Annotated in this window: 52 protein-coding genes and 1 pseudogene; 33 read left to right on the top strand and 20 right to left on the bottom strand. The window is 60.6% G+C overall.

Features of this window, described 5'->3' with window-relative positions; all coding sequences use genetic code 11:
* Positions 1–232: 232 nt before the first annotated feature.
* From infC to D1646_RS09110, 10 genes are all read left to right on the top strand, one after another.
* Positions 233–790, top strand: a complete 558-nt coding sequence (infC, locus tag D1646_RS09155) for a translation initiation factor IF-3 (protein ID WP_160636183.1) — start codon at positions 233–235, stop codon at positions 788–790.
* 20 nt (positions 791–810) lie between these two features.
* Positions 811–1,023 (top strand): 50S ribosomal protein L35, encoded by a 213-nt coding sequence (gene rpmI, locus D1646_RS09150; RefSeq protein ID WP_160571560.1) that lies wholly within the window; start codon positions 811–813, stop codon positions 1,021–1,023.
* Between the two features lie 20 nt (positions 1,024–1,043).
* Positions 1,044–1,400 carry a 50S ribosomal protein L20 gene (gene rplT / locus D1646_RS09145; RefSeq protein WP_160636171.1) on the top strand — a complete coding sequence of 119 codons (357 nt, stop codon included), beginning with the start codon at positions 1,044–1,046 and terminating at the stop codon, positions 1,398–1,400.
* A 124-nt stretch (positions 1,401–1,524) separates the two neighbouring features.
* Complete coding sequence (locus tag D1646_RS09140) at positions 1,525–2,289, top strand: hypothetical protein (protein ID WP_160636170.1); 765 nt, start codon at positions 1,525–1,527, stop codon at positions 2,287–2,289.
* A 44-nt stretch (positions 2,290–2,333) separates the two neighbouring features.
* On the top strand, positions 2,334–3,149 hold the full coding sequence (locus D1646_RS09135; RefSeq protein ID WP_160636169.1) for an acyltransferase domain-containing protein: 816 nt from the start codon (positions 2,334–2,336) through the stop codon (positions 3,147–3,149).
* Positions 3,150–3,190: 41 nt separating this feature from the next.
* A complete protein-coding gene (locus tag D1646_RS09130; protein WP_160636168.1) occupies positions 3,191–3,697 on the top strand; it encodes a YqeG family HAD IIIA-type phosphatase in 507 nt (168 codons plus the stop codon).
* Positions 3,694–4,548: a TIM barrel protein gene (locus D1646_RS09125; RefSeq protein WP_160636167.1), complete on the top strand. Its 855-nt coding sequence runs from the start codon at positions 3,694–3,696 to the stop codon at positions 4,546–4,548. The genes D1646_RS09130 and D1646_RS09125 overlap by 4 nt, the downstream gene beginning before the upstream one ends.
* On the top strand, positions 4,545–5,609 hold the full coding sequence (locus D1646_RS09120) for an aminopeptidase P family protein (protein ID WP_160636166.1): 1,065 nt from the start codon (positions 4,545–4,547) through the stop codon (positions 5,607–5,609). Before D1646_RS09125 ends, D1646_RS09120 begins: the two co-directional genes overlap by 4 nt.
* 330 nt (positions 5,610–5,939) lie before the next feature.
* Positions 5,940–6,458, top strand: a complete 519-nt coding sequence (locus tag D1646_RS09115) for an SLOG family protein (protein ID WP_160636165.1) — start codon at positions 5,940–5,942, stop codon at positions 6,456–6,458.
* Positions 6,455–7,018, top strand: coding sequence for an epoxyqueuosine reductase QueH (locus D1646_RS09110; protein ID WP_201754612.1), 564 nt, complete (start codon positions 6,455–6,457; stop codon positions 7,016–7,018). Before D1646_RS09115 ends, D1646_RS09110 begins: the two co-directional genes overlap by 4 nt.
* A 407-nt stretch (positions 7,019–7,425) precedes the next feature.
* On the opposite strand, the gene D1646_RS09105 is transcribed toward D1646_RS09110, so the two are convergent.
* The 3 genes from D1646_RS09105 to D1646_RS09095 all read right to left on the bottom strand — a co-directional run bounded on the left by D1646_RS09105 (position 7,426) and on the right by D1646_RS09095 (position 10,077).
* Positions 7,426–7,581: a hypothetical protein gene (locus D1646_RS09105; RefSeq protein WP_160636164.1), complete on the bottom strand. Its 156-nt coding sequence runs from the start codon at positions 7,579–7,581 to the stop codon at positions 7,426–7,428.
* Between the two features lie 242 nt (positions 7,582–7,823).
* Complete coding sequence (locus D1646_RS09100) at positions 7,824–8,699, bottom strand: aldose 1-epimerase family protein (protein ID WP_160636163.1); 876 nt, start codon at positions 8,697–8,699, stop codon at positions 7,824–7,826.
* Positions 8,700–8,745: 46 nt separating this feature from the next.
* The gene (locus D1646_RS09095; protein WP_160636162.1) at positions 8,746–10,077 is read right to left on the bottom strand and encodes a sodium-dependent transporter; all 1,332 of its coding nucleotides are present in this window, start codon (positions 10,075–10,077) and stop codon (positions 8,746–8,748) included.
* Between the two features lie 277 nt (positions 10,078–10,354).
* On the opposite strand from D1646_RS09095, the gene galE reads away from it, so the two are divergent.
* From galE to ugpC, 10 genes are all read left to right on the top strand, one after another.
* A complete protein-coding gene (gene galE, locus D1646_RS09090) occupies positions 10,355–11,374 on the top strand; it encodes a UDP-glucose 4-epimerase GalE (protein ID WP_160636161.1) in 1,020 nt (339 codons plus the stop codon).
* A 97-nt stretch (positions 11,375–11,471) separates the two neighbouring features.
* Positions 11,472–12,395, top strand: a complete 924-nt coding sequence (locus D1646_RS09085) for a sugar phosphate nucleotidyltransferase (RefSeq protein WP_160636160.1) — start codon at positions 11,472–11,474, stop codon at positions 12,393–12,395.
* Positions 12,395–13,507, top strand: a complete 1,113-nt coding sequence (locus D1646_RS09080; RefSeq protein ID WP_160636159.1) for an aminoglycoside phosphotransferase family protein — start codon at positions 12,395–12,397, stop codon at positions 13,505–13,507. The genes D1646_RS09085 and D1646_RS09080 overlap by 1 nt, the downstream gene beginning before the upstream one ends.
* Positions 13,504–14,343, top strand: a complete 840-nt coding sequence (locus D1646_RS09075; RefSeq protein ID WP_160636158.1) for a PocR ligand-binding domain-containing protein — start codon at positions 13,504–13,506, stop codon at positions 14,341–14,343. The genes D1646_RS09080 and D1646_RS09075 overlap by 4 nt, the downstream gene beginning before the upstream one ends.
* Before the next feature lie 198 nt (positions 14,344–14,541).
* On the top strand, positions 14,542–15,861 hold the full coding sequence (locus tag D1646_RS09070) for an extracellular solute-binding protein (protein ID WP_160636157.1): 1,320 nt from the start codon (positions 14,542–14,544) through the stop codon (positions 15,859–15,861).
* Between the two features lie 148 nt (positions 15,862–16,009).
* Entirely contained in the window at positions 16,010–16,972 is a 963-nt protein-coding gene (locus D1646_RS09065) for a sugar ABC transporter permease (RefSeq protein ID WP_347565171.1), read from the top strand.
* Positions 16,969–17,811, top strand: coding sequence for a carbohydrate ABC transporter permease (locus D1646_RS09060; RefSeq protein WP_160636156.1), 843 nt, complete (start codon positions 16,969–16,971; stop codon positions 17,809–17,811). Before D1646_RS09065 ends, D1646_RS09060 begins: the two co-directional genes overlap by 4 nt.
* 67 nt (positions 17,812–17,878) lie before the next feature.
* Positions 17,879–18,625 (top strand): glucosamine-6-phosphate deaminase, encoded by a 747-nt coding sequence (gene nagB, locus D1646_RS09055; RefSeq protein ID WP_160636155.1) that lies wholly within the window; start codon positions 17,879–17,881, stop codon positions 18,623–18,625.
* Positions 18,622–19,755 (top strand): N-acetylglucosamine-6-phosphate deacetylase, encoded by a 1,134-nt coding sequence (nagA, locus tag D1646_RS09050; RefSeq protein ID WP_160636154.1) that lies wholly within the window; start codon positions 18,622–18,624, stop codon positions 19,753–19,755. Before nagB ends, nagA begins: the two co-directional genes overlap by 4 nt.
* Before the next feature lie 226 nt (positions 19,756–19,981).
* Positions 19,982–21,169, top strand: a complete 1,188-nt coding sequence (gene ugpC, locus D1646_RS09045; RefSeq protein ID WP_160636153.1) for a sn-glycerol-3-phosphate ABC transporter ATP-binding protein UgpC — start codon at positions 19,982–19,984, stop codon at positions 21,167–21,169.
* Between the two features lie 79 nt (positions 21,170–21,248).
* Here the strand turns inward: ugpC and D1646_RS09040 are convergent, their stop codons facing one another.
* From D1646_RS09040 to D1646_RS09020, 5 genes and pseudogenes are all read right to left on the bottom strand, one after another.
* Positions 21,249–23,252, bottom strand: a complete 2,004-nt coding sequence (locus tag D1646_RS09040) for an extracellular solute-binding protein (RefSeq protein ID WP_160636152.1) — start codon at positions 23,250–23,252, stop codon at positions 21,249–21,251.
* Complete coding sequence (locus tag D1646_RS09035) at positions 23,249–24,130, bottom strand: ABC transporter permease (protein ID WP_160636151.1); 882 nt, start codon at positions 24,128–24,130, stop codon at positions 23,249–23,251. Before D1646_RS09035 ends, D1646_RS09040 begins: the two co-directional genes overlap by 4 nt.
* Complete coding sequence (locus D1646_RS09030; RefSeq protein ID WP_160636150.1) at positions 24,120–25,283, bottom strand: ABC transporter ATP-binding protein; 1,164 nt, start codon at positions 25,281–25,283, stop codon at positions 24,120–24,122. Before D1646_RS09030 ends, D1646_RS09035 begins: the two co-directional genes overlap by 11 nt.
* Before the next feature lie 704 nt (positions 25,284–25,987).
* A pseudogene (gene udp / locus D1646_RS09025) lies at positions 25,988–26,761 on the bottom strand (uridine phosphorylase); the annotation flags it as partial.
* A 57-nt stretch (positions 26,762–26,818) separates the two neighbouring features.
* The gene (locus D1646_RS09020; protein ID WP_160636149.1) at positions 26,819–27,730 is read right to left on the bottom strand and encodes a LysR family transcriptional regulator; all 912 of its coding nucleotides are present in this window, start codon (positions 27,728–27,730) and stop codon (positions 26,819–26,821) included.
* A 218-nt stretch (positions 27,731–27,948) separates the two neighbouring features.
* Between D1646_RS09020 and citD the strand changes: the two genes are divergently transcribed.
* From citD to citG, 6 genes are all read left to right on the top strand, one after another.
* Entirely contained in the window at positions 27,949–28,251 is a 303-nt protein-coding gene (gene citD / locus D1646_RS09015) for a citrate lyase acyl carrier protein (protein WP_160636148.1), read from the top strand.
* Complete coding sequence (locus D1646_RS09010; protein WP_160636147.1) at positions 28,248–29,162, top strand: aldolase/citrate lyase family protein; 915 nt, start codon at positions 28,248–28,250, stop codon at positions 29,160–29,162. The genes citD and D1646_RS09010 overlap by 4 nt, the downstream gene beginning before the upstream one ends.
* Positions 29,159–30,718, top strand: coding sequence for a citrate lyase subunit alpha (citF, locus tag D1646_RS09005; RefSeq protein ID WP_160636146.1), 1,560 nt, complete (start codon positions 29,159–29,161; stop codon positions 30,716–30,718). Before D1646_RS09010 ends, citF begins: the two co-directional genes overlap by 4 nt.
* 29 nt (positions 30,719–30,747) lie before the next feature.
* Positions 30,748–32,151, top strand: coding sequence for an SLC13 family permease (locus D1646_RS09000; RefSeq protein WP_160636145.1), 1,404 nt, complete (start codon positions 30,748–30,750; stop codon positions 32,149–32,151).
* Between the two features lie 100 nt (positions 32,152–32,251).
* Positions 32,252–33,289, top strand: a complete 1,038-nt coding sequence (citC, locus tag D1646_RS08995; protein WP_160636144.1) for a [citrate (pro-3S)-lyase] ligase — start codon at positions 32,252–32,254, stop codon at positions 33,287–33,289.
* 11 nt (positions 33,290–33,300) lie between these two features.
* Positions 33,301–34,665 carry a triphosphoribosyl-dephospho-CoA synthase CitG gene (gene citG, locus D1646_RS08990; protein ID WP_160636143.1) on the top strand — a complete coding sequence of 455 codons (1,365 nt, stop codon included), beginning with the start codon at positions 33,301–33,303 and terminating at the stop codon, positions 34,663–34,665.
* A 284-nt stretch (positions 34,666–34,949) separates the two neighbouring features.
* On the opposite strand, the gene D1646_RS08985 is transcribed toward citG, so the two are convergent.
* Together D1646_RS08985 and D1646_RS08980 are read right to left on the bottom strand one after the other, a co-directional pair.
* On the bottom strand, positions 34,950–35,330 hold the full coding sequence (locus D1646_RS08985) for a DUF4363 family protein (protein ID WP_160636142.1): 381 nt from the start codon (positions 35,328–35,330) through the stop codon (positions 34,950–34,952).
* A gap of 38 nt (positions 35,331–35,368) precedes the next feature.
* Entirely contained in the window at positions 35,369–36,043 is a 675-nt protein-coding gene (locus D1646_RS08980; RefSeq protein WP_160636141.1) for a DUF421 domain-containing protein, read from the bottom strand.
* 210 nt (positions 36,044–36,253) lie between these two features.
* Between D1646_RS08980 and D1646_RS08975 the strand changes: the two genes are divergently transcribed.
* Both D1646_RS08975 and carB read left to right on the top strand, forming a co-directional pair.
* Positions 36,254–37,348, top strand: a complete 1,095-nt coding sequence (locus D1646_RS08975) for a carbamoyl phosphate synthase small subunit (protein ID WP_160636140.1) — start codon at positions 36,254–36,256, stop codon at positions 37,346–37,348.
* Positions 37,348–40,557 carry a carbamoyl-phosphate synthase large subunit gene (carB, locus tag D1646_RS08970; RefSeq protein ID WP_160636139.1) on the top strand — a complete coding sequence of 1,070 codons (3,210 nt, stop codon included), beginning with the start codon at positions 37,348–37,350 and terminating at the stop codon, positions 40,555–40,557. Before D1646_RS08975 ends, carB begins: the two co-directional genes overlap by 1 nt.
* Before the next feature lie 56 nt (positions 40,558–40,613).
* On the opposite strand, the gene D1646_RS08965 is transcribed toward carB, so the two are convergent.
* From D1646_RS08965 to glmS, 6 genes are all read right to left on the bottom strand, one after another.
* Complete coding sequence (locus tag D1646_RS08965) at positions 40,614–42,827, bottom strand: PAS domain-containing hybrid sensor histidine kinase/response regulator (RefSeq protein WP_160636138.1); 2,214 nt, start codon at positions 42,825–42,827, stop codon at positions 40,614–40,616.
* A 31-nt stretch (positions 42,828–42,858) separates the two neighbouring features.
* A complete protein-coding gene (locus D1646_RS08960; RefSeq protein ID WP_160636137.1) occupies positions 42,859–46,035 on the bottom strand; it encodes a response regulator in 3,177 nt (1,058 codons plus the stop codon).
* Between the two features lie 196 nt (positions 46,036–46,231).
* Positions 46,232–46,405, bottom strand: a complete 174-nt coding sequence (locus tag D1646_RS08955) for a DUF1540 domain-containing protein (RefSeq protein WP_160636136.1) — start codon at positions 46,403–46,405, stop codon at positions 46,232–46,234.
* A gap of 62 nt (positions 46,406–46,467) precedes the next feature.
* A complete protein-coding gene (locus D1646_RS08950; RefSeq protein WP_160636135.1) occupies positions 46,468–47,331 on the bottom strand; it encodes a hypothetical protein in 864 nt (287 codons plus the stop codon).
* A 76-nt stretch (positions 47,332–47,407) separates the two neighbouring features.
* A complete protein-coding gene (locus tag D1646_RS08945) occupies positions 47,408–48,244 on the bottom strand; it encodes a hypothetical protein (protein ID WP_160636134.1) in 837 nt (278 codons plus the stop codon).
* A 157-nt stretch (positions 48,245–48,401) separates the two neighbouring features.
* Complete coding sequence (gene glmS / locus D1646_RS08940) at positions 48,402–50,237, bottom strand: glutamine--fructose-6-phosphate transaminase (isomerizing) (RefSeq protein ID WP_160636133.1); 1,836 nt, start codon at positions 50,235–50,237, stop codon at positions 48,402–48,404.
* Between the two features lie 470 nt (positions 50,238–50,707).
* On the opposite strand from glmS, the gene D1646_RS08935 reads away from it, so the two are divergent.
* From D1646_RS08935 to D1646_RS08920, 4 genes are all read left to right on the top strand, one after another.
* Positions 50,708–51,754, top strand: a complete 1,047-nt coding sequence (locus D1646_RS08935) for an aldose epimerase family protein (RefSeq protein WP_160636132.1) — start codon at positions 50,708–50,710, stop codon at positions 51,752–51,754.
* A 63-nt stretch (positions 51,755–51,817) separates the two neighbouring features.
* A complete protein-coding gene (locus tag D1646_RS08930) occupies positions 51,818–52,156 on the top strand; it encodes a histidine triad nucleotide-binding protein (protein WP_160636131.1) in 339 nt (112 codons plus the stop codon).
* Between the two features lie 7 nt (positions 52,157–52,163).
* Entirely contained in the window at positions 52,164–53,096 is a 933-nt protein-coding gene (locus D1646_RS08925) for a LysR family transcriptional regulator (protein ID WP_160636130.1), read from the top strand.
* A 41-nt stretch (positions 53,097–53,137) separates the two neighbouring features.
* Positions 53,138–54,130, top strand: coding sequence for a biotin--[acetyl-CoA-carboxylase] ligase (locus tag D1646_RS08920; RefSeq protein ID WP_160636129.1), 993 nt, complete (start codon positions 53,138–53,140; stop codon positions 54,128–54,130).
* 70 nt (positions 54,131–54,200) lie between these two features.
* Here D1646_RS08920 and D1646_RS08915 read toward each other — a convergent pair whose 3' ends face one another.
* The 4 genes from D1646_RS08915 to D1646_RS08900 all read right to left on the bottom strand — a co-directional run bounded on the left by D1646_RS08915 (position 54,201) and on the right by D1646_RS08900 (position 57,512).
* On the bottom strand, positions 54,201–55,796 hold the full coding sequence (locus D1646_RS08915; RefSeq protein WP_160636128.1) for an ATP-binding cassette domain-containing protein: 1,596 nt from the start codon (positions 55,794–55,796) through the stop codon (positions 54,201–54,203).
* Between the two features lie 129 nt (positions 55,797–55,925).
* Positions 55,926–56,195 carry a hypothetical protein gene (locus D1646_RS08910; protein WP_160636127.1) on the bottom strand — a complete coding sequence of 90 codons (270 nt, stop codon included), beginning with the start codon at positions 56,193–56,195 and terminating at the stop codon, positions 55,926–55,928.
* Positions 56,173–56,397: a ribbon-helix-helix protein, CopG family gene (locus D1646_RS08905; RefSeq protein WP_160636126.1), complete on the bottom strand. Its 225-nt coding sequence runs from the start codon at positions 56,395–56,397 to the stop codon at positions 56,173–56,175. The genes D1646_RS08910 and D1646_RS08905 overlap by 23 nt, the downstream gene beginning before the upstream one ends.
* A gap of 293 nt (positions 56,398–56,690) precedes the next feature.
* Positions 56,691–57,512, bottom strand: a complete 822-nt coding sequence (locus D1646_RS08900) for an amidohydrolase family protein (RefSeq protein WP_160636125.1) — start codon at positions 57,510–57,512, stop codon at positions 56,691–56,693.
* On the opposite strand from D1646_RS08900, the gene D1646_RS22835 reads away from it, so the two are divergent.
* On the top strand, positions 57,492–57,671 hold a 180-nt coding region (locus D1646_RS22835), incomplete at its 3' end, for a hypothetical protein (RefSeq protein ID WP_207709436.1). The genes D1646_RS08900 and D1646_RS22835 overlap by 21 nt on opposite strands.

Below are 57,671 nucleotides of genomic sequence, written 5' to 3'. Positions count from 1 at the left end.
CCCTCCGTTATGTAAAGCGCCCGTCCCCTCTTTTATCGGAAAAATTCCTGGAAAAAGTGAAAAAATACCCTTGACACTGGGGCGGGTGGGTGATATAATGCGCCTTGCACAATAAAGCAGGTACGGTTCCCCGTCCTCACCCCAGGCCAGAGCCGAAGGGTCAACATGGAGACATACCGCCGGAGTTCCGGCGTTGTTTTGCTGTGATGTGGGGGCCATACTGGCAGCCCACATTTCATTTTGTCTGGAGGTGCTTCCCATCGCTAACACAGGTCATCAAACCAATGAAGATATCCGGGACAAAGAGGTGCGCCTGATTTCTGAATCCGGTGAGCAGCTGGGCATCATGTCCTCCCAGGAGGCGCTGCGCCTGGCCGAGGAGCGGAGTCTGGATCTGGTCAAAATCTCCCCCAATGCCGTCCCCCCCGTGTGTAAGCTCATGGACTACGGCAAGTACCGGTTCGAGCAGACCAAGCGCGAGAAGGAAGCCCGCAAAAACCAGCGGGTGGTGGAGATCAAGGAGATCCGGATGTCTCCCAGCATTGATGTCAACGACTTCAATGTAAAGCTGCGCAACGCCCAGAAGTTTCTGTCCGAGGGCAACCGGTGCAAGGTCACCGTCCGTTTTCGCGGGCGCGAGATGGCCCACACCAACATCGGCCAGGATCTGCTGCTCAAGTTTGCAGAGGAGTGCGGCGAGGTCGCCGTGATGGACAAATCCCCCAAGCTGGAGGGACGCCACATGTCCATCTTCCTGTCCCCCAAGCCCATGAAGGACGCGAAAAAGTAAGTAAAGGAGTTCAAACAGTTATGGCGAAGAAAATCAAGATTAAAACGCACAGCGGCGCCAAAAAGCGCTTCTCCCTCACTAAGACCGGCAAGGTCAAGCGTGCCATGACCAAGAAGCGTCACCTGCTTAACGGCCACGGCAAAACCACCAAGCTGAAGCGGGCTCTGCGCGGCACCACTTACGCCGACAAGACCAACGAGGCCGCCATTAAGCGCATGATCCTGTATAAGTAAGACGAGGGAGGGAACGAGTTATGGCAAGAGTGAAAGGCGCGATGATGACGCGCAAGAGAAGAAATAAGATCCTGAAGATGGCCAAGGGCTATTGGGGCTCCAAATCCAAGCACTTTAAGATGGCCAATCAGGCCGTGATGAAGTCCGGCGTGTACGCTTATACCGGCCGCAAGCTGAAGAAGCGCGACTTCCGCCAGCTGTGGATCACCCGTATCAGCGCCGGCTGCAAGATGAACGGCATGAACTACTCCACCTTTATGAACGGCCTGAAGAAGTCCGGCATCATCATCAACCGCAAGATGCTGGCCGAGATGGCAGTCAACGACAAGGCCGCCTTCACCCAGCTCACCGACACCGCCAAAAAGGCCCTGGCCTGATTTTAAATTGGAAGCGCACCCCAGCGGGGGGCGCTTTTTCATTGTCTGCCCTTAATTTCTTGATAATTTTTCCGATACTTTACATGGAACGTTCCGCAATCTATTCCATATTGGGGGTTTTTCCATGATCAATATGCCAATTCGCCCGCTGTCCGCCGCGGTCGTTCGCACCGCCCCTACAGGCCAGACTGTAACCGCCAGGGCAGAAGCGGCGGCGCCGAAGACCGACGTGATCGATATGTCTAAGCCTCCTACGCCGGAACAGGCAGAACGTATGCGCAATGCCGGTATTCTGGGCTATGGCAGCGTTTCCGCCTCGAAGCAGGTGGCCACCGAAACCCGTGGGGACGGCTTTACTATGACCCATTTTATCTCGAACTACCAACATACCTTCTTCGATGTAGTCAATGAGGCCACCTACCAGAACATCTCCACCAGCGCCGGCGTTTTCACCTCCGGCGGCTCCTTTGCCTATGCCAGTTTCGCTTCGCAGCTTGTCCAAAACTGGAAGGACGGCAGCAGTCTGAAGGCCGAGTTGCAGCAGGCCGCGTACAGCTTCCGTATGAGCGGAATACCTTCCTGGTATATCCCAGCCCACAAGAACGAGGACGGGACCTTTTCTCTGGCCCAGTTCGGCCCCTGTCCCACGGCCACCGTCAGCGGATACCGCTCCTCCCTCACCATCACCCAGTCCGGCGGCGGACAAACCCAGGTCTCCCGGTATGAGACGTTGATCCGCCACGCAGTAACCACATCTCCTGACCAGGAGCACCCCGAGGGAGCGGTGGATTATAAAAATGAGAATTTCGACCGGATCATCACCGATGAACTGCTGGACCGCATCGACAAATGTGCACAGACGCTCTATCGCTTTGACACACAGGCCTGAGAACACAAGCCCTCCGGTGGGAGTGCGCTTTTTGGGAGCTTTTTATGGATTTACAACAGCTGTATCAGCACATCGGCCTCAAGCCCGACGCCGTCCAGGCCCTGGACCGGGCTGGCCGGGTAATCGACCGCGCACAGACCGCCCCCCTCCTGGACCGGCTGATGGCCCCGCAAACCGCCCAAGCCGCCTACCGCCAGCTCCGCGCCCTGCTGGGGGAGGACTCTGACGGCTTCAAGCTGCTGTACTGCTATCTGGAATGCGCCCGCCGGGCCTATGAGGGCTATCAAAAACGGGGGATCCCGGACTCCATCTATTTCGATACCATGGGGTGCTTTTCCCGCTTTCTTTGGGAGTGCCAGCGGGAGACGGGGACCCTCGCCTTCGACCGGGCCTGGTGGACCTACCGCCAGACCAGCATGACCCTGTTCCGGGTCGGGGCGCTGGAGTATGAGTTTTCCACCCATCAGGGAAAGCCGGCCCTGGCCCTTCACATCCCCTCTGATGCAGACCTGTCTCGGGAGGGGGTAGACGCCTCTCTGGCCCAGGCGGAGGTCTTCTTTAAGAACTGTTTCCCGGATGTTTCCTATGAGAAATACATCTGTGACTCCTGGCTGCTGTCCCCCGCCCTGGGACCGCTCCTGGGGCCGGACTCCCATATTCTCTCCTTTCAAAGCCGCTTCCAGATTTTGCGGGAGAGACCGGAGGACCGGGAGTTTATCCGGTGGCTGTTCCAGAGCCCCCAGGATACCGCCGCAGACCGCCTGCCCGCCGCCACCTCCCTGCAAAGGAGGGTGAAGGCCCTGCTCCTGGAGGGGGGAGCGGTGGGCTGCGCTTACGGGATTATGGAGCGGGTCCCCTGAGCCCCTCAGACCAATCCACTTTATCACAAGGAGAACATGACATGTCCTTATCGCCGATCCCCCGGGGGGTGTACCCCTCGGTGACCGATATCTCCCCCAAACTGCTGGCGGAAAAGGGGATCCGCCTGGTGCTTGCCGACCTGGACAACACGCTGGTCCCTTACAAGGTGACCCAGCCCCCCAGGGAGGTGGTGGCCTGGAAGGAGGCGCTGGAGGCCCAGGGCATCCGACTGTTTTTGCTGTCCAACAGCCGCAAACCGGGCCGGGCTCAGCACTTCGCAGAGCAGCTGGGCATCCCCTACCAAGGCCACTCCCGGAAACCCAGCAAGGCCGGCTACCTGCGGGCCATGGAGCGTATGGGCGTGACCCCGGAGCAGACCGTTATGGTGGGGGACCAGATTTTTACCGATACCCTGGGGGCCAACAACGCTGGAGTCACCCCCCTGCTGGTTCAGCCCATCCGCCTGGCGGGTAACCCGGGGCGGTATATCCGCTACGCTGTGGAGACCCCCTTCCGGCTGCTGGGCAGAGGGAGGGCCTTCCTGTGAGCGCGGAATTCGGCCCTGCGGGCAACTGCGACAGCTTTTCCAAGGTCCACAAGTCCTCGTTGGCCGCCCCCAAGTGGATTGCGGACTTCGGTCTGGACTGCTATGAGTACCAGTGCGGCAAGGGGGTCCACGTGGGGGAGGACACCGCCCGCAAGGTGGGCGAGAATGCCCAGGCGGCGGGGATCGTCCTGTCTCTTCACGCCCCTTACTTTATCAACCTGGCCAACCCGGACCCGGATTCCTTCAAAAAGACCATCGGCTATATCACCGGGGCCTGCCAGGCGGCTGGCTGGATGGGGGCCCGGCGGGTCGTCATTCACTCCGGGGCTCTCATGAAGCGCAGCCGTCGGGAGGCGTTGGATATTGCGAAAAAATCCCTGCGGGAGGTGGTCGCCGTCTGCGACGGGCGGGGTTTCCCCCAGACCCTGTGCCCTGAGACCATGGGAAAGATCAATCAGCTGGGCGACCTGGACGAGGTGCTGGAGCTGTGTACCCTGGATGAGCGGCTGGTCCCCTGCATCGACTTCGGCCACCTCTACGCCCGCTCCCTGGGGGCGGACGACGGCCAAGAGGCGTTCTCACGGATGCTGGACCGGATGGAGGAGGTCTTAGGAGCCGAGCGGGCCTCCGGTTTCCACAGTCACTTCTCCCATATTGAGTTTACCCCGGGGGGCGGGGAGAAGTGCCACCGCACCTTCGAGGACGACGGGGGCTACGGGCCCCACTGGGCGCCCCTGGCCGCTGAAATCGCCCGCCGGGGCTGGTCCCCTACGTTCATCTGCGAGTCCGCCGGGACCCAGGCGGAGGACGCACTGACCATGAAGAAAATTTATCAGGAGTGTCTGCCATGAATCATATTGAAAAGATCGCCGCCCAACTGCCGGAGTACGGCCTGGACGCTATGATGATAACCAGCGAGTCGGGGGAGCGGTATGCCCTGGGCTTCCACGGGGAGGGCCTGCTGCTGGTGACTCGGGACGGGGCTCAGTACTCCACCGATGGCCGGTACATCGAGGCCGCCCGGGAGCAGATCACCGGCCCGGAGATCTGCCTTACGACCCCGGAGAAGGGCCATATGAGCTTTGCCAAGGAGTATATAGAGGAGAAAAAACTGCACAACGTGGGCTTTGAGAGCGGGGCCATGACGGTGGACGGCCACAAGAGGTATGCCCAGGAGCTGCCCTGCATCCTGGTTCCCGCCCAGAAACTGCTGGACGGCCTGCGCGCCGCCAAGGACGAGGGGGAGCTTGCCCTCATGCGCCGGGCTCAGGCCATTACTGACGAGGCGTTCAAGGCCATTCTTAATTTCATTCGTCCCGGTATGACGGAGCGGGAGATTGCGGCGCGGCTGGTCTATGAGCTGCTCAGCCGGGGCGGAGAAAAGGTGTCCTTTGACCCCATCGTGGCCGCCGGCTCCAACGGCTCACGGCCCCACGCCGTCCCCGGTGACCGGATGGTGGAGGAGGGGATGTTCGTCACCATGGATTTCGGCTGCAAGGTGGAGGGCTACTGCTCCGATATGACCCGCACCGTGGCCATCGGCCAGCCCAGCCAGGAGATGGAGGACGTGTATGCCGCCGTCCTGGCCGCCCAGAAGGCGGGCATCAACGCCGCCAGAGCGTGGGTCACCGGCCAGGAAATTGACGCCGCCGCCCGCCGCGTCCTTCAGGAGACCGGCTTCGGCGCATATTTCACCCACAGCTTCGGCCATTCTCTGGGGGTTGATATCCACGAGGCCCCCGGCGCCAACTCGAAGGAGACCCGCCCCATGCCCGTGGGGGCCGTCATCTCTGCCGAACCCGGCGTCTATATCCCGGGCCGCTTCGGTGTGCGCATTGAGGACGTGCTGATCCTCCATGAAACCGGCTGCGAGAACATAACCCGCTCTCCGAAAGACCTGATCGTCCTCTAACCCCTTCTTCCTTTTTTCTTTGAAAAGAAAAAAGGAAGCGAAAAAAGAAACTTTTGCGCAAAACTCCGCTGCGCTCCGTTTTGCTTCCTGACCTTCTCCCGCCAGTCGTCCTAAAGTTGAATACGCTTAAGCTACAATACGAATGAAGAATATAAAGTATATGAATGGATTCATCATTGTATTATGGCCTCAACGCATGATGCAATGAAAAGCAAAGGCTGGCAGGTGAGCGCAGGGAAAAAACGGAGCGCAGCGGAGTTTTTTCCAGAAGTTTTTTCTTTTGCTTCTTTTCTTTTTTTTAAAAAAGAAAAGAAGAGAGAGGGGTGAGGTATGTTAGAACGGGAAAGGAGCTGCTGCTTTACGGGGCACAGGCCGGAGAAGCTGCCCTGGGGTGAGGAGGAGGACGATCCCCGGTGCGGGCGGCTGAAGGAGGCGCTGGCCCGGGCGGTGGAGGAGGCCTATCAGGCGGGGAGCCGGCACTTTATTGTTGGCATGGCCCGGGGCTGCGACCTCTACTTTGCGGAGGCGGTTCTGGAGCTGCGGGAGTGGCGGGAGGATGTGACCCTGGAGTGTGCCCGCCCCTGTGAGGAGCAGGCGGACCGGTGGCCCTCCCGGGAGCGGACGCGATATCAGGCGATTCTGGACCACTGTAATTTTGAGACGCTGGTTCAGCGTCGCTATGACCGGGCCTGCATGATGCGGCGCAACCGCTACATGGTGGACCACGCCGGGCGGCTGATTGCGGTCTACAACGGCGCACCCGGGGGCGGAACCCATCAGACGCTGGTCTATGCCAGAAGACGGAAGCTGGACATTCAAATTCTGAATCTGGAGGATTTTTCCCAATGAACACGCTTATGCACATCTGCTGCGCGCCCTGCGCCAACCGGCCCATTGCCGCACTGCGGGAGGAGGGGATTCCCGTTACCGGCTTCTGGTTCAACCCCAACATCCACCCCTACACCGAGTACCAGGCCAGAAAGCGGACGCTGGAGGAGTACGCCAAAGAGATTGGTATGAAGCTGGCGATTGGCGGCACCTACGACCTGCGGCCCTTTATTACTGCGGTGGCCGGGGACATTGACCGTCGGTGTATCTACTGCTACCGGACCCGGATGGAGCGTACGGCCCAATATGCGGCGGAAAATGGCTATGACAGCTTTACCACCTCGCTGCTCATCTCCCCCTACCAGAAGCACGAGGCCATTGCCGCCGCCGCCCGGGAGATGGGAGAACGGTACGGTGTGGCGTTCCTCTACCGGGATTTCCGCCCCCTCTTCCAGGAGGGACAGCAGTTTGCCCGGGAACACGGCTTCTATATGCAGAAGTACTGCGGCTGCATCTTCAGCGAGGAGGACCGATATATGGCCCAAAAGCGGAAAAAGAAGGCCGCCGCGCAATCCACGTAAACAGGCGGCTTGGAGCTGGAAACTGCCCTCACATACACACAGCCCCTCCGGCCGAAACCGGAGGGGCTGTGCGCAGAAAAAGAGAAGGAAGTACTAATGTTTTTTATATAAACCGTCTTGGCTCCATGAAATATGGAGTCCGAAAACGGGGATTTTTGGTCTGCCGCACCAGGACGCTGCCCATGGGGCGGCAGTGGAGCGCGTTACCTCGCGCAGAGAGGTCTGGAAGCTGCCAGGGTGTCCGGTATTTCGCGCGTGTTGCCGGACGATGAAACAGCGGCTGCCGTTTCGGGAGGAGTATCGGATCAGCTGTCTGAACTGTCCATAGGATACCACACTGCGCTGAAGTAATCTTCACCAGAATTGGAACTTTTTGTGAAGAATGTGTGAAGAGTGCCGGGACCCGGTCACATATCGTGGCCCTCCCGTTTCATGCGCATCTCCAGCTGGTCCGCCATGGGGTCCTGGGCGTTGGTGGGTGTGTCGGTGCGGTTCTGCCCGGCGATGGGCGCGGAGCCCCGCAGGTCCCGGCCCTGGCTGCGATTTTGTTTTTTCTTACTCATAGGAAAAACCCCCTTGTCTTGGATGGTCCTAGTATTCCACAACAAGGAGTTAAAAATCCGCTCTCAAATACAAAAAGTTGTTCCAGGACCTCTGTGGGTCCACACCGTAAGAACGCCGCAGCGTCCCCCTGCTTCCAAGGGAATGCTGCGGCATTTCGTTTTTAATGGAAAAGGAGCGCACATCTGCGGTCAAAGTACGCACTGCCCATTTTTAATACCATTTGGATTTTCGAGATAAAAAATCACTTAATGTAAAAAGTGTAGGTCAATTCCTTCTGCTTTCCGGGGTGGAGTGTAATACAGAAGGGCTTATCACTAAACTTCCCGCTCTCGTTGTCCCAGGCGGCACAGCCGTGCCAGGGTTCCAGGCACAGGTAGGGGGCACCCGATTTGGTCCAGAAGGCCACCATGGGGAACTCGTGGAAGTCCAGAATAGTCCCATGGCCGGTTCCCTTGTGGAGCAGCGTCACCTTGCCGGAACGCAGCATACTGAAAATGATGGTGTCCATCTCTGCGAAGACATTGTAGTCCAGGGCGATCTTCCCGCTCTCATTGACCATAGGCTTGCGGCCATCGTGGCGGATGACGCCCTGTTCATTGAGGAGGTGGCTGTCGGCACACTCGGACTCCTCAAAGAGCAGCTCATACTCCTCAAATCGCTCCCCGGCACGAAGGGGGCAGCGGATTGCGGTGTGGGCCCCGATGCAAAAGGGCATGGAGGCGGTTCCGGTATTGGTCACGGTGAAGGTGGTGGAAAAGCCCTCCTCCAGCAGCCGGTGGGTCACCTTCAGAGAGAAGGGGAAGGGATAGCGCTCCAGCGTCTCCTGGGTCTCCCGCAGCTCCAGCGTTACAAAGTCATCCCCCTGTTCCACAGGGCTGAACTCCATTCCCCGGGCAAAACCGTGGCGGCCCATCTCATAGCTCTGGCCGTTGATATCAACCCTTCCGTCCTTCAGCGACCCGACGATGGGGAACAAAATGGGATTTTGTCCCGTCCAGAAAGCCGGGTCCCCCTGCCAGATATATTCCAGGCCGTCCCCGTCTTGGAGGGAGACCAGCTCCCCGCCCTTCGTCTGAGCCACAGCCCGCAAATTTCCTTTTTTCAGTTCATAGGTCATGCTTGCGCCTCCTTGATTCTGCTCCACCCGTTGGACGGAAACAAGTTTAAAATGCTACCTTTAAAAACAGTGCTACACAGCACAAAATCACCGCACAGGGCACATAGAGATACCGCCCCAGGGAATACCACACCTGGCCCGAGGGCTTTTTCGCCCCCCGGTTGATCTCCTCCAGCAGCTCCTCCCGTCTCATCATCCAGAACCAGGAGACCGCGCCCAGAGTTGCTCCAATGGGGATGATATAGATGGAGACAATGTCCATCCAGGGACCCCACTTGAAAATGGGCTCCATATTCAGGCCGATCCCCAGACAGATGATACACAGCAGTCCCAGCATGGCCTTGCGGTTGAGTTTGGGGAAGCGGTGGAGCAGGGACTCGCCTACCGCCTCAAACATGTTTTGCAGGGAACTGACCCCGGCAAAGACCATGGCGGTGTACAGGATAATGGCGAACAGCCGCCCCAGAGGGATGTCCTGCAAAATGCGGGGCAGAGTCACGAACAGCAGAGAGGGGCCCGCCCCCACGTCCAGCCCATAGGCAAAGCAGGCAGGAATAATGACCAGAGCGGCCACCAGGGCGGCTATCGTGTCAAAGAGGGCGGTCTGCTTGGCCAGGGATACCACATCCTCATCCTTCCCCAGGTAAGCCCCATACACAATCATGCCGCTGCCGGTAATAGACAGGGAGAAGAAGGCCTGACCCATGGCCCAGATCCACACCATGGGGTCCAGCAGGTCCTCCCAGCGGGGCGTAAACATATACTTGTAACCCTCTGCAGCGCCGGGCAGAAAGGCGACCCGCACCGCCAGAATCAGGAAGATCAGGAAAAACAGGGGCATCATCACCTTGTTGGTCCGCTCGATGCTCCGGGCTCCCAGCAGCAGAGTCAGCAGCGTCCCCACCACCACAATGACGTGGAAGGGGACCACCGAGTAGTCCGCCAGAGAGAAGCTGTCAAACCAGACGGAGGTATCGGCAGTCATCAGCGACCCCACCGCCGAGGCGGCAAAGGCCTTGAGCACATAGGCGATAATGACCGCATAGCCAATGGCGATACACATGGAACCGGCCAGGGGCAGCCAGCCCAGGGTTGCGCCGGCGGATCCCAGTTCCTTTTTCCGGCTGGACCAGGCCATGCGGTAGGCCCCCAGCGTACCTGTATGGGCCCGGCGTCCGGCGGCGTACTCCGCAGACAGGCCCACCGTGCCGAACAGCATAATAAAGAACAGATAGGCCAGCAGGAAGGCCCCGCCGCCATAGCTGCCCATCTTGGAGGGGAAGCCCCACACATTGGCCATCCCCACCGCCGACCCCACCGCAGAGAGGACAAAGCCCCAGCCGCTGGTAAACTGGTGTTTCTTCTTTTCAGCTCCCATAGTAAACTCCTTTTTCTCTTTACAATTCCATCCTGCCGGCAAACATACCCACAGGAGTATACTACATTTTGCACAAAAAAGCAACGGTCAAATCCGGATTCCGTTAAACTTTTGCTGGCGGTACCCCATCCCTCCCCGGAACTATAAAAATAGTCAAATTGACGTACGATATTCCAGATTATTGGTGAAATCGTCTATTTTCATTTTGCTGTACAGAGGATACAATAGAAACAGCAGCAAAAGCACCGCGCAACATTATAATAAAGGAGCGTTTATTATGTCCATTCTTGTCTGCGGCGGCGCCGGTTATATCGGCAGCCATACCTGTGTGGAGCTTCTTCAGGCGGGCTACGAGATCGTAGTGGCCGACAACCTCTACAACTCCTGTGAGGAGGCGCTGGTCCGGGTTGAGAAGATCACCGGAAAGAAGGTCCCCTTCCTCAAGACGGAGCTGTGCAATGAGGCCGAGGTGGAGGCCCTGTTCGCCAAGCACCCCGACATTGACGCGGTGATCCACTTCGCCGGGCTGAAGGCCGTGGGCGAGAGCGTATCCAAGCCCCTGGAGTACTACTCCAACAACCTCATCAGCACCCTGTACCTGCTCCAGGCCATGCGCCGCCACGGAGTCAAGAACTTCGTCTTCTCCTCCTCCGCCACCGTCTACGGCGATCCCGCCACCGTTCCCATCCGGGAGGACTTCCCCACCGGCGGCACCACCAATCCCTACGGCACCACCAAGCTGTTCCAGGAAAAAATGCTCATGGACATCTGCGCCGCCGATCCGACCCTGAATGTTGCTCTGCTGCGCTACTTTAACCCCATCGGCGCCCACGAATCCGGCCTCATCGGCGAGGACCCCAACGGCATCCCCAACAACCTGGTGCCCTATATCGCCAAGGTGGCGGTGGGCCAGCTGGAGAAGGTCCACGTCTACGGAAACGACTACAACACCCCCGACGGCACCGGCGTGCGGGACTATATCCACGTGGTGGACCTGGCAAAGGGCCACGTGGCGGCGCTGAAGAAGCTGGACACCGGCTGCGGTCTGTTTGTGTGCAACCTGGGCACCGGCAAGGGCTACTCCGTGCTGGACGTGCTCCACGCCTATGAGAAGGCCTGCGGCCACCAGCTGCCCTATGTCATCGAGGCCCGCCGTCCCGGCGACATTGCCGCCTGCTACGCCGACCCCGCCAAGGCCCGGGAGGAGCTGGGCTGGGAGGCGCAGCTGGGCATCGAGGAGATGTGCGCCTCCTCCTGGAAGTGGCAGTCCATGAATCCCAACGGCTACAAGGGCTAAATCCCCCGGGAGACAGCTGATCTGAAACAGGGGCGGGCCGAATCGACCCGCCATACATACAACCCATATGATATTATTTTAAGGAGGACAACAGACTGTGAACAAGCCTGTTCTCGTTATCATGGCCGCTGGCATGGGCAGCCGGTACGGCGGTCTCAAGCAGCTGGACCCGGTGGGGAACCACGGCCAGCTTATCATCGACTACTCCATTTTTGACGCCCGCCGGGCGGGGTTTGAGACGGTGATCTTCGTCATCAAGCCCGAGATCGAGGCCGATTTCAAGTCTGCCATCGGCGACCGGGTGTCCCAGGTGATGGAAGTAAAGTACGCCTATCAGCTGAAGGAGGACCTGCCCCAGGGCTACTCAGTCCCCGCCGGCCGGAGCAAGCCCTGGGGCACCGCCCACGCAACCCTGGCCGCCCGGAAGCTCATCGACGGTCCCTTCGCGGTCATCAACGCCGACGACTACTACGGCCCGGAGGCCTTTCAAAAGATCTTTGACTACCTCTCCGCTAACCCGGACGGGGATGTGTATGAGTATGTGATGGTGGGCTATCTGCTGAAAAACACCGTCACCGAAAACGGCACCGTGGCCCGGGGGGTGTGCGAGGAGACTGGGGACCACTATCTCTCCCAGATCACCGAGCGCACCAAGATTGAGCAGGGGCCGCCCCTGCGCTTCACCGAGGACGACGGGCAGACCTGGACCCAGCTGCCCGAGGACACCATCGTCTCGCTGAACCTGTGGGGCTTCAACCGCAGCTTTCTGGATGAGGCCCTGGCCCGCTTCCCCGCCTTTTTGGACAGGGCCCTGGCGGAAAACCCCGAGAAGGGGGAGTACTTCCTGCCCACCGTGGTCAGCCAGCTCATCGGGGAGGGCAGGGCCCGGGTGAAGGTGCTGCGCAGTCATGACAAGTGGTACGGCGTCACCTATCGGGAGGATAAGCCCGCCGTGGTGGCCGCCATTGCCGAGAAGACCGCCTCGGGCCTCTACCCCGACCGGCTGTGGGAGGTGAAGTGATGGTCCAGGCAGAGCAGACCCTCCAGGAGGTATTGGAGGCCTTTGACTTCGGCGCGCCCGTGGTGGGGGCCATCCGGTACGGCCACGGCCACATCAACGACACCTTTGTGGTCCACACCCAGCCGGAAAATATGTGCTGCCGCCGGTTCATCCTCCAGCGAATGAGCGCCGCCGCCTTTAAGCGGCCCGACCAGCTGATGGAGAACATCATCGGCGTCACCGAGTACCTGGGCCGGCAGATTGAGGCTCGGGGGGGCGACCGCAGCCGGGAGGCCATGGAGGTCCTCCGCCCCAAAAACGGTCAGGACTACTACACCGACAGCCAGGGGGGCGCCTGGCGGCTGTACCACTTTGTGGAGCACACCATCTGCTATCAGTCGGCGGACACCCCGGAGCTCTTCGCCGCCTCCGGCCGGGCCTTTGGCCGGTTCCAGCAGCTTTTGAAGGACTACCCCGCCGGGACCCTGTATGAGACCATCCCCAATTTTCACAACACCGAGGACCGGCTGGCCAAGTTCAAGGCCGCCGTGGAGGCGGACCGGCTGGGCCGGGCGGCGGGCTGCCAAGCAGAGATCGACTTTGTCCTGGCCCGGGAGAAGGACTGTTCGGTGGCCCTGGACGCCATGCGGGCCGGGAAGCTGCCTCTGCGGGTCACCCACAATGATACCAAGCTGAATAACGTCCTCATGGACGAGGAGACTGGCGAGGGTAAGTGCATCATTGACCTGGACACCGTGATGCCCGGCCTGGTGCTCTACGACTTCGGCGACTCTATCCGCTTCGGGGCCAACCACTGCGCCGAGGACGAGACCGACCTGTCCAAGGTCAATCTGGACATAGACCTTTTCGCCGCCTACACCGCCGCTTTCCTGGAGGGGACCGGCGGCTCCCTCACCGGAGAGGAGATCGCCTATCTCCCCTGGGGGGCCAAGCTGATGACCCTGGAGTGCGGGATGCGCTTCCTTACAGACCATCTGGAAGGGGACGTCTACTTCCATATCGCCCGGGAGGGGCATAACCTGGACCGCTGCCGGACCCAGTTTAAGCTGGTTGCGGATATGGAGGCCCACTGGGCTGAATTGGAGGCCATCACGGGACAATATCAGAAATGAACATTCTCTTTGATGAAGAGCAGCTGCGCAAGCTGATTGCCAATTTGAAGATTCTCACCGGTCTTCCCGCCAACATCCTGGACCCGGAGGGCCGGGATATCAACCTGTTTCGCGGCCATCCCCCCTTCTGCCGGGCCGTCAATGACCTGCCCGAGGGACACGAGCGCTGTGTCGCCTGCGACCAGTGCAAGATCCGCCACTACACGGCGGAGCAGGGCTTTCAGTTCTACCGCTGTCATCTGGGTATCTGCGAGGCCATTATGCCCCTCTACGACAAGAAAAATCCCCTGGCCTACCTGGCGGTGGGGTGCTATCTGGACGACACCCCCGTGGAGGAGCAGTGGGAGCACACCCGGGCCCTGCTGGACTGGTGGCCCGACGGCCCCGACGCGCTGAGGGACGCCTTCTTCCAGTTCCGCCAGTACTCCCAGGTGGAGATCCACGCCTACACCGAGACTCTGGAGGCCCTGTCCGCCTATATCCAGCTGAAGGGGATGATCCGGGCCACGGAGCAGACCGACCTGCAAAAGCTGGCGCTGTACCTGGAGGAGCACTACATGGAAAAGCTCTCCCTGGCCTCCATCTCCAAGGAGATGCACATTGGACGCACCAAGCTGTGTATCCTGGCCAAGGAGCTGTCCGGCGGCCATACCCTGTCCTACCTGATTGCCCAGCGGCGCATTCAGGCTGCCCAGCGTCTGCTGGTGCAGACCAGTCTGCCCATCTCTGCCATTGCGGAGGAGGTGGGCATCAGCGATTACAACTATTTTTCCAAGGTCTTCCGCTCCATGACCGGCACCACACCCAGCGCCTTTCGCAAGCAGCATCTGGGCTGAACCCTCTTCCAGAGGTCAATTTACACCAAAAAAATCGTACGAACATTCACGGTTTGTACGATTTTTCTATAAATTGTACGTTTCACTCTATAGATTTACACAATGAACAAGTATAATTGCTTTTGAAAGGACGCATTTGTGGAATATCTCTATGCATCCGGTTCCCTAGGGTCAAAATCGACAAAAAGGAGAATGAAAATGAAGAAAGTTCTTGCAGCCTTACTTGCCACAGCTATGGCCCTTTCCCTGGTCGCCTGCGGCGGCGGAAACAACAGCAACGGCGGCGGTTCCTCTGCCGGCGGCGGCGCCGGTGCCTCCGATCCCGCGCCCTCCGGCGGCGGCGACAAGACCGCCATTAAGGTCATCGCTGCGGAGTATGGCCAGAACACCAAGCAGTGGTGGGCCGACTTCCAGACGGAGTTTAACGGCAGCCACGACAGCATCGACCTGACGGTGGAGGTTGTCTCCTGGAACGACATTTACACTGTGGTCAATACCCGCGTCTCCAATAACGACGCCCCCGACATTCTGAACATTGACGTGTTCGCCGACTACGTGGCCGACGACCTGCTCCTGCCCATCCAGGAGTGCGTCTCCCCCGAGACCTACGCCAAGATGTACCCCGCTTTCCTGGAGCAGTCCAACATCGACGGCACCATCTGGGCCATCCCCGACCTGGCCTCCGCCCGCGCTATGTACTATAACCAGGATATCCTGGACGCCGCCGGAGTGGCAGTGCCCACCACTTGGGATGAGCTGACCGAGGCCTGCAAGAAGATCAAGGAGTACGACTCCACCATCTATCCCTGGGGCATCGACATGACCACCGACGAGGGTCAGGCCGCTTTCGCTTACTATATCTGGAACAACGGCAGCGACTTTACCGACGCCGAGGGCAACTGGACCCTGAACGCTGACAAGAACGTGGAGGCCATTGAGTACGCCATCGGCCTGTACAATGCCGGCTACACCAACACCGACCCCGCCACCGAGACCCGCTACAACCTCCAGGACCTGTTCGGCGCCGGCAAGCTGGCCATGGTCATCGGCCCCAACTCCATCCCCACCTACATCGCTGACAACTACGCCAAGGCCAACACCCCCGAGGAGGAGCAGATCAACTACGCCTTCGCCGCCATCCCCTCCAACGGCGGCAACGCCTCCGTCTCCGCCGGCGTTATGGACCGTTTCATGGTCTTTGACAACGAGGACTCTGCCGAGAAGATCGAGGCCATCAAGGAGTTCTTTGACTTCTTCTATGAGGATACCCGCTACTCCAACTGGGTCCTGATGGAGGGCTTCCTGCCCGCTACCTCCGCCGGCGGCGAGATCGTGGCTGCGTCCGACCCCTCCATGGCTCCCTGGGTTGAGATCGTGGGCTCCTGCAAGTTCTATCCCACCGCTAAGGCCGAGTGGGCCGACGTGAAGCAGGGCGTGATCGACGTGGAGCAGCAGGCCCTTCTGGGCGGCAATGTCAAGGAGCTGCTGGACGCACTCCAGGCGAAGATTGCCGGCTAAGTTTCCCCAACTCTGCTCGTAAACGACCGCGGGGCCGGGCCACAACGGCCCGGCCCCCCGGCTCTTCCAGCCGTTTTCCAAGGACGGCAGCGCAATTCGCCTTTGGAAAACGGCCGGAAGGCGCTCAACGATTTAAGGAGGTGTCTCCGTGAGTACAAAAACCCCGGCAGCCCCCACGACAAAAAAGACCCAGCAAGAGCCCCGTCTGCCCAACCCCCAAAACAAAAAGCTGCTGCGCACCATCGAGCCTTATATCTGGATTGCTCCCAGCATTATCCTGATGGCTATTTTCATTGTGACCCCTATCTTCAAGGTGTTCCAGCTGTCCATGAACAGGGTGACCCGGGCAGGCAAGCTGAAGGGCTTCAACAATTTTGAAAACTTCACCTCGGTCATCAAGGACCCCGCTTTCTCCATTGTGCTGAAAAACACCATCCTCTGGACCATCGCCGTGGTGCTCATCTCAACCCTGCTGGGCTTCATCCTGGCCCTGATCCTCAACAACCAGTTCAAGGGACGCAAAGTGGCCCGGGCGATTGTGGTCTTCCCCTGGGCCACGACCCTGGTCATCCAGGCCAGCGCGTGGAACTTCATCATCAATAAGGACTACGGAACGCTGAACACCCTGCTGCGGACCCTGCACATCATCGGCAAGAACGCGTCCATCAACTTCACCCCCACTCCCACGGCCTATTTCGCCTGGGAAATCGCCTGCGGCATCTTTGTCACCATCCCCTTCGTCTGCTTCTGCGTGCTGTCAGGACTGCAGAGCATCGACGCATCTTACTACGAGGCCGCCACCGTGGACGGAGCGGGCTACTTCCAGAAACTGTTCAGCATCACCCTGCCTCTGGTGAAGTCCTCCCTGACGGTGTCCACCGTGCTGAACATTATCTACGTGTTCAACTCCTTCCCCATCATCTGGACCATGACCAAGGGTGACCCCGCCAACCGCACCGACACCCTGGTCACCTACCTCTATAAGCTGGCCTTCTATAACGGCAAGCAGGGCGAGGCGTCCGCCGTCTCAGTGATCGGCTTTATCATCCTGCTGATGTGCGCCAGTGTGTACATGATCTACACCCTGCGGAAAGGAGATGAGGAACTGTGAAAAAGCCCCTCTCCCTGAAAAAGGTGGTCCTGCGCCTGCTGCTCTACTTTGTGGTGCTGGACGTGTGCGTCATAACCCTGTATCCCTACTTCGCCATGCTGTGTACCGCCCTGAAAAATCGGGTTGAGATTTTCTCTGGCGATACCATTCTGCCCGTCACCGCTCTGTGGTCCAACTTCATTGACATCTGGAGCCGCGCCCCCATGGCAAAGTATATGCTCAACTCCCTGCTTATCGCCAGCGGCTCCACCATCATCGCCATGCTGTGTGGCATCCCCGCCGCCTATGCCCTGTCCCGCATGAAGTTCAAGGGGCAGACCGCCTTTTTGGGCTTTGTCATCGTCTCCCAGATGTTCGCCCCGGTGGTGCTGCTCATCGGTATCTACCAGGTGATGCAGGTCCTCCACCTGACGGACAGCCTCTGGGGCCTGATCTTCATCAACGCCGCCTTTAATCAGGCTTTCACCATCTGGCTGCTCCGGGGCACCTTTATGGGCATCTCGGCGGATATGGAGCAGGCCGCCACCATCGACGGCTGCAACCGCATCCAGTCCATGATTAAGGTGCTCCTGCCGGTGGCCGCCCCCGGCATCGTCACGACCCTGATTTTCATCTTCATCAACGCCTGGAACGAGTACACCGTGGCCCTGTGCCTCATCTCCACCGATACCCTCAAGCCCCTCACCGTGGGCATCAACACCTTTAACGGCTACAACATGATCGAGTGGCAGTATCTGTTCGCCGCCTCCATCTTCGCCATTATCCCGGTGGTCATCCTGTTTATGTGCATCGAGAAGAATCTGGTCAGCGGTCTGGCCTCCGGCGGTGTAAAGGGATAAATTTTCTTTCAAACAATACTTGAAAATACTGGCTGTTCATATTACAATAATAAAGGAGGAATGTATTATGATTATTTACCGTGAGAAGGACTATGACGCTATGAGCCGTCGGGCCGCCCAGGTCATTGCTGCCGAGGTGGTCCACAAGGCCAACTGTATCCTGGGCCTGGCCACCGGCTCCACTCCCGAAGGGGCTTACAAGTGCCTGGTGGACTGGTACAAGCAAGGTCTCCTCAGCTTTAAGGACGTGCGCAGCGTCAACCTGGACGAGTACAAGGGCTTGGCTCCCGACCACGACCAGAGCTATCGCTACTTTATGCAGTCCAACCTCTTTGACCACGTGGACATCTGCCCTGAAAACACCCGGGTCCCCGACGGCCTGGCCGCCGACTCCGACGCCGAGTGCGCCCAGTACGATGCCTACATCCGCTCTCTGGGCTATGTGGACCTCCAGCTGCTGGGCATCGGCCGCAACGGCCACATCGGCTTTAACGAGCCGGGGGACTGCTTCATCAAGGAGACCCACGTGGTGGACCTGGCCGAGAGCACCATCGACGCCAACGCCCGCTTCTTCGCAACCCGGGACGATGTGCCCAAGCAGGCTTTGAGTATGGGCATCGGTGCCATTATGGGGGCCAAAAAGGTGCTGCTGTGCGCCAGCGGTGAGGAGAAGGCAGACGCCGTTTACCGCTCCGTCTGCAGACCCATCACGCCCAACTGCCCCGGCTCTATTCTCCAGCTCCATCCCAACGTGGTGCTGGTGGCCGACGAGGCGGCGCTGAGCAAGCTGATTGCTGCGGGGGTCGCCCTATGAGAATTACCGGCGGACTGGTCTTTGACCTGGAACAGGGATTCACGCCCCGGGACCTCTGCACCAACGGTCCCCTGATTTCCCAGTCCAACGGCGACGGCCAACTGCTGGACGCCAGCGGCTGCTATGTCATCCCCGGACTGGTGGACGTCCACTTCCACGGCTGCGTGGGGGAGGATTTCAGCGACGCAACCCCTGACGGCCTGCAAAAAATTGCCGACTACGAGCTGTCCCAGGGCGTCACCTATATCTGTCCCGCAGGCATGACCCTGCCCGAGGACCAGCTTACCGCCATCTGCAAAAACACCGCCGCCCACCGGGCCAAGAACTCCGGCGGCGCGGAGGTGGTGGGTCTCCATCTGGAGGGTCCCTTCCTGTGTACTGCCAAGAAGGGGGCGCAGAACGCCGACTACCTCCACGACCCCGACATCCCCATGCTCCAGCGCCTCCAGCAGGCGGCAGAGGGCTGTGTCAAGCTGGTGACGGTGGCCCCCGAGCAGCCCGGAGCTATGGAGTTTATCAAGGCCGCTGTGGATATGGGCATTACCGTCTCGGTGGGCCACACTGTGGCGGACTACAACACCGCCAAGGCCGCCTTCGAGGCGGGGGCCAGCCACGCGACCCATCTGTACAACGGTATGCCTGGCCTGCATCACCGGGAGCCCAGCGTGATTGGTGCGGCCTGGGAAAATCCCGCCGTCCAGCCCGAGCTGATCTGCGATGGCATCCATATCCACGGCGGCGTGGTCCGGCTCACCTTTGGTCTCTTTGGAAAGGAGAGGATGATCCTCATTTCCGACTCCCTCCGGGCCACCGGTATGCCCGACGGGGAGTATCCCTTCGGCGGACAGATGATCGAGGTCCACGGCAACCGGGCCACCATCCTGGACCACCCGGAGACCTTGGCCGGCTCCGTCACCAGCCTGATGGGCTGCCTGCGCCAGGCGGTGGCCTTCGGGATCCCGCTGGCCGACGCGGTGCGGGCCTGTACCTACAATCCTGCCCAGTCCATCGGCATTGACAACCGGGCTGGTACGCTGGATGTGGGCAAGGAGGCCAGCCTGGTCCTGCTGGAACAGAAGGATCTGTCCATCCGGACAATCCTCTTCAAAGGTCAGACGGCGGAGGTCTGACATCCTCTCTGTTGGAACGGGCGGGTCCGCCCGCCTTTCCAAATATAATCCACGGGTCGGGACACTACTCCATCACTATAGTGCCCGGCACCAAACAAAAGGAGGAAAAAAACCGCCGCGGCTTGCGGTGCGGCAGTGTGGAGACCTGTCGTAAAGTTCCTGCGGGTTTCGCTCCCGCAGGACGAGATGGTGACGGCGGAGGCCGCTCCATCAAAGCCGAACGCAAATGGCAACACTGAATCTGAAGGGCATCACCAAAATCTACCCCCACAGCGGAGACCAGAAGAAAGCCAAGAAGAAGGGCGAGCCTGAGAAGAAGACCAATCTTCAGATCACGGACCAGGGTGTCATCGCGGTCCAGCAGTTCAACCTGGACATCGCCGACAAGGAGTTCATCGTGCTGGTCGGCCCCTCCGGCTGCGGCAAGTCCACCACTCTGCGGATGGTGGCCGGTCTGGAGGAGATCAGCGGCGGCGAGCTGTACATTGACGGCAAGTTGGTCAACGACGTGGAGCCCAAGAACCGGGACATCGCCATGGTGTTCCAGTCCTACGCGCTCTATCCCCATATGACCGTGTACGAGAACATGGCCTTCCCCCTCAAGCTGCGCAAGATGGACAAGGGCGAGATCGACCGCCGCGTGAAGGAAGCCGCCGAGATCCTGGACATCACCCAGTATCTGGACCGGAAGCCCAAGGCTCTGTCCGGCGGCCAGCGTCAGCGTGTGGCCATCGGTCGCGCCATCGTCCGCGAGCCCAAGGTGCTGTTGATGGATGAGCCTCTGTCCAACCTGGACGCCAAGCTGCGTAATCAGATGCGGGCCGAGATTATCAAGCTGCGTCAGAAGATCAACACCACCTTCATCTACGTCACCCATGACCAGACCGAGGCCATGACTCTGGGTGACCGGATCGTTATTATGAAGGACGGCTACATCCAGCAGATTGGCACTCCTCAGGAGGTCTTTGACCACCCCGCTAACATCTTTGTTGCGGGCTTCATCGGAATGCCGCAGATGAACTTCTTCAACGCCAAGCTGCTCAGCGAGGGCGGCAAGTACTTCGTCTCCGTGGGCGGCTGCAAGGTGGAGCTGTCCGCCGAGAAGCAGAAAAATCTGGCGGCCCACAAGGTGGCGGCTCAGGATATCACCCTGGGTGTGCGTCCCAGCCACATGGTGCTGGCCAAGCAGGCGGGGAACACCCTCACCGCCACTGTCGAGGTCTCCGAGATGATGGGCTCCGAGGTCCACTTCCACGCCAATGCCGACGGCAAGGACGTGGTGGTCATCGTGCCCACGATGGATGCCAACGGCGAGCACATCGACTCCTTCCACCGCGGTGATAAGCTCAACCTCACCTTCAGCGGCAACGTCTGCCACGTCTTCAACAAGGACGGCAAGAACCTGGAATTCTAATCCTCCCCAACACACGATTGCCCCCGCCTTTGATGGAAAGGCGGGGGCGGTCATTTTGTTTGCGGTGGGGATTCCTCCATCAATTCACGCCCATCTGGGTCCAGAGGGTGTTGTACAGATTCAGCGTCGCGGCGGGCAGGTTGAGGTAGGCCTCGCAGCGCTCCAGGATCTCGGGGGGCGTGACCATGATATCGTAGATCTCGGGCTCCAGCTCCTCGCCGTACAGTTCCTCGTAGTAGGCGGGGTACCGCTCCAGCGCCTCCCGGTTGGGGGAGGCATAGCCGATGTAGTCCATATTCATCAGATTAGACTCTGTGGAGGCGATAAAGTTCATCCACATATGGGCCTCCTTCTGGTGGGGGGCGTCCTTGAGCATACACATGGCGTCCACAAACCAGTTGGAGCCCTCCTCCGGGATGACAAAGGCCAGGTCCTCGTTGTTCTCCAGCATGGAGATATAGTCACCAGCGTAGTAGGTGGCAATGGCAGCGTTGCCCCCCTCCATCTTCTGCAATACCTCGTCCATAACCCGGCCCTGGAACACGCCCCGGCGGTTGGCGTCAGCCACCAGCTCATAGGCCTGGCGGATCTCCCCCTCGTCGGTGGTGTTGACCGAGTAGCCCAGATAGAGCAGTGCCTCCCCCAGGGCGTCCCGGGAGTTGTTGATCAGCAGCACATTGCCGGCGTACCGGTCGTCATAGAGGGCGCTCCAGCTGGTGATCTCCTCCTCCACCATGGCGGTGTTGTAGATGATGCCCAAAGTCCCCCAGGCGTAGGGCACGGTGTACTCGTTGGCGGGGTCGTAGGAGAGATGCTTGAACCGGTCGTCAATCAGGGAGAAATTGGGAATCTGACTGTAGTCCAGCTTGTCCAGCATGTCCTCCTGAATCAGGCGGCCAATCATATAGTCAGAGGGGACCACCACGTCGTAGTCCGCGCCGCCGCTTTTCAGCAGGGAGTACAGAGTCTCGTTGCTCTCGGCGGTCTGGTAGTTGACCCGAATGCCGGTGGTGTCCTCAAACTGGGTTATCAGGTCCTCGTCAATATACTCCCCCCAGGAGCACACATTGACCACCGGACGGGAGCCGGTCTCCTTGGCCAGCACCACCACAGTGAAAAGGAAGGCGCAGGCCAGCGCCGCCGCCGTCCCCCGGCGAACCCAGCGGAAGCGGGGCTCCGCAATCCTCTGTCCCAGCTTCTCCAGAGCGGTGGACCGGTGGGCCGCCCCTTTCCGGCTCCGGGCCTCCGCGCGGACTTCCTTCAGGTTGGACAGCACCAGCAGCACCAGCACCGACAGGAACAGCAAAGTGGAAACCGCGTTGATCTCCGGGGTGACCCGCTTCTTGGTCATGCCGTAGATGGTCATGGCCAGGGTGGAGCTGGCCGACCCGGCGGTAAAGTAGGAGATAATAAAGTCGTCAATGGACATGGTGAAGGCGATAAGGGCCCCGGACACGATCCCCGGCTTGATCTCCGGCAGCATCACCTTCCAGAAGGCCTGCATCCAGGTGCAGCCCAGGTCCTGGGCCGCGTCCATCAGGTTCCGGTCCATCTGGCGCAGCTTGGGGGCCACGTTGAGGATGACGTAGGGGATGTTGAAGGACACATGGGCCAGCAGCAGGGTCCCAAAGCCCAGTACCAGCCGTTCCGGCAGCTCCACCACGCTCTGAAGGTCGTTAAACCACCTAGCAAAGGTCCCCCAGCCCTGGAAGAAGGCCACGAAGAACAGGCACAGGCTGACGCCGGTGACAATGTCGGCGTTCATCATGGGGATGTTGTTCACAGTGAGCAGAGCCTCCCGCTTTTTCCGGCCCAGACTGTACAGACCGATGGCGGCAAAGGTGCCCGCCGCTGTGGCAATGGCGGTGGCCAGCAGGGAGACCAGCAGAGTAGTATAGACGCTCTCCATAATCAGCCGGTTCTGGAACAGCTTTCCATACCAGTGGAGGGAAAAGCCCTTCCACACGGCGCTGGAGTCCCCCGCGTTGAAGGAGAATACGATCAACAGAAGGATGGGGGCATAGAGGAACAGGAACATCAGTCCAATGAGCAGCCGGCTGCCCAGACGGTTTTGCTTTTTCATAGCATCACCGCCTGTTCCTCGCCCTCACCGAAGCGATTCATCACCACCATACACACTACCACAATGACCATCATCACCATGGAGATGGCCGCCCCCAGGTGGGGATTGTAGGCGCCGCCCAGGAACTGCTGTTCAATCAAGTCTCCCAGCATCAGCTGAGTCCCGCCGCCCAGCAGGCGGGAGATGGCAAAGGTGGACACGGAGGGGACGAACACCATGGTAACTCCGGACAGGACCCCGGGTAGGGACAGGGGCAGGATCACCTTCCGGAACACCCGCCGGCTGTCGGCGCCCAGGTCCCGGGCGGCCTCCAGCAGGGAGTGGTCCAGCTTGACGATGACCGAGTAGATGGGCAGGATCATAAAGGGCAGGTAGTTGTACACCATCCCCAGCACCACCGCCCCGGAGGTGCCGATGATGGGGATATAGTCGGTGGGCTTATAGAGCGCCGGGTCGGCGGCAAAGCGAACAGCAATCTGATTATACACATCCACCAGGCCGATATTCCGGAACAGCTGATTCAGCAGGCCGTTGTTCTCCAGGATGGACATCCAGGAGTAGGTGCGCAGAAGGAAGTTCATCCACATGGGGAGCATGATCAGCGCCATTGCAACCCGCTGGAAGCCCGGACCCTCGTGGGCCATCCAGTAGGACACCGGATAGCCGATGAGCAGACATACCAGCGTGGCAATCAGCGCCAGCCGGAAGGAGCGCGTAAAGACGGAGGCGTAGACCCCCATCTCAGCAAAATTTTCCAGTGTGCCCTCAAACTCCGACGTGGTGAAGGCGTACACAACCATAATGAGGATGGGGATGACCACCATCAGAGCCATCCACACCACATAGGGGACGGCGAACCCGGAAAGTCTACTCTTCATCTCCGCGCTCCTCCTCATCCGGCTCAAAGCTGGTGATCTCCTCGTACTCCTCGGAGTAGGAGGAGTAGTCGCCGAATATGCCGGAGTACTCGCTCTTCTTCATCACGTGGATACCGTCGGGGTCGATCTTGATGCCGATGCGGCTGCCCACCGGGGACAGGTCGGTGGTCTGGATCAGCCACTTGAAGCCATAGAAATCCACAATGATATCGTACTGCATCCCCTTGAAGGTGACGGAGGTCACTGTCCCCTTCAGCTGGCCCTGGTCCTCGGGGACAATGTCCACGTCCTCGGGGCGGATGACCACGTCCACCGGCTCGTCCCTGTCGAAGCCCCCGTCCAGGCAGTGAAATCTGCGGTTGAAGATCTCTACGACCCCGTCGCTGCGCATAATGCCGTCGATGATGTTGGACTCCCCGATGAAGTCGGCCACAAAGGCGTTTTGGGGCTCGTTGTAAATATCCTCCGGGCTGCCAATCTGCTGGATCTTGCCCGCGTCCATCACCACCACCGTGTCGGACATGGCCAGGGCCTCCTCCTGGTCGTGGGTCACATAGATGAAAGTGATCTCCATGGCCTTCTGGATGCGCTTGAGTTCATTCTGCATATCCTTGCGCAGCTTTAAGTCCAGCGCCCCCAGGGGCTCGTCCAGCAGCAGCACCTTGGGCCGGTTGACCAGCGCCCGGGCAATGGCGACCCGCTGCTGCTGACCGCCGGAGAGCTGGGTGATCCGCCGCTTGTCGAAACCCCGGAGGTTGACGATCTCCAGCATCTCGGTAACCCGCTGGTCGATCTCCTCCTCGGGGAGCTTGACCTTCTTCCCGCTGGCGTCCGCCTTGGGAATGCGCAGGCCAAAGGCGATGTTCTCATACACGTTCAGGTGCGGGAACAGGGCGTATTTCTGGAAGACCGTGTTGATGGTCCGCTTGTGGGGCGGGACAGCATTAATCCTCACCCCGTCGAACCATACATCTCCAGCGGTAGGCGTCTGAAAACCACCAATGATTCTGAGCGTGGTTGTCTTGCCGCACCCGCTGGGCCCGAGCAGTGTGAGGAATTCCTTATCCTTGATGCTTAAATTGATTTTGTCGAGTACGATATCCTCGTCGAACGCCATGGTGCAGTTGGCCAGGCGGATCAACTCCTTGGACATGTATCCTCCCCCATTTCTTTCTTTTTTACCTTTTCAGCTCCCTCGATTTATTCACCGGGCGGCTAGACCGTCCTGGGGGGACGGTGGTGTGGTGACCGGCTTTCACGGATAGCGAGATACACTATAGCGGGTTATGAGAGAAATGTCAATAATTTTCGTCAAAAATCTTGACGGTTTTCCCCTGAGGAACCAGCCCGCCCTGGAGGGCGGGCCGGGAATCTCACAGGGCGCGTCCCTTACAGCACCACAAAGCGTCCCTCCGGATAGGTCCCCTCCCAGGCGCAGGGCAGGCGTCCCTGCCGGTAGACCCCTAGGATGGAGGTGAAAAATCCCTCCTCCCCCATCAGACGCTCCACGCAGGCCCAGGCCAGGTCCCGCTTCACAAAGTCCATCCACTCCTGTTCCAGGCCGCTCTCCTCCTCCAGCGACATCCGCTGGACAAAGGTGCGCCAGCTCTGCCACAGCCGTTCACTCACCGCGTCGGAGACAGCTTCAAACACCTTGTCAATCTCGTCATCTCCCAACCGCGCCCGGGCCTGCTCCTCCAGGCGGCAGGTCTCCGGCTCCCACACCGCCAGCATCTCTCCGTTCCAGTTGTCCCAGGCCTGGAACAGGGAGGGCTCAACCCGGTACGCCTGGCTGGACTCTCCGCAGTGCTCCAGCCAGGGGATAGCCCTCAGCTCCTCCAGGAAGCGGTCCAACCGCCGCTCAGACCGGTCCTGCTGAATCAAAATTTTCAGCGCCTCAACCCCCACGGTGATGGCCGCCTGGGTGTCGTGGGACTCCTTCTGGTCCAGGCCGGCTTTCTCCCGCTCCTGGTTCCAGATGACGTGGAACACGGAGCCGCACCGGACCCGGCGGGCGGCGGCCACGGTGAAGAGGGCGGCGGACTCCATCTCAGAGGCCAGCACTCCCAGCCGCTTCCAGGCCTCCCACTTCTGCTCCAGCTCATAGCTCACCGGCATCCGGGCGGGGGAGTGCTGGCCGTAGAAGGAGTCCTTGCACTGGACGACCCCGGCGTGCCAGGGGTAGTCCAGCCCCTTACAGGCCTCCACCAGGGCGCAGGTCACCGTAAAATCGGGGACGGCGGGCCACTCGATGGGGGCGTACTCCCGGCTAGTCCCCTCCATGCGCACCGCTCCGGTGGCCACCACCAGGTCGCCGCTCTGAACCGGCAGGTCGATGCCGCCGCAGGTGCCCACCCGGACAAAGGTGTGGACCCCCAGGTTGACCAGCTCCTCCATGGCGATGGAGGCGGAGGGGCCGCCGATGCCGGTGGATACCACGCTCACCTTCTCCCCAAGCAGGGTACCGGTGTAGGTGACATACTCCCGGTTGGTCTGGACGTGGACCGGGCTGTCGAAGTGCTGGGCAATGGCTTCGCACCGCCCCGGGTCGCCGGGCAGAATGCAGTAGCCCCCCACCTCTCCAGCCGCGCACTGGATGTGGAATTGTCTCTCTCTGGCCTGTTCGTTCATCCGAATAGCCTCCCCCGTAATTTGATAGCCCTATTTTACCACAACCCAGCCCTCCGTTCAAGCGCCCAAACTTGCCTGGCGCAGAACTCGGGTCACAATTTGAATCAATTCCCGGGCGTAGTGGGGCAGGTCCGCGTCTTTGGGGTAGCAGGCGTAGAAATGACGGGGGTTTTCGTGGCCCCGGAGGGGATAAAAGACTCCCTGACGGCGGACCAGATCGTCGGCGTAGATGTTGGAGCACAGCATACAGCTCCCCGTCCCCAGCGCAACCCGGCGGGCCACCTCCAGCGAGTCGGTCTCCAACAGAATATTTGGCTCAAGGCCGCAGCGCCGGAACAGGTCATCCTGGACAATCCGAATGCTGTGGCCCTTCTTCAGGCAGACAAAGGTTTCCTCGCCGGCCATATCCAGGGAGATGGGGGTCCCGTTCGGGTACTTGGAGGCCAGTCCCGCGTGCTTCCCCGCCAAGATGCCAATCACCTCCTCCTCAATGAGCTCATAGGCCAGCCGGGGACTGGTGGACTCAATGGCGGCCAGCGCCAGATCCACCTTGCCCTGCACCACCAGCTCCTCCAGGTCGGCGCTGCCCCGCTCTATGAGCTCCAGAGTCACGTGGGGAAACTGGGCGGCAAACCAGGGCAGAGCCAGGGGGAGCACCTGCATCGCCCGCTGGACGCTGATGCCCAGGCGCAGGCGGCCGCTGTTTTCCTCCCGAATCTCCTGCATCTGGTTCTCCAGCCTCTCGTGGACGGCCAGAATCACCTCGGCGGCCTGGAGGTACTTCTCCCCGGCGTAGGTGAGGCAGAAGGGGGAGACGCTGCGGTCAAACAGCGCAAGCCCCAGCTCCCCCTCCACCTGCTTAAGCATCTGGCTGAGAGAGGGCTGGCTGACATAGAGCTTCTTGGCTGCCCCGGTGATGCTGCCCTCCTGAGCGATGGTGCGGATATAATGGGCCTGTTTCAGATTCACAGAAAATCCTCCCTCCGGTACGGCACAATCCACAAAAGCGATAGGGAAAACATTTTGTTAATCATAACATATAGATTATGATTGTCAACTATTTTCCCGGCTTATAATAAAAAACTTATTCTTAATTTGGAAAAAGCGTATTTGAAACCTAATGCCTGGAATGTTAAACTGGACCCATCAAAGGGACAATACACCGAACAATCAAGGAGGCGCAGGAAATGGAAATTTTGAAGCCGGCCATTGCGGGGACCCTGGAGTCCAGCGACGCCCAGGTGACGGTGGAGCCGGGAGAGAGGGGCATTGAGCTGACCCTCACCAGCAGTGTGATGAACCCCTATGGCCGCCAGATCAAGGCCACGGTGCTGGAGACCCTGGAGCGGCTGGAGGTCAAAAATGCCCGGGTTATTGTGGTAGACAAGGGGGCCCTGGACTGTACCCTGAAAGCCCGGGTGGAGTGCGCGGTGTTCCGCAGCTGCGGCCAGTCGGCGGCAAATATCCCCTGGGGAGGTGCGGTGCGATGATCCCTCGTCCCAAGCCGGAGCGGTTCCGCCTGCGCCGGACCATGATGTTTATGAACGCCCAGAAGCCCGGCCTTATCAAGGACGCCTACATCTATGGCTGCGACTCCATCATGCTGGACCTGGAGGACGCGGTGGCCGAGAATCAGAAGGACGCCGCCCGCTTCTCCCTGTACCACGCCCTGACCACCATCGACTACGGCGGTACCGAGGTCATTGTCCGCATCAACGGCCTGGACACCCCCCACTGGCGGGAGGACGTGCGAGTGTGCGTGGCCGGCGGGGCCGACGGCATTCGCATTGCCAAGTGCGAGAGCGCCCAGGACGTCCACACCGTGGAACAGGCGGTGGAGGAGGCTGAACAAGAGTTTGGCGCAGAGGTGGGCCGCACCCTTCTCATGGCTGCTCTGGAGAGTCCCAAGGGCATTTTGAACGCCTATGAGATCTGTTCCGCCTCCGAGCGGATGTTCGGGGTCGCCATCTCCGGCGGCGACTTCCGCAAGTGTATGCAGACAACCCCCCAGCATGACGGTATTGATATGCTCTTCGCCCGGGGCCAGATGCTGCTGGCGGCCCGAGCGGCGGGCATCCAGTGCTTCGACACGGTGTTCACCGACCTGGACGACCAGGAGGGCTTTGAGGCGGAGGTCCGGCAGAACAAGGCCATGGGCTTTGACGGCAAGAGCCTTATCAATCCCAAGCAGATCCGCTTTGTCCACGAGGTCTTTGCCCCCACTGAGAAGGAGGTCATCCAGGCGGAGAAGATCGTCCGGGCCATCAAGGAGAACGCGGAGCAGGGCCTGGGCGTGTTTACAGTGGACGGAAAAATGATTGACATCGCCTTCCTGCCCGGCGCGGAGCGGACCCTCCGGCTGGCCCGGGCCTGCGGCATGTATGAGGGGGATTTGGTATGAAGAACGCGGTTGGAAGAGAAATTCCCGACGCCCTGCTGGTCAACGGCAGGGAGGTCTACCAGGGCAAGAACTACATGGACGGCAAGTATCTCCAGAAGGCTGCCCCCCGCACCCGGCGGTACGAGACCCCCCGGGAGAGCAAGGTGGTGGACTCCATTGTCCAGGCTTTGAAGGACTGCGGGGCCAAAAGCGGCATGACCTTCTCCTTCCACCACCATCTCCGGGACGGGGACTATGTGGTGAACATGGTGATGCAGGCCGCCATTGAGGAGCTGGGCCTGGAGGAGCTGACCATTGCCGCCTCCAGCCTGGGCGCCGCCCACGATCCCATTGCCGGTTACATTGAGGCGGGCAAGGTGGTGGGCCTCCAGACCTCCGGCATTCGGGGGCGGATGGGTGAGGTGGTGTCCGCCGGAAAGCTGAAGACCCCTGCGATCATCCGCTCCCACGGGGGACGCCCCAGGGCCATTGAGGGGGGCGAGGTCCACATTGACATTGCCTTCATTGCCGCCCCCACCAGCGACTGCGCGGGCAACTGCCGGGGGATTGGCGGCAAGTCGGACTGCGGCTCCATGGGCTACGCCATGACCGACGCCAAATACGCCGACCACGTGGTGGTGGTCACCGACTGCCTGGTGGACTTTCCCAACCTCCCCGCCAGCGTGGAGGCCATCGACGTGGACGCAGTTGTAGTGGTGGACTCCATCGGCAATCCCCAAAAAATTGCCTCTGCCGCCGCCCGGATTTCCCAGAATCCCCGGGACCTGATGATGGCTGAAAACGTGGCCAAGGTGATTGCCTCAACCCCCTGGTTCAAGGACGGTTTTTCCTTCCAGACCGGCGTGGGCGGGCCCAGTCTGGCCGCCAACCTGTTTCTGGAGCAGTACATGGACCAGCGGAACATCAAAATGGGCTGGGCCATTGGCGGCATCTGCGGCCCTATGGTGGAGCTGTTGAAAAAGGGCAAGGTGGGCAAGGTTATCGACGTGCAGGACTTCGACTTGGACGCGGTGCAGTCCATCCACACAACCCCGGGCCACTGCGAGATGAGCGCCAGCCAGTACGCCAACCCCGCCAACAAGGGGGCCTTCGTCAACAAGCTGGACTTTGTGGTGCTGGCCGCCCTGGAGATCGACACCGGCTTCAACGTCAACGTCCTCACCGGCTCCGACGGCGTCCTGCGGGGGGCCCCCGGAGGTCACCCGGACGCGACGGCGGGGAGCAAGGTGTGCGTCATCGTGGCCCCCCTGGTCCGGGGGCGGATGGCCACCGTCTGCGAGCACGTGGTCACCGTCACCACCCCCGGCGACTGCGTGGACGTGCTGGTCACCGACTACGGCGTCGCCGTCAATCCCCTGCGCCCCGACCTGATGGAATGTCTGGACAAGGCCGGCATCCCCCATGTCCCCATTGAGGCGCTGAAGGAAAAGGCCTACTCCCTGGTGGGCCGCCCCGATAGTCTGAAGTGGGAGGACAAAGTGGTGGCTGTGCTGGAGGCCCGGGACGGCACCATCCTGGACGTGGTGCGGAAGATTAAGCCCTTCACGCTGGACTGAGCGAAACCGAACGGAAAGAGGTACGTATTATGACGGAAACTGTAGTAGGTATTCTGGGACTGCTGTGTATTGTCGCCATTGTGGTGACTCTGTTCCAGAGCAGGACCCTTCCCAGCATTGCCTTCATTGTGTTCCCCTTTATCCTGGCGATGGTCCTGGTTTTGGGCGGCTATATCCCCCTGGACGGTGTGGAGGCCATGATTAAGACCGGCTTCAGCTCCACCGCTCCCACCGCCGCTCTGTTTGTCTTCTCGGTGCTGTATTTCGGCATTATGACCGACGCCGGGATGGTTGACGTCATCATCGGCAGGCTGATGAAACTGGTGGGCAACAGTGTTATTGGGGTCACCGTGATGACCACCGTGATTGCTCTTATCGGACATCTGGACGGCGGCGGGGCCTCCACCTTCTGCATTGTGGTCCCCTCCATGCTGCCCGTCTACAAGAAGATGCACATGCGGCCCACAACCCTGCTGCGGGTCAGCGTGCTGGCCATGGGCGTGCTGAATCTGATGCCCTGGTCGGGCCCCACCGCCCGGGCGGCCACCGTGCTGGGCATTGAGGCCAGCGACCTGTGGAGTACCCTGCTGCCCATCCAGGCCTTTGGGATTGTGCTCTGCCTGGCCCACGCCGTTCTGGCCGGTGTCCAGGAGCAGCGGCGGGGGGCCGGTCTCAACGGCAGGCTGGCCCAACTGGAGGGGGACGTGGTCCTGGATGAGGCCGCCCGGGAGGCGCAGAACGACCTGGCCCGCCCCAAGCTGTTCCTGTTCAATATCCTGCTGACCCTCGGGGTGATTGCCCTGCTGGTCTGGGACAAATTCCCCAGCTACCTCCCCTTCATGCTGGGCGTGGCCGCCTCCATTCTAATCAACTACGGCCTGGACTCTAAAATGCACAAGAAAATCATCAACCTTCACGCCGGCCCCGCCCTGATGATGTGCTCCACTCTGATGGGGGCCGCGGTGCTTATGGGGGTTCTTACCACCAGCTTTGACGCCTCCGGCGCGGTCATCAGCGCCAAGACCATGGAGATTCCCCCGGACGCGACCCTCAGCGTGGTCCGCTGTCTGGCCAACATCATCCGGGATATTCTGCCCGGCGCCCTGGGCCAGCAGCTGCCGCTGGTCATCGGGATTCTGTCTGTGCCTCTGGCCCTGGCCTTCGACACCGACAGCTACTTCTATGGTATGCTCCCTGTGATGATCGCCATTGGTCAGGGCTTTGGCGTGGAGGCCCTGCCCATCGCCGTAGCTATGGTGGTCTGCCGCAACTGCGCCACCTTCATCAGCCCTATGGTCCCCGCAACCCTGCTGGGCACCGGTCTGGCCGACGTGGACATCAAGGACCACATCAAGCACAGCTTCCTCTATGTGTGGGGCTTCTCCATCCTGTGCATGTTGTTTGCCATCCTGCTGGGCATCATACCGCTGTAAGCCCCCCCTTTCCCCACTCCCCTGGCGTTTGCGAACCCGCGGCGTCAGGGGCTTTTTGAACCGCCGGGTTTGTGCTATACTGAAATTTGAGGTGATTTTCATGGGCGACACACTGACCGTCATCTCCCCCCGAGACGCAAGGGCCCAGAGGCAGGTGGACCGGCTCCTGGAGCAGGAGGGCATCCAGCGGGACGGCAATCTGGACTACACCTGCGGTATTTTTGATAGTGACTGGCGGCTGGCCGCCACCGGGAGCTGCTATGGAAATACCATCCGCTGTCTGGCGGTGGACCGGGAGCGTCAGGGGGCGGGGCTGCTGAATCAGATTGTGGGCCGCCTGATGGAGGTCCAGGCGGAACGGGGGAACACCCACCTGTTTCTCTGCACCAAGCCCCAGAGCGCTAAATTTTTCGGGGACCTGGGTTTTTATCAGATCGTCCGCCTGGACAACCTGGTCTTTATGGAGAACCGCTGCCAGGGCTTTGCCAGGTACTGCGCTGCCCTGGAGAAGAACCGCCGGAAGGGGACCTCCGCCGCCATTGTGATGAACGCCAATCCTTTCACTCTGGGCCACCTCCATCTGGTGGAGCGGGCGGCAGCGGAGAGCGACGTCGTCCACCTCTTTGTCCTCAGCGAGGAGGCGGGGCCCATTCCCTTTGCGGTGCGGAAGAGACGGGTTCAAGAGGGGACGGCCCACCTGTCCAACGTGATCTGCCACGACTCCGGGCCCTACATGGTCAGCGCCGCCACCTTTCCCAGCTACTTTTTAAAGGATGAGGATACCGTGGTCCGGACCCATGCCGCCCTGGACTTGGCAGTCTTCAGGAAAATTGCCCCCTGCCTGAATATAACCCGCCGCTACGTGGGGGAGGAGCGGGCCAGCCGTGTTACCGCTCTGTACAACCAGGAGATGATCCGCCGCCTGCCGGAGCTGGGGCTTGAGTGCCGGGTGGTCCCCCGGCTGGAGAAGAACGGCAAACCAGTGAGCGCCAGCGCAGTGCGGCAGCTAATCCACGACGAGCAGCTGGAGGACATCCGGCCTCTGGTGCCGGATTGTACCTGGAACTACTTTCACGCCCCGGAGGCCAGGGCGGTGATTGACGCCATTCAGCGCGCACAGAATGTGATTCACCAATGAGGAGGGGCGGCATGGAACAGGAAGTGACCTTGATGGAGATGCTGGAGGCCCGGGAGCGCCGGGTCCTCCGGCAGGAGCAGATGCGGGAGAAATGGGGGACGCCGCTGATCTCCTTTACCATGAACATCCCCGGGCCGGTGAAACAGTCCCCCCTGATTGCCCGGGCCTACCACGCAGGGGTCCAGCAGCTGCGCGCCGCCCTCCAGGCCGCCCGGATTCCGCTGTGGGAGACCGTCCAGTGGAGCGAGAACACCGGCATGGAGTCCATCTGGGCCACCGGCGGCGGCGCCCGGGAGCTGAAAGCGCTGTGTACTTCCATTGAGGACGGTTCCCCTCTGGGGCGGCTGTTTGATATGGACGTGCTGGACGCAGGCGGGCGGAAGCTGGGCCGGGAGGAGGTGGGGGGCGGGCCCCGGAACTGTATTGTGTGCGGCGCGGCAGGGAAGGGCTGCGCCTCCCGCAGGGTCCACAGGGTGGAGCAGCTCCAGGGGGCTGCCCGCCGCATTATGGAGGAGCACTTTCGTATTGCTGACCGGGAGCAGGCCGCCGCCCTGGTGACCCGAGCCCTGCTGGACGAGGTGTGTGTAACTCCCAAGCCCGGTCTGGTAGATCGGGCCAACAACGGCAGTCACCGGGATATGGACATCTTCACCTTCACCGCCGCCGCCGCCGCCCTGGCCCCCTACTGGAGCCGGTGCGTCCAAAGGGGCCAGGAGAGCGCCCGGCAGAGACCGGAGGAGACCTTCCGGTTGCTGCGGGAGGCGGGCCGCCAGGCGGAGCGCACCATGTTCACTGCCACAGAGGGGGTCAATACCCACAAGGGAGCCATCTTTACCCTGGGGACCATCTGCGGCGCGGTGGGCCGGCTGTGGAGGGCGGAACAGCCCTGCCGGGAGCCGGAGGCCATTTTAGAGGAGTGTGCCCGCATGGTCTCCTCCGCCGTGACGGCCGACATGGCCGAATTGGAGGGGAGGACGGCCCGCACCGCCGGGGAACGGCTCTACCTGGAGCGGGGGCTGTCCGGGATTCGGGGGGAGGCGGCCCAGGGCTTTCCCGGCGTCTCCCGGATTGCCCTCCCCGCCCTGCGGCAGGCGCTGGCGGCGGGCCGGAGCCGAAACGATGCCGGGGCTATCGCCCTGCTCCACCTGATTGCCCAGGTGGCCGATACCAATATGGCCGCCCGGGGCGGGGCGGAGGGTGCCAAAAAGGGGGCGGAGAACTGTGCCCGGCTGCTGGAGGGCTGCCCCATGCCTGAGATGGAGGAGATCGCTGCGCTGGACAGAGAATTTATCCGCAGAAACCTCTCGCCCGGCGGCTGTGCCGATTTGCTGTCGGCGGCCCTATTCCTGTTGGATTGGTCCGCCCTCCTGCCTTAGGGGATCAGTATGCGGAAGATATCAATGGGGGCTGTAAAAAAGCGTCTCTATGAAAGCAAAGGCCCCTCGAATCAGAGGAGGCCTTTGCTTTCTGCAAAAAGGAACGGAAAACGGGCGCAAAAAGGGAACTGGTGTGGAAAACCGCCGAACTGTGGATACCATATCAAAAAAATCAGGCGGCAAGAGGTCTGCGCAGGGAGTTCAGATGGAATTTGTGGAGATTAAAGCCGCAGGAAACCAGCACTGTCTTTTTTGCAGAGTTTTTTACAGCCCCTCTTCCTTCTTTACAGCACGTTGACCGCCGCCGGCTGTTCCATCTCCGCCAACAGCTCCAGCTGGGCGATGAGGTCGGCGTTGGCGGCGTTGTACTGGTCGGGCTCCTGAAGGCGCACATATTCCAGCACCGCGCGGAAGGAGCGCAGAATCTGGTCGGTGTCGCTGTGGCGCATGGTGGTGTGGAAATAGAAGTGGTCCCTCTGCCAGTCCAGGTAGGCCTGCCTGGTCAGGGACTCCGCCTGGGTCCAGTTCCCCTGCTCCGCCTGGATCTGGGCCTGACGCAGCTGCTCCCCCATGGCGCCGGTGAGCTTCCCGGCATACCAGCCGTTGGCCAGGCTGGCGCACAGCAGCAGAACCAGCAGCCCCGCCGCGATCCAAAGTCGTCTCATTGGCATCTCCTCCCATGTCACTGTGCAGGGGCGCGCCCCTACGTCTCCTTTTGGGCCAGGTATACCCCGTCCGCCTCGTCCACCAGCAGCAGAAATACCTTGGACAGCTCCCGGCACCCCTTCTGCTTCAGCTGCTGCTCCAGCCAGGGGCGGTCGTGTCCCAGCGCTTTCAGGTTATGCTCCAGCAGCCGCCCGTCGCTGACCACGACACGGGGCAGGCCCCCCTCCTCCACCGACACCTTCAGGTCCCGGGCCGTAGGGGGCTTCTGGTTGGCGTAGGGCAGCACCGACAGCTGGCCGTTGGTCTCCAGAATGGCGTAACGCACCTGGCTCAGGTCGGTATAGCCCTTGCCCCGCAGCTCCTCCAGCAGCTCGTCCACCGTCAGCCGGTTCTTGGCCATCTCCCGCTGGTCCAGCGTCCCGTTGGCAATAATTATGCTGGGCCTGCCGCACATGATGGTCCGAAACCGGACGCTCTTCATAGTGAGCACCGACAGAATCATGGTCAGGGACAGCAGGGTTATGATCGGCACCACTCCGGTGAGCAGAGGAATGCCATAGTCCTGCATAGGCACTGAGGCCAGGTCGGCAATAATCAGGGACAGCACCAGCTCAGAGGGTTCCAGCTCCCCCACCTGCCGCTTGCCCATCAGCCGCACACCGGCGGTAATTAAAATGTATAGGATGATGGTGCGCACAAAACCAGTAAACATAGGCAACCCCCAGACGTGATTTTCGGTCTGCCATACAGTCTTTCCCGCTCCGGGAAAATTATGCGGACGGCGGCGAGCGAATTGTCCAAAGGCGGGGCCGGATATTTATTCACAAAAGGGAAAACGCCACTTGCATTGGCGGGCGGATTCCGATATAATATTTAAAATTATACACATTTAAGAATCCAGCAGAAAGCGAGTGAGATAACCATGAAAGCGGCCTTGATTTTAGCCAACGGCAGTGTCTTCACCGGCGAGAGCATCGGCTCTGCCGAGACGAGGGTGTGTGAGATGGTCTTCAACACCTCTATGACCGGCTACCAGGAGATCCTCACCGATCCCTCCTATGCCGGGCAGGGTGTGGTCATGTCCTACCCCCTCATCGGCAACTACGGCGTCAACAGCGAGGACAACGAGTCCAGCCGCCCCTGGGTGGAGGCCCTTGTGGTCCGCCGCCTGTCCCCTCGGGGGAGCAACTTCCGCTGTGAGGGCGACCTGGGCAGCTACCTGAAAGAACACAATATCACCGGCATCCAGGGTGTGGACACCCGGGCGCTGACCAAAATACTCCGCAGTCAGGGGAGCATGAACGGAATGCTCACCTGCGCGGAGCATTTTCAGCTTGACCGGGTTCTGGAGCAGCTCAACGCCTACCGGGTCACGGACACGGTGGCCATGGTGACCCGGAAGGAGCCGGAGGTCTTCCCCGCCCACGGGGAGGAGCGCTATCATGTGGCTATGATGGACTACGGGGTGAAGCAGAACATGATCGAGTGTCTGCGCCGCCGGGGGTGCCGGGTGACCGCCCTGCCCGCCTCCACCTCCGCTGACCAGGTGCTCTCCGGGGGCTACGACGGTGTGATGCTGTCCAACGGCCCCGGCGACCCAGCGGAGAACGTCCAAATCATCCAGGAGCTGAAGACCCTCTACGCCAGCGATATCCCCATTTTCGGTGTCTGCCTGGGTCACCAGCTGCTGGCCCTGGCCACCGGGGCCCAGACCGGGCGGCTGGCCTACGGGCACCGGGGGGGCAACCACCCCGTCCGGGACCTGGAGAAGGGCCGGGTCTTCATCACCAGCCAGAACCACGGCTATATGGTCCTTTCCGACTCGGTGGACCCCGGGGTGGCCCAGGTGAGCCACATCAATGTCAACGACGGCACCTGCGAGGGCCTGCGGTACCAGCGGCCCCACTGCTTCACAACCCAGTTCCACCCCGAGGCCAACGCCGGCCCCAAGGACACAGAATATCTCTTCAACCGCTTTATTGACCATATGGCCGCCAAAAAGGGAGGTGCGCAGTAATGCCCAAGTATACTGACGTGAAAAAGGTGCTGGTGCTGGGCTCCGGCCCAATTGTCATCGGACAGGCCGCTGAATTTGACTACGCCGGGACCCAGGCCTGCCGCGCCCTCAAGGAGGAGGGGCTGGAGGTGGTGCTGGTCAACTCCAACCCCGCCACCATTATGACCGACAAGGACATTGCCGACCACGTGTATATTGAGCCGCTGAACATCCCCTCGGTGACCCAGGTCATTCAGATGGAACGTCCCGACTCCATCCTGCCCACCCTGGGGGGACAGACCGGCCTGAACCTGGCTATGGCCCTCCACGAGAACGGGACCCTGGAGCGGTACGGCGTCCGCCTGTTGGGCACCTCCCCCGACTCCATCCGCAAGGCGGAGGACCGGCAGGGCTTCAAGGACTGCATGGAGTCCATCCACCAGCCCTGCGTCACCTCCCTGGTGGTGGAGAGCGTGGAGGGGGCGGTGGAATTTGCCGAGAGCATCGGCTATCCCGTCATCGTCCGCCCCGCCTACACCCTGGGGGGCACCGGCGGCGGCATCGCCTATGACCGGGCCTCCCTGGAGGAGATCTCCCTCCGGGGCATCAACCTGAGCCGGGTCGGCCAGGTGCTTATTGAGCGGTGCATTGCCGGCTGGAAGGAGATCGAGTTTGAGGTCATGCGGGACGGGGCGGGCAATGTGATTACCATCTGCTCCATGGAGAACATCGACCCTGTGGGCGTCCACACCGGCGACTCCATTGTGGTGGCCCCTGCCCAGACCCTGGCCAACAAGGAGTACCAGATGCTCCGCTCCGCCGCCCTGGAGATCATCTCCGCCCTGGAGATCGAGGGCGGGTGCAACGTACAGTTCGCTCTCAATCCCGACTCCTTCGAGTACGCCGTTATTGAGGTCAACCCCCGGGTGTCCCGCTCCTCTGCCCTAGCCTCCAAGGCCACCGGCTACCCCATTGCCAAGGTGGCCGCCAAGGTGGCCCTGGGCTACACCCTGGACGAGATCCCCAACGCCGTCACCGGAAAGACTACCGCCTGTTTTGAACCGACCATTGATTACTGTGTGTTGAAGATCCCCCGCCTGCCCTTTGACAAGTTCACCACCGCCAGCCGTACGCTGGGGACCCAGATGAAAGCTACCGGCGAGGTCATGGCCATTGCCAACTCCTTCGAGGGGGCGGTGATGAAGGCCATCCGCTCCCTGGAGCTGAACGTGCGGGCTCTGAAGCTGGACAAGCTGGAGGGGCTGTACACCGACGAGATCGAGGAGCTGTTGGTCAACGTCACCGACGAGCGGCTGTTTGTGGTGGCCGAGGCCCTGCGCCGGGGCTTCTCCCCGAAAATGATAAACGACATTACCAAGATGGATATCTGGTTTCTGGACGGCTTCAAGCGCATCATCGACATGGAGGAGGCCCTGAAGCGGTGCAAGGGGGAGCCCGACGCCGACACGTTGAAGCAGGCCAAGGAGATGTGCTTTGCCGACAGCTACATCGGCGCCCTGTGCGGCATGGAGCAGGCCCAGGTGAAGGCCCTGCGGGAGCGGTACGGCATTGTCCCTGCCTTCAAGATGGTAGACACCTGTGCCGCTGAGTTTGACGCGGAAACCCCCTACTACTACTCCACCTACGACGGGGAGAACGAGGCCCGGGACGACGGTTCTGGGCGGAAGAAGGTGCTGGTGCTGGGCTCCGGCCCCATCCGCATCGGCCAGGGAATCGAGTTTGATTACTGTTCGGTCCATTCGGTTTGGGCGCTGAAAAAGCTGGGCTGCGAGACCATTATTGTCAACAACAACCCGGAGACCGTCTCCACCGACTTCGACGTGGCCGACAAGCTGTACTTCGAGCCTTTGACGGCGGAGGACGTGCAGAACATTGTGGAGCAGGAGAAGCCCTGGGGGGCGGTGGTCCAGTTCGGCGGTCAGACGGCCATCAAGCTGGCGAAGGCCCTCACCGACATGGGGGTCCGCATTCTGGGCACCTCCTCCGACGGAGTGGACGCCGCCGAGGACCGGGAGCGGTTCGACGAGATTTTGTCCAAATGCAGTATCCCCCGGGCCAAGGGCAAGACGGTGTACACCACTCAGGAGGCCTTGTCCGCCGCCAAGGAGCTGGGCTACCCCGTACTGGTGCGGCCCTCCTATGTGCTGGGGGGCCAGGGCATGGAGATCGCCTACTCCGACCGAAACATTGAGGAATTTATGAAGATCATCAACATGACCGTCCAGGAGCACCCAATTCTGGTGGACAAGTACCTGATGGGCCGGGAGCTGGAGGTGGACGGCGTGTTTGACGGGGAGGACGTTCTGATCCCCGGCATTATGGAGCACGTGGAGCGGGCCGGGGTCCACTCCGGGGACTCCATCGCCGTCTACCCGCCCCTCCATCTGGAGGACAAGCACAGGGAGCTCATCCTCCAGCACACCAAGAATATGGCCAGGCATCTGGGGGTCATCGGCCTGATTAACGCCCAGTATATCCTCTATGACGACGATATCTACGTCATCGAGGTCAACCCCCGGTCCTCCCGCACCATCCCCTATATCTCCAAGGTCACCGGCGTGCCCATCATCGACCTGGCAACCCGGGTCATGCTGGGGGAAAAGCTGAAGGACCTGGGCTACGGCACCGGCATCTACAAGGAGGCGGAGTACTTCGCCGTCAAGGCCCCAGTGTTCTCCTTCGAAAAGCTTACCGACGTGGACACCGGCCTGGGCCCCGAGATGAAGTCCACCGGCGAGGTGCTGGGGCTGGCCGAGACCTACCCCCAGGCCTTGCTGAAGGCATTCAAGGGGGCTGGAATGCGGGTCCCCAAGCGGGGCGGCCGCATCATCATCACCGTGAAGGACGAGGACAAGGGGGAGATCCGCTCCATTGCCCGGGGCTTCGAGGAGATGGGGATCGAGCTGTACGCCACCTCCGGCACCTGCCGGGTCCTTCAGGAGGCGGGCATCGAGTGTAAGGTGGTCAATCGGGTATCCCAGGCCCACCCCAACATCCTGGACATGATCTCCTCCGGCACAGTGGATCTGATTATCAACACCCCGACCCGGGGCCGCAAGCACGACAGCGACGGCTTCCGCATCCGGCGCTCCGCCGTGGAGCACGGGGTGGGCTCTGTCACCTCGGTGGACACCGCCCGGGCGCTGCTCACCGTCCGCCAGCAGGGCTGCGCCGAGGACCTGACCCCTATTGATATCACAAAAATTTGAGGTATACACCTCCATAGGCGAAACCCCCTGACAGATTTCTCTGTCAGGGGGTTCTCTTATTCCTCCAAGCGCCCCCTGGAGACCCTCTCGATGGTCTCCAGCAGCTGAGGCACGTTCAGCGGTTTGGGCAGATGGGCGTCCATTCCGCTCTCCATGGATTTTCTCACGTCGCTTTCAAAGGAGTTGGCGGACACAGCAATAATGGGAATGCTGGCCAGCGCAGGGTCAGGCAGACGCCTGATTGCCGCCGTAGCCTTCCACCCGTCCATCACCGGCATCTGAATGTCCATCAGAATCAGGTCGTAGTCCCCCGGCGACGAGGCGCTGAGCTTCTCCACAGCCTCTCTCCCATCTGCTGCGGGGGTCACGAAGAAGCCAAGGCTCTTTAAAATCTCCGTCTCGATCTCCATATTGATCTCGTTATCCTCTACCAGCAGGATACTTTTTCCACCCATCTTCGCCTTCCTCTGCTGTTGGTGGCTTGCGCTCTGAGGGTTTGCCCGCATTCGGAGCTTGAGGACGAAGCTGCTGCCCTCCCCCGGCACGCTGGCCGCCTTGATTTGGCCGTCCAGCAGGTTCGCCAGCTTCTTGGCAATGGTCAGACCCAGCCCCATCCCGTGGACACCGCTGAAGGTAGTATTTCGCTCCCGGGCAAAGGACTCAAAGATGTGGGGCAGGAACTCCGGGCTGATGCCCACGCCGCTGTCCTCCACCTTCAGCTGGTAGAGGGCACAGCCGTTGGGCATGATCTCCCCCTCCTGGGCGGAGATGTTCACCTGACCTCCGGGCTTTGTGTAATGGATGGCGTTGTCCACCAGATACAGCATAATCTGCCGCAGCTTATCCCGGTCGCTCCACACCTCCAGGTGCTTGATCCCGGAGCAGTCCAGCGACAGGGCAATATTCCGCGCCTCTGCCAGGGGATACAGTCTGTTGTAGACCGATTCCAGCACCTCGCCCACATTGCACCAATCCTCCGCCAGGCACAGGCCGCCTGACTCCGTCTGGGCCAGCTCCAGCACCTTGTTAATCAACTCCAGCAGCCGCTGGCTGGCGTCCTTGATCTGGTCCAAATAGCTCTCCACCGCCTCGTCCAGGGTCTGGCTGCCTCTGGCCAGGGTGAGGCAGCCGAAGATGGCGTTGAGCGGGGTTCGCATATCGTGGGACATATTGGCTAAAAATGCGTTTTTGGCGTCAATGGCCAGATTGGCCTCCTTCAGGGCCTGGGCCAGCATCTGCCTCTGCTCCATCTCCCGCTGGAGCTCCTCGTCCATGCGCCAGCAGCCCATCACCAGCTGGTTTACCACGCCCTGGCGGCCCACATCCACAATGCGCAGCTGGAGATACTGGACCTCTCCGCCGTTCAGGCCCCGGTAATTGACACAGCAGGTTTTGCTGTCCGCCAGCCGTGCCCGAATGTTGGCGGGGATCATGGCGTTGGCAAACATCTCCCGGTCCTCCGGATAGACACAGACGTCCGCATATCCCGCCATTGCCCAGGAGAAGCTGCGCATGATCAGCTGGCCTTCAAAAATTGGGTCGCCGCGCATGCTCAGGCGGTATGGCAGGATCTGGTCCTCCGCCAGGTCGACATAGAAGATGGACTCATAGTTGATGCTGAGCCCCTCGATCACCTCCAGGCGGCGCAGATACTCCTGGTTGATGAGGGCCCGCTCCTCGTCGTATTCCCGGATAAGCTCCGCCAGCCGCTGCTCCCCCTGGAGCTTCTCGGCCATCAGCCGGGCCTGCTCCGCCTGGTGGCGCTCCCGCTTCTCGGTGGCGTCGGTTAAAAACACATAGAAATAGCTGCCCGCCGTCTCGTCCTGCACAAAGTGGCCGTAATCCTCAATCCAGCGAATGGCCCCATCGGCCCGGATGATCCGGTACTCCACATAGTCCAGATCATACTGGCTGGCGGCAATCTGGGCCCGGATACTTTCCTCCACGTCCTTTAGGTCGTCCGGGTGGACCAGCCCCTGGAAGGAGTTGTGGGTCAGCGCCCGGAACTGGGCCATGGTCTCACACTGAAAGATGCGCAGCAGGGCCCGGTTGGCATAGACGATCTTCTCGCTGCCCTCCGCCTGGTAGATCAAAAAACCGCCGGGCATTTCATCCATAAACCGGATCAGCTCCACCGCCGCGTGTAGTTCCGAGTCCTCTGCCAGAGCGGACTCCCAGTCTGTGCGCGCCATTACCTGGTCAAAGCTGATATGGTTCTCCTGGAGGACATGGAGGATATGTCCCACCAGATATTGCTGCTGTTTGCTCATGGAACTCTCCCCTTTGCCCTTCGGGACCCGTTCACTCGATCGTCTTCTCCGGTCTGACCAGAATTTTATCCAGGGTCTCAAAGAGCTTCTTTACATTAATGGGCTTGACGATATGCCCGTTCATTCCGCTGTTCAGGGCCTCCCGCTTATCCTCCTCAAAGGCATTGGCGGTCATGGCCAAAATGGGAACAGATGCCAGCTTCCGGTTCTCCAGGGCGCGGATAGCCTTGGTAGCGGCGTAGCCGTCCATTACCGGCATCTGCACGTCCATCAGCACCAGGTTGTAGTAGCCCGGCTCTGAATTGCTGAGCATCTCCACTGCAATCTGCCCGTTCTCCGCCACCTCGACGGTAAAGCCAGCCCCCTCCAAAATAGCCACTGCAATCTCCTGATTTAGGGTGTTGTCCTCCGCCAACAGGATGTGCCCCGTGTGCTGGACAGAGGGCTCCTGCTTCCCGGCGGTCTCCAGCGTCTCTCCGGTGGTCACAATGGAGTTGAGGCACCTTCGCAGCTCTGACAAGAACAGCGGTTTGGCGCAGAAGGCGGTGACCCCGGCCTCCCGGGCCTCCTCCTCGATATCCGACCAGTCGTAGGCGCTGAGAATGATGATGGGTACATCCTCCCCAGTCTCCTTGCGGATGCGCCGGGCCACCTCGACCCCGTTCATGTCGGGGATCAGCCAGTCGATGAGGTAGACGCTGTAGTTGTCCCCGCGGCTCACCGCCTGGCGGGTACGTAGCACCGCCTCCCGTCCGGAGAGGGTCCACTCCGCCCGCAGCCCCATCTGCTGGAGCATATAGGACACGCTGTCACAGGTGTTGAAATCGTCGTCCACCACCAGGGCACGGCAGTTTTTCAGCCCGGGAATCAACAGGCTCTCCCGGGTCCCGCCGCCCGTCCGGAAGGTGAAGTGGACAGTAAACTCTGAGCCCTCTCCCAGCTTGCTCTTCACCTTAATGGAGCCGTTCATCATGTCCACAATGTTCTTGGTGATGGCCATACCCAGACCGGTGCCCTGGATGCCGCTGATGGTAGAGTTGCGCTCCCGCTCGAAGGGCTCGAAGATATGGGTCAGGAACTCCTCGCTCATGCCGATGCCTGTGTCCTTCACGGTAAAATCGTAGTTGGCAAAGCCCAACGGCGCACCGGGCCGCTCCTCAATGCGGACGCTGACCACACCGCCCGCCCCGGTGTACTTGATGGCGTTGCTCAGCAGATTCAGCAGCACCTGGTTCAGCCGCAGCTTGTCACAGTAGATATCCTCATTAATCACGTCCACTGCGTCGATATACAGCTCCAGCTGTTTTGCCTGCACATCCGCCTGGATAATGCTGCGCAGGCCGTGGAGAATATCGGGCAGGCTGCACAGCGACTCGTCCAAACTCATTTTCCCGCTCTCAATGCGGCTCATATCCAGCACATCGTTAATCAGACTGACCAGGTGGTTGCCCGAGGTGATGATTTTCTTTAAATACTCCTCCACCTGCTCCTTGTTGTCAATATTGGTCATCGCCAGGGTCGTAAAGCCCACAATGGCGTTCATGGGGGTGCGGATATCGTGAGACATATTGGACAGGAAAACGCTCTTGGCCTTGTTGGCCCGATTGGCCTGGAAGAGGGCGTCCTCCAGCAGGGTCTTCTTCTCCAGCTCCTTCCGGGTGTCCTCATCCATATTGCGGAAGCCCAGTACCATGGAGCGGTTCTCCTGCCAATCTCCCGCCCGCACCGCTTTCATCTGGAAATACCGCACCTCCCCCAGGCACAGGGTGCGGTAATTGGTGTAATACAGTCCGATGGTCTCCAGGCTCTCCTGAAAGCTGTCCGCAGCGCAGGCCTGGCGCATCATCTCCTGATCCTCTGAGTATACACAGGTGTCGATATACTCTTTCATGCACCGTTCCAGCTCCAGCTTCCCGGAAAAAATAGCGCTCAGGACATTGCCGGGGCACTCGCCCATCCGCAGCGTCTTGCCCTCGCCGGTGCTCAGGTCGAAGACGCATACCAGGCTGTAATCGGTGCTCAGCGCCTGTACCAGCTCCATCTGGCGGCGCTCCTCCTCCTGACGCTCCCGGGTCTCCTTCTGCTTCTGGGCGGTGCAGTCCAGCAGGAACCGCTGGTAGAACAGTTCGCCCCCCTCCTGCATCAGCTTCACATTCCCCATCACATGGATGACCTGGCCGTCCCGATGCCGCACGCGATACTCGATATTCACGTTGTCCTGCGCCTTTTTCAGGGTCTGGATACACTCGCGCAGCCGCTCCTTGTCCTCCTCCAGCACTGAGCTGGCCACCATGTCAAAGCCGTCGGCAAACAGCTCCTCCTCTGACTCATAGCCCAAGATCTGAAGGGCGGCCCGGTTAATGCTGATGATCCGGCTCCCGTCCAGGCTGTGGCACATTACGCCGCAGTCCATAGTGGTGAACAGGGTCTCCAGGGTGCGGTTTTTATTGATGATCTCCTGCTCGTAGGCCCGCTCCTGGGTCACGTCGATGGCAACCCCCACCGTTCCCATTACACTGCCGTCCAGGTCGTACAGGGGGGATTTGTATGTAGTCAGCAGCCGCGTCCCCTCGCCGGTCTGGACCTGTTCCTCCGAAACGCAGGTACATTCTGTCTCCATCACGACCCGCTCCGACTCGATACAGGCGGGGTCGTCCGCCTCCACATCCCAGATGTAGGCGTGGCCCCGGCCCTGGACCTGCTCCTTGGTCTTGTTCACCGTGGTGCAGAAGCTGTCGTTCACCTTTTCGTGGATGCCGTCCTTGGTCTTGTACCAAACCAGATTGGGTACGCTGTTAATGGTAGTCTCCAGGAATTGACTGGTCTGCCAGTAGTCCCGGCTCAGCTTATAGTTCTGCTGCCAGCGGGAGAATCGAAAACACAGCTCCTCCTGGGTGCAGGGGACAAACCACACATCCCAGAGCTCCGAATAATATTCTGTCAGCTGCGAGGTCTGCCCCTGCTCCGCCAGCACGATCAGTTCGGTTCGCTCCCCCTTGCTCTGGGTCAGCACCTCCAGAACCCGCCTGGCATCCATCTCCCGCAGGTCGGCCAGGATCACATCCGCCTTGGCCGCCAGCGCCGCGTCTGGCTCGCCGCTGTCCATAAACAAATGGGTAAAACGCCCCAGGGGCTCTATGGCACGAATGGGGTCAAAGGCACTCCGCCTGCGCCCCACCAAATAAAACTGAACCAGACAGTGATACATCGCTGCTCCTCCTTTGGACCGTGTTCTTCCCGGAATTCCGGCAGCCGGAATATCCCTTTAATATTATTTTATCAATCTCAGCCTCTGCTGTCAATCTTTATACCAGTTTTTATGGGATATGGGTTTCCCGCCTGGCCCCCTGTAAATATATCCCACCCCGCGGACCGCAGGGTGGGATATTGATTTTCTCTCCGCCTCAGCGGGCGCCCAGCTTAAAGGAGGCGCACTCGGTCCCCTCGCACTTGGTGGGGGAGCAGTCGCAGCAGCCCACCTTGATCGACTCCAGACAGCAGCAGTTCTGCGCGCCGGAGTGATAGGCGCAGGTATCCACAGAGCACCGGATGCTGGTGTTGCAGGTCTTGTTATCCATTGTAAACCCTCCTTATCTCGGATGGGCTTAGTATGGGCGCTCTGTTTCCCTTTATTCATATTTTATTTTTTAAAGTGCTCCGGCTCCACGGGATTCAGGTGTTCCGGCGCAATATCCACCACCTGGGGAATAAAGCGCCTGGCGAACTTTCCCTTGCCCCGGCTCTTCACATAGAAGAATCCGATGAAGGAGAAGACCACCGCCCCCACAAAGTTCACCGCCAGATCCTTCATGGTGTCCAGGATGCCCACATCCAGATAGCCCCCCAGCCCCAGGGAGATCTCCTGGCCGTCGGCGGTGACCACAATGGTATCCACAATGTCCCGGATGACGATCCGCCTGTTGCCCCCGGTGGGGTCCAACATGACGGAGGAGATGGTCTGGATGACCGTATCCTTCTGCATATCCAGATAGAGCAGCTGGTCCATGCCGCACTCGAAAAACTCCCACAGCACACCGATGGTCATGGAGAAGCAAAAGGCTACAATGGACATGAACACCGGCGACAGGGAGAGGGAAAATTTCTCCGTCCGGTTGAGCATATCCACCAGCGCGAAGCCAATGGCAGCGCAGAGAAAGCCGTTGAGGGTGTGCAGGATGGTGTCCCAGTGCTTGAAGGTGGTGTAAAAGGCGCTGATCTCTCCTAAAATTTCCGCCGCAAAAATGAAGAGCATAATAATGATCTCCAGGGTGTTGGGCAGCTCGATCATCAGCGTCCGCTCAAAGACTGTGGGCAGCAGGAAGAGGATCAGGGTCAGCGCGCACAGGAACACGCTCTCAAAATCCCCCCGCAGGAACCGGGCCGCCATTATGGCAATCACCAGAACACGCAGCAGAAAATAGACCGCCGCCACCGTCCGCTTGCGCCGCAGCTTATCCTCAGCTGCCCGGAGGATTGTCCGGATTCCGCTCTTTCTTCTCGCCATTGACGGCGCCCCCTCTCTCCCGAAAGCTGGAATAAACTCAGTATAGTCTTTCCGCCCCGGAAAGTCAAGAAGCCCCTCATTCCGCAGCGCGGGGGTCAGGATAGTACTCAAAGCTGGCGTTGGGGTCGGTGTGCTGAAACAGGAGCTCCTTTCCCCGCCAAAATCGGTAGCAAACTTCTGCGCAAAGGCTCTCATGAATGGTGCGCTCCATGCGGCCCTCCACCGGGGCCCGGAGTGCCTGCCTCTGTTCATGCAGCAGCCGCACCTCCAGGCGGAGCGTTCCCTGACGGATCACCGCGCCGTTGGGGGACCACTCCTCAATGCGGACGCCCCGGTAGGTCGCTAGGCGGTACTCCTGGCCGCCGAAAAAAATGGAGCAGATACAGCTGGTAAAGCGCCCCACAGGCAGGGGCACTTCCGCCACCGCCAGCATCAGACTGCCCCCGCCCCAGACACACTGGGTCCAGAGATACGCGCTGGGAAAGGAGCGTCCCCGGTCCGTCTCGATATAGCCTGTGCCCCCGGTAAAGTCCAGACATTCCCCATTCAGCTCCAATGTCCCCTCCAGGGAGTGGGCCATGCTGACGATCCCATGGGAGCACTGCATTCCAGGGAGAAATCGAAAGGGCCCCATAATGTCAGAGCCAGGAACAGTAAATGGCCCGTAGCGCAGTGCGCCGTGGAGAGAGAGGCCCTCCTGCCGGACGCGGAGGACGATCTCCCGGCTGTCAAAGCTGGATTCCCCAACTTGGATCCGAAAGGGCCGCCGGGAGACTTGCGCCTCCGGGTACTCCAGCCACCAAGCCCGGTCCCTGGAGATAACCTGGAGAGAGGCGGTGCGCCGTCCCCCCGCGTCTATATGGAAGGCCGGAATCAGAGCCAGGGTCTGCCCCTGAGGATTCTGGTGCTTCAAATACCATCCCTCAAAGCAGGGTCCCTTTGTGCTGTGGAAAAAATTCACTGTTATCACCCCAGATTCAGTCTTCCCTGAATTTGGGATTTTATAGAGCAGACAAAAACGCTCCGCCCCGGTGTCCGGAGCGGAGCATTCTTCCAGCGTACCGGGACGCCTATTCCACTGTCACGCTCTTGGCCAGATTTCGGGGCTTGTCAATGTCGCAGCCCCGCATCAAAGCCACGTAGTAGGCAAAGAGCTGGAGGGGGACGACTCCCAGGCAGGGCAGCAGCAGCTCGTGAATTTCGGGGATGGTCATCACGGCGTCGGCAATGCGGGCCATCTCCTCCTGGTGGGTCTGGGTTGTGAGAGCCAGCACGCCGGCCCCCCGGCTCTTTACCTCCAGCACATTGCTCATCACCTTGGGAAACAGTCTGCTGTAGGCGCCCAGCGCCACCACCAGGGTCCCCTCCTCTATGAGGCTGATGGTGCCATGCTTCAGCTCCCCGGAGGCGTAGGCCTCGGAGTGGATGTAGGAAATTTCCTTCAGCTTCAGGGAGCCCTCCAGTCCCAGGGCATAGTCCAGGTTTCTGCCGATGAAGAAGATAGAGTTGTGGTTGAAGTATTTTGAGGCGAAGTACTGGATATCGTCCCGCCGGGCCAGCACCTGTTCCAGCTTGCCGGGCAGCTCCTGAAAGGCGGCCAGGGCGGCGCGGTATTCCTCTTGAGAGACGGTCCCCAGCTCCCGGGCCAGCCACAGCGCCAGCAGGGACAGCAGGGCCAGCTGGGTCGTGTAGGCCTTGGTGGTGGCCACGGCGATCTCCGGCCCCGCCCAGGTGTACAGCACCTGATCCGACTCCCGGGCGATGGAGGAGCCCACCACATTGACGATGGACAGAATGTGTCCCCCCAGCTGGCGGGCCTGGCGCAGGGCGGCCATGGTGTCCAGGGTCTCTCCCGACTGGCTGATGACGATCACCAGGGTATGCTGGTCCACAATGGGGTCCATATACCGGAACTCAGAGCCCAGCGCCACCTCCACCGGCCTGCGGGTCAGCCGCTCCAGGTGGTATTTGCCCACCATGCCCACATGGTAGCTGGAGCCGCAGGCCACGATATAAATGCGGCTCATCCGGCGGAGAAAGTCTTTGCTCAGGGCCATATCCTCAAAGATGATCTCCCCCTTTGAGATGCGGGGGGAGAGACACCGGCGCAGAGCCTCGGGCTGCTCCATGATCTCCTTAAACATGAAGTGCTCATAGCCCCCCTTTTCGGCGGCGTCCACCTCCCAGTCCACCTGGACTACCTTCCGCCGGACGGGCTGCATCAGGGAGTTGCAGCAGGTGATCCCCTCCCGGGTCAGGACGGCCAGGTCCCCGTCCTCCATGTAGGTGACCCGGCGGGTGTGGCGGAGTATGGCGGTGACGTCGCTGGCCAGGAAGCTGCACCCCTCGCCGTGGCCCAGAATCAGGGGGCTGTCCTTGCGTGCGGCGATGATCTGGTCAGGGAAGTCGGCGCACAGAATGCCCAGGGCGTAGGCCCCCTGAATACGGCGCAGGGCCCGGCCCACGGCGGAGAGAATATCCCCCTCATAGAAGTACTCGATGAGCTGGGCCACCACCTCCGTGTCGGTCTCCGAGGTGAAGGGGACTCCCTGGTCCAGAAGGAACGTCTTCAGTGCGGCATAGTTCTCAATGATGCCGTTGTGGACCACGGCAATCCTACCGCTGCGGCTCACCTGGGGGTGGGAGTTGACGTCGCTGGGGGCCCCGTGGGTCGCCCAGCGGGTGTGGCCTACGCCGGCGGTGCTGTTCAAGTCCGCACCGCCGTGGAGCTGGTCCGAGAGCACCTGGAGCCGCCCCTTGGCCTTGCGGACGGCCAGCGTGCCCGCCGCCTGGTCAAATACCGCAACCCCGGCGGAGTCGTACCCCCGGTATTCCAGGCGGGAAAGCCCCTCCAGCAGGATGGGGGCGGCCTGTTCCTGTCCAATGTAACCCACAATTCCACACATATTCAATTTTCCTCCTTGTTCCGCCGTCCGGTCTGCTCTCCGCCCGGAGACAGGGAAGCATATTGTTCTGCGGCGGTAAAAATAGGAGGGCAAACTCGCAGCCATTTGACCTCGTTCCCCGGTCACAGCCTGTTTGTCTCCCGGTTACCCGGGGGCTTTGTGGACTGTGTACGCGCCCGGGGCTGGGCACGGAGGGGCATCCGCCGAAAATTTCGATTCTCCCCTCTCCTCGTCGTCCCGTCTTCCTCCCCCTCCCACGGCGGAGCGGGCGGGAAGCAGGCGCTGGCGCTATTGATGGAGCTGTGTCCATAGCCTCCTTTCTCTCTGCGATGTATGAGATCCTATGCGGTATCCTCTTTGTCCCATACATCTGACTATTATACGGGCTATTTCGACAAATTGCAATTTGCCTTTTGTCAGAAAATCTGATACACTGTAGGGGACAATTTGTAAAAGGGAGGCCCTTTCATATGAGCAAGGAATTTGGAACCCCCTTCGGGACCACCAAAAACGGGGAGGAGGTCCGGGAGCTGAAGCTGGACAACGGCATCGTCTCCTGTACCATCCTCACCTTCGGCGGAATCCTGCGCACCTTGACGGTCCCCGGCCGGGAGGGACCCGTTGACGTGGTGCTGGGCTACGACACCCTGGCGGAGTACGAAAATGGGGAGGGCTATCTGGGGGCGCTGGTGGGCCGCTTTGCCAACCGGATCGCCAAGGGACGCTTTACCCTGAACGGCCAGACCTGTACCCTGGCGGTGAACGACGGCCCCAACCACCTCCACGGCGGCAATGTGGGCTACTCCCACCGGGTATGGACGGTGGAGGAGCTGACCGGCAGCCGGGCCGTTCTCGCCCTGGACAGCCCCGACGGCGAGGAGGGGTATCCCGGCCATCTCCAGGTGCGGGTCACCTACGCCCTCCAGGACGCCGCCCTGTCCATCCACTACCAGGCGGCCGCCGACCGGGACACCCTGTGCAATCTCACCAACCACAGCTACTTCAATCTGGCGGGCCACAGCAGCGGCAGCGCTCTGGACCAGGAGATCACCCTCCACTGCTCCGCCTACACCCCCACCGACAGCACCAGCATCCCCCTGGGGACCCTGGAGCCGGTGGAGGGGACCCCCATGGACCTGCGGACCCCAACCCCCATCGGGGCCTATATCGGGGAGGATTTCCAGCAGCTGATCTGGGGCCGGGGCTACGACCACAACTTCGCAGTGGACGGCCAGGCGGGGACCCTGCGTCCGGCGGCCCGGGCCAGCAGCGCCCGTTCCGGCGTTGTTATGGAGGTGGAGACCACCAATCCCGGCATCCAGCTCTACACCGCCAACTTCATTGAGGAGGGCCGTCCCGGCAAGGGGGGCGCTGTCTACGGGCCCCGCCACGCCTTCTGTCTGGAGACCCAGCACTTCCCCGATTCCCCCAATCAGCCCTCCTTCCCCAGCGCAGTGCTGAAAGCGGGGGAGAAATACGACCAGACCACCATCTTCCGCTTCTCTTTGGAGGGGTGAAACTCCCCCCAGTCCCACACAAAACGCTGCACCATTCTTACCGAAAATCAAGGAGGTTTTCCCATGTCTGACTGTCTATTCTGTAAAATCATCGCCGGAGAGATCCCGTCCCGGAAGGTCTATGAGGACGACGCCTGCCTGGCCTTCTACGACATCGACCCCCAGGCCCCGACCCACTTTCTGGTGATCCCCAAGGTCCACATCCCCTCGGTGGCCGCGGTGGACCAGGAGAACGCCGGGGCGGTGGCCCACATCTTTACCGTCATCGCCAAGCTCTGCCGGGAGCTGGGGCTGGACAGCTACCGGGTCGTGTCCAATATTGGGGAGCAGGCCGGCCAGAGTGTGCCCCACCTCCATTTTCACGTGCTGTCGGGCCGGGATATGACCTGGCCTCCGGGCTGAGCGGGCCATGTTTGTCAAAAATCCGGAGTACTTCCTGACCATTGTCAAGGAACACAGCATCTCCAAGGCGGCGGAGCGGCTCTATCTGTCCCAGCCCTACCTGAGCCAGTACCTGGCCAAGCTGGAGGGGAGTTTGGGCGTGGTGCTGCTGGACCGCTCCCACTCCCCACTGAAGCTGACCCCGGCGGGAGAGCTGTTCCACGCCTATCTGGAGCGGCAGAGCTTTCTGGACCGCCAGCTGGTCAGCGACCTGCGGGATTTGCAAAACAAGAAGCGGCCTCTGCTCCACATTGGGGTGTCGCCCTGGCGGGGGTCCATCCTCCTGCCCGACGTGCTGCCCCTGTTTGAGGAGCAATACCCCGACGTTCAGGTGATCCTCCACGAGGCCCCGGTGCCCGAGCTGGGGCAGCTGGCCGAGGCCAATGTCATCGACTTCTGCGTGATGCAGGTTCCCGGCGACCTGTCCGAGCTGACCTATGAGCCGGTGATGCAGGAGCGCATTTTCCTGGTGGGCCACCGGGACCACCCCCTGTTCCAGGGGCTGACCAGCAGCTGCGCCGACCCCACACCTTTCCCCAGCCTGCGGCTGCTGGAGCATCAGCGGCTGGTGATGCTGCCCCCCGACTGGCGGCTGTCCAAGCAGCTGCACAATCTCTTCTCCGTCCACAGTGTGGAACCCCAGAATATTCTGGTGACCACCAACACCACCACCGCCATCAATCTGGCGGAGGAGAAGCTGGGCTTTGCCTTTTTGCCGGAGAGCGGCGTCTCCCGCACACCCTATCTGGACCAGCTGGCCTGCTTCACCATCGGCGACCCTCCGCTGGCCTGTTCCCTGGCGGTGGTCTATAAAAAGAACGGCTTCCTTTCCCCCGCCGCCCGGGCCTTCATCGACCTGACCCAGGAATTTTACAGCCGATATGACCGGACGGCGGAGTAGCGGAGGAGGCCGCCAAATCAAACAAAAGGATGGGACCAAATATGAGCAGAGAACGGGTACTGTCCCTCCTGCGGGAGCAGCAGGGGGAATATTTGTCCGGCGAGGCCATGAGCCGCACCCTGGGCATCAGCCGGGCGGGGGTCTGGAAGGCCATTGAGGCCCTGCGGCAGGAGGGCTATGTCATCGCCTCCGCGCCCAACCGGGGCTACCTGCTGGAGGAGGCCCCCGACAAGCTGCGGGCAGGGGAGCTGGCCGGGCCGCTGTCTGACTGCCTGGTGGGGTCGCGGCTGCTGTGTCTGGATGTGGTGGATTCCACCAACACCGAATGTAAGCGCCAAGCCATGGCCGGGGCGGCGGAGGGACTTCTGGTAACGGCGGAGGAGCAGACGGGAGGGCGGGGCCGCCGGGGCCGGTCCTTCCAGTCTCCCAAGGGAAAGGGCTTGTACCTGTCCGCCCTCTTCCGTCCCAATCTGGAGCCATCCAAAACGGCAGACTTCACCGCCTGGGTTGCGGTGGCGGTGTGTGACGGCATCGAGGCCTGCTGCGGCGTCCGACCCAAAATCAAGTGGACCAACGACATTATCCTAGGCGGAAAAAAGCTGGTGGGCATCCTCACCGAGCTGGGCCTGGAGAGCGAGAGCAACGCCCTGGACTATCTGGTCACCGGCATTGGGATCAATGTAAACGAGACCCCGGAGGACTTCTCTCCCGAGGTGCGGGAGATTGCCACCTCCCTGTCCCAGGAGCTGGGCCGCCCGGTGCGCCGCACCCAGCTGTGCGCCCACATCGCCCTGGCCCTGGACCGGATGTACGCCGGCTACCCCCGGGACAAGGAGGCGTATCTGGCCAAATACCGGGCGGACTGTATAACCCCCGGCCACCAGGTTCAGCTCATCACCCCCGCCACCCGCCGCCAGGCCTTCGCCCTGGAGATCGACGATGACTTCAACCTGGTGGTGGAGCTGCACAACGGCAGGCGGGAGACCATCTCCAGCGGAGAGGTGTCGGTGCGGGGTATGTACGGATATGTTTAAGAAAGAGAGGCACTATGAGCCCGGCTGGGACCCATAGTGCCTCGTTTTTTCTCTGATGGAAGAGTTGATCTCACTGGACCTTCTGGCTCTCCAAATACTCGTCATAGGTCATCTTTCGGTCGATGAGCTTGCCGTCGGTGGTGAAATCGAAGACCCGGTTGCAGACGGTCTGGATCAGCTGATGGTCGTGGGAGGCCACCAGCACGTTACACTTGACGGCCTCCAGCCCCTTGTTCAGGGCGGCGATGGACTCCAGGTCCAGGTGGTTGGTGGGCTGGTCCAGCATGAGCACGTTGGCGCCGGAGAGCATCATCCGGGACAGCATACACCGCACCTTCTCGCCGCCGGAGAGGACTCTGACCGGCTTGTGGACCTCGTCCCCGGAGAAGAGCATCCGCCCCAGGAAGCCCCGGAGATACTGCTCCTGGGGGTCGGGGGAGAACTGGCGCAGCCACTGGACCAGGTCGTCGTCGTTGTCCTGGAAGTAGGGGGTGTTGTCCTTGGGGAAGTAGGAGAAGGTGGCGGTCTGACCCCACTTGACGCTGCCCTCGTCGGGCTCCAGCTCGCCGGCCAGAATCTTAAACAGGGCGGTGTGGGCGTTCTCGTTGTCCCCCACGAAGGCGATCTTCTCGTTGTGGCCCACAATGAAGGACACCTTGTCCAGCACCTTGACCCCGTCAATGGTCTTGCTGACGTCGGTGACGAAGAGGATATCCTTGCCCACCTCCCGGTCCGGGGAGAAGCCGACCCAGGGATAGCGGCGGGAGGAGGCGGGCATCTCCTCCACGGTGAGCTTGTCCAGCAGCTTGCGCCGGGCGGTGGCCTGCTTGCTCTTGGACTTGTTGGCGGAGAACCGGGAGATGAAGTCCTGCAGCTCCTTAATCTTCTCCTCGTTGCGCTTGTTCTGGCTCTTGATGAGCTGCTGAACCAGCTGGGAGGACTCATACCAGAAGTCGTAGTTGCCCACGTACATCTTTATCTTGCCGTAGTCGATATCCACGATGTGGGTACACACGGTGTTCAGGAAGTGCCGGTCGTGGGAGACCACGATCACGGTGCCCTCGAAGTCCAGGAGGAAGTCCTCCAGCCAGTTCACCGCGTCGATATCCAGGTTGTTGGTGGGCTCGTCCATCATCAGCAGGTCGGGATTGCCGAAGAGGGCCTGGGCCAGCAGCACCTTCACCTTGAGACGGGCGTCCAGAGTTGCCATATCGTTAAAGTGCAGCTCGGTGCCCAGCCCCAGGCCCTGGAGGATGCGGCTGGCGTCGCTCTCCGCCTCCCAGCCCCCCAGCTCGGCGTACTCCTCCTCCAGCTGGCAGGCCAGCAGACCGTCCTCGTCGGTCATCTCCTCCTTGGCATAGAGGGCCTCCTTCTGCTTGCCGATGTCGTACAGCCGCTGATTGCCCATGATAACGGTATCCATCACATTGTAGGCGTCGTAGGCGTTTTGGTCCTGCTTCAGCACCGACATACGGATGTTGGGCAGGATGGACACCTGGCCGGAGGTGGAGTCCAGCTCACCGGATAGAATTTTCAAAAAGGTGGATTTTCCCGCGCCGTTAGCTCCGATAATGCCGTAGCAGTTGCCCCGCAGAAATTGAAGGTCCACATGGGAGAACAGCGGAGTTCCGCTGTAATTCAGGCTCAGGTCGGTGACAGTGATCATTGTCGTTGCTCCTTTTCATTTGGTCGTTGTCAACTGGACCATCATACCACATGGGGCGGAAAAAAGACAGCATTTTTTTGAAAAACACTGCCTTTTTCTTGGATTTTCTTTTGGGGAAAGTGACAGGATTCAGGTGCGGCCGGTGCGGCGTCTGATTTCAATCCCTAAATCCTGGAAAAACAGCTGAACAAGGTGGCGGATGCGTTCCTCACAGGCTCTGTCGTCCAGGCGGCTATTCTCCAGGATGCAGCGGATGGCCTCCAAGGTCTGGACCGCCTGGTTTTCCACCACCTGGGAAATCACAGCGGGGTGGGTCCGCTCCATATGGTCCAAAACCAGCTTGCCCACGGCGGCATGGTAGAGGGCGGTAGAGATATCATGCTCGCTCTGCTGATCCATGGCTGTCACCTCCCTCCAGCATATAGTGGTCCAGTGCGTACTCTAAAAACAGACCGATCAGTTCATTCCGGCTGCGTCCGGTCTCCCTGGATATTTCGTCCATTCGGTTGACCATGGGCTCCCTCAGGCGAACCGAAAAGGTTTTATAACCATCCTCTCCTTTGGGACGTTTTACCGTTACGATCAGCGCGTCAGCTGCCACAAACCCCACCTCAATTCGACTCAATTTTACAGCAAGCAGGGCACCGCGGCTATGCCCAAAAAGATGTTAGAAAATATGTTGTTTTTTATAACATAATTGGACGCAAGGCGGAAAAGTTCCAAAGAATGTTGTTCACCTCTTGCAATTGCCGACAGGACCATGCTATAATATCACTGGTCGCAAGACCCCCCTGTGCATCCTATATCCCTGCACCGGCGGCCGAACCTCCTTCCGGCCGCCACAAAAAGTCTTCGGGCCCCCAGAGCCGTCTGTGCTCCGGGGGCCCGTTTTTGTTACAGTCCAAGGCCGTAAATGCGGTTGGCGTTTTGAAAAAACACCTTTTCCCAGTGCCGCTCCGGTACCAGGCGCTGGATAAAGCGGATGTATTCTTCCAGATTGACAATGGGCCAGTCGGTGCCGTACATCACATCATCCCACTGGCAGATGGCGGCAAGCCAGGTGGTAAGCAGCCCCGCGTAGCCCGCCTGCTCCTGAAAGTACTGGTCCAGGTCAACCCTCCCCTCCAGCAGTCCCGACAGGTCGGCGGCCACGTTGGGGTTCTTCTCTACCACTGCGGCGGCGCTCTCCAAAAAAGGATTGCCAAAGTGGCACATGACAAAGCGGGTGCGGGGGTTGTTTGCCGCCACCTCGTCCAGGGAGAGGGGATGACAATATTTCAGGTGGGCCCGGGCAAAGGCGGTCAGCCCCATATGGACAGCCACCGGCTTGTCATAGCGGGCGGCCAGGTCGTAGATGGGCTGATAGAGGGGGTCGGACAGCCAGAGCTTATTGTATCCGGGGTAGAGCTTGACGCCGCAGCAGCACTCCCGCTTCAGGTTGGCCTCCACCAGGTCAGGCAGGTCGGGGATGACCCGCTCCCCCCGGTCCATCAGAGCGCTGTCCAGGCCGATGCAGTAGTGAAACAGGTCGGTAGGATAGCTGTGATAGGCCGGGTCCAGGCTTCGGTTGCCCATAACCACTCCGTGAACCATGCCCAGCTGGCCGTAGACCTGCCGCAGGTGTTCGGTGGAGTTTTGGTGTCCCACCTCCCGGGCCATGGCGTCGGTATGGGGGGAGGGGGCGAAGAGGTGGAGGTGGGCGTCGATGATGTTCATAGAAAAATCTCCTTTCCGATACCTGCTTGCACTCCTATTATAGCAAATGCGGCGGAGGAAGAAAAGGTGTTTCCAAAGGATTCTTCAATTCGTAAAGTATCTTTGGTAGGGTGGGATGACCCTAGCCTGCCGCTTTGTGGCCCTGCTTCGCAGGGCTCA

Origin of the sequence: Pseudoflavonifractor sp. 60, assembly GCF_009911645.1 — a bacterium.
GTDB lineage: Bacteria > Bacillota > Clostridia > Oscillospirales > Oscillospiraceae > Lawsonibacter.
Note: the sequence above shows the minus strand (reverse complement) of the source record. Positions and strands in the feature narration are given on the sequence as shown.

Bases quoted from the DNA above. Each gene is read 5' to 3' on its own strand.
- rpmI (WP_160571560.1), top strand. From the start codon at position 811: ATGGCGAAGAAAATCAAGATTAAAACGCACAGCGGCGCCAAAAAGCGC.
- rplT (WP_160636171.1), top strand. From the start codon at position 1,044: ATGGCAAGAGTGAAAGGCGCGATGATGACGCGCAAGAGAAGAAATAAG.
- D1646_RS09140 (WP_160636170.1), top strand. From the start codon at position 1,525: ATGATCAATATGCCAATTCGCCCGCTGTCCGCCGCGGTCGTTCGCACC.
- D1646_RS09135 (WP_160636169.1), top strand. From the start codon at position 2,334: ATGGATTTACAACAGCTGTATCAGCACATCGGCCTCAAGCCCGACGCC.
- D1646_RS09130 (WP_160636168.1), top strand. From the start codon at position 3,191: ATGTCCTTATCGCCGATCCCCCGGGGGGTGTACCCCTCGGTGACCGAT.
- D1646_RS09120 (WP_160636166.1), top strand. From the start codon at position 4,545: ATGAATCATATTGAAAAGATCGCCGCCCAACTGCCGGAGTACGGCCTG.
- D1646_RS09115 (WP_160636165.1), top strand. From the start codon at position 5,940: ATGTTAGAACGGGAAAGGAGCTGCTGCTTTACGGGGCACAGGCCGGAG.
- D1646_RS09110 (WP_201754612.1), top strand. From the start codon at position 6,455: ATGAACACGCTTATGCACATCTGCTGCGCGCCCTGCGCCAACCGGCCC.
- D1646_RS09105 (WP_160636164.1), bottom strand. From the start codon at position 7,581: ATGAGTAAGAAAAAACAAAATCGCAGCCAGGGCCGGGACCTGCGGGGC.
- D1646_RS09100 (WP_160636163.1), bottom strand. From the start codon at position 8,699: ATGACCTATGAACTGAAAAAAGGAAATTTGCGGGCTGTGGCTCAGACG.
- D1646_RS09095 (WP_160636162.1), bottom strand. From the start codon at position 10,077: ATGGGAGCTGAAAAGAAGAAACACCAGTTTACCAGCGGCTGGGGCTTT.
- galE (WP_160636161.1), top strand. From the start codon at position 10,355: ATGTCCATTCTTGTCTGCGGCGGCGCCGGTTATATCGGCAGCCATACC.
- D1646_RS09080 (WP_160636159.1), top strand. From the start codon at position 12,395: ATGGTCCAGGCAGAGCAGACCCTCCAGGAGGTATTGGAGGCCTTTGAC.
- D1646_RS09075 (WP_160636158.1), top strand. From the start codon at position 13,504: ATGAACATTCTCTTTGATGAAGAGCAGCTGCGCAAGCTGATTGCCAAT.
- D1646_RS09070 (WP_160636157.1), top strand. From the start codon at position 14,542: ATGAAGAAAGTTCTTGCAGCCTTACTTGCCACAGCTATGGCCCTTTCC.
- nagB (WP_160636155.1), top strand. From the start codon at position 17,879: ATGATTATTTACCGTGAGAAGGACTATGACGCTATGAGCCGTCGGGCC.
- nagA (WP_160636154.1), top strand. From the start codon at position 18,622: ATGAGAATTACCGGCGGACTGGTCTTTGACCTGGAACAGGGATTCACG.
- ugpC (WP_160636153.1), top strand. From the start codon at position 19,982: ATGGCAACACTGAATCTGAAGGGCATCACCAAAATCTACCCCCACAGC.
- D1646_RS09040 (WP_160636152.1), bottom strand. From the start codon at position 23,252: ATGAAAAAGCAAAACCGTCTGGGCAGCCGGCTGCTCATTGGACTGATG.
- D1646_RS09035 (WP_160636151.1), bottom strand. From the start codon at position 24,130: ATGAAGAGTAGACTTTCCGGGTTCGCCGTCCCCTATGTGGTGTGGATG.
- D1646_RS09030 (WP_160636150.1), bottom strand. From the start codon at position 25,283: ATGTCCAAGGAGTTGATCCGCCTGGCCAACTGCACCATGGCGTTCGAC.
- citD (WP_160636148.1), top strand. From the start codon at position 27,949: ATGGAAATTTTGAAGCCGGCCATTGCGGGGACCCTGGAGTCCAGCGAC.
- D1646_RS09010 (WP_160636147.1), top strand. From the start codon at position 28,248: ATGATCCCTCGTCCCAAGCCGGAGCGGTTCCGCCTGCGCCGGACCATG.
- citF (WP_160636146.1), top strand. From the start codon at position 29,159: ATGAAGAACGCGGTTGGAAGAGAAATTCCCGACGCCCTGCTGGTCAAC.
- D1646_RS09000 (WP_160636145.1), top strand. From the start codon at position 30,748: ATGACGGAAACTGTAGTAGGTATTCTGGGACTGCTGTGTATTGTCGCC.
- citC (WP_160636144.1), top strand. From the start codon at position 32,252: ATGGGCGACACACTGACCGTCATCTCCCCCCGAGACGCAAGGGCCCAG.
- citG (WP_160636143.1), top strand. From the start codon at position 33,301: ATGGAACAGGAAGTGACCTTGATGGAGATGCTGGAGGCCCGGGAGCGC.
- D1646_RS08985 (WP_160636142.1), bottom strand. From the start codon at position 35,330: ATGAGACGACTTTGGATCGCGGCGGGGCTGCTGGTTCTGCTGCTGTGC.
- D1646_RS08980 (WP_160636141.1), bottom strand. From the start codon at position 36,043: ATGTTTACTGGTTTTGTGCGCACCATCATCCTATACATTTTAATTACC.
- D1646_RS08975 (WP_160636140.1), top strand. From the start codon at position 36,254: ATGAAAGCGGCCTTGATTTTAGCCAACGGCAGTGTCTTCACCGGCGAG.
- carB (WP_160636139.1), top strand. From the start codon at position 37,348: ATGCCCAAGTATACTGACGTGAAAAAGGTGCTGGTGCTGGGCTCCGGC.
- D1646_RS08965 (WP_160636138.1), bottom strand. From the start codon at position 42,827: ATGAGCAAACAGCAGCAATATCTGGTGGGACATATCCTCCATGTCCTC.
- D1646_RS08960 (WP_160636137.1), bottom strand. From the start codon at position 46,035: ATGTATCACTGTCTGGTTCAGTTTTATTTGGTGGGGCGCAGGCGGAGT.
- D1646_RS08955 (WP_160636136.1), bottom strand. From the start codon at position 46,405: ATGGATAACAAGACCTGCAACACCAGCATCCGGTGCTCTGTGGATACC.
- D1646_RS08950 (WP_160636135.1), bottom strand. From the start codon at position 47,331: ATGGCGAGAAGAAAGAGCGGAATCCGGACAATCCTCCGGGCAGCTGAG.
- glmS (WP_160636133.1), bottom strand. From the start codon at position 50,237: ATGTGTGGAATTGTGGGTTACATTGGACAGGAACAGGCCGCCCCCATC.
- D1646_RS08935 (WP_160636132.1), top strand. From the start codon at position 50,708: ATGAGCAAGGAATTTGGAACCCCCTTCGGGACCACCAAAAACGGGGAG.
- D1646_RS08930 (WP_160636131.1), top strand. From the start codon at position 51,818: ATGTCTGACTGTCTATTCTGTAAAATCATCGCCGGAGAGATCCCGTCC.
- D1646_RS08925 (WP_160636130.1), top strand. From the start codon at position 52,164: ATGTTTGTCAAAAATCCGGAGTACTTCCTGACCATTGTCAAGGAACAC.
- D1646_RS08920 (WP_160636129.1), top strand. From the start codon at position 53,138: ATGAGCAGAGAACGGGTACTGTCCCTCCTGCGGGAGCAGCAGGGGGAA.
- D1646_RS08915 (WP_160636128.1), bottom strand. From the start codon at position 55,796: ATGATCACTGTCACCGACCTGAGCCTGAATTACAGCGGAACTCCGCTG.
- D1646_RS08910 (WP_160636127.1), bottom strand. From the start codon at position 56,195: ATGGATCAGCAGAGCGAGCATGATATCTCTACCGCCCTCTACCATGCC.
- D1646_RS08900 (WP_160636125.1), bottom strand. From the start codon at position 57,512: ATGAACATCATCGACGCCCACCTCCACCTCTTCGCCCCCTCCCCCCAT.